Below are 57,006 nucleotides of genomic sequence, written 5' to 3'. Positions count from 1 at the left end.
GCCGAGGAAGTAAGCCTCCACCGCGGGCAGGCCGAAGCCTTCGATCTCGGACGGGAAGATCAGCGCGCGGGCCATCTCGAACTGCCGCTGCAGAGCCTCGTCATCGAGGAACGGCAGCCGCTCCACCTGCGGACAGGATTTGGCGATCTCTACCACTTCGTCCGGCAGCTTCCCGACCACGTGGAGCTTCGGCAGGTCGGCGCGAGTGCGCGAGGCTTCCGCCCACTGGCGGATCAGCCAGGCGGTTCGCTTGTGAGGCTCGCGCGAGCCGAGGTGCAGCACGTAATTGTCCTTCACCGGAGACACCGGCTGCGGGATGGATTCGTAGATACACGGCTCGAAGGTCACCGTGATGGGCTTGGCGGGAATGCCGTGCCGCTCCATGAATTCACGGATCTGACGACGCGCCGCTTCCGAGATGGTGAGGATGCCATCGGCGTGGCGGAGCGTGTGCTTCAACATGCTGGCCCAGTAGCGGTACTCGATTTCGGTCCGCCACTCGGGATAGTGGTCCGCGTAGTACTGGATGATGGTGTCGTGGATGGTGACCACGGACGGCGAGCACATCCCATGCAGGCGCGGCAGGAAGCCCTTGGGGAAATAGAAGACATCGGGGTGCCTCCCGGGGCGCCAGACCGGGTGCAGGTGGTCGGTCATGACCCGCGCCACCCTCCCGCGGGTGGTCCACGGTACCACGACGGCGGAGGATCCATCCGGCATCTGGATCGACGATCGCGAGGTAATGCCTTTCAAGGCCAGCTCTTCGCGGATCGCCAGCTCCTTGAGCAGCACCTGGGTCATGCGGGAGATGCCGAGGCTTCTCCCGAGTTTCGGATTCTGGTCGGCCAGATAGACCTGCAGGCGGAGGGGACCGGCGGTCTTTGCAAGCTCTCCAAGGCCGCTGGCCAGCGGCTCAAGCGTGGCAGCAATCTCACGGCAGAAATCCGCTCGCCGATAGCGATCGAGAAAGGTCTGCCGCAGCTCGTGGTGAAGCTCGGTTCCCCGTCCCGCCACTAGGGAATCGCAGCACTGGCGGATTGCCCAGGCGAGAGCCGGCGGATCCGCCACCGGGGCGAGGAAGGGGTAATCGTCTGGCAACACTCCCTGCACGCCATCCGAGGCTGCGGCAACGACGGCCAACCCAGAGGCCATGGCTTCCGCGACCGTGAGGCCGAAGCTCTCCCACCGGCTCGGCGCGATGAAAAGATCGTGGCTCGCCAGACACGCGAGTTTCTCGGAGCCGCTGACATAGCCCTTTACGGATAGGGTCAGCTGGTCGGGAAATTGGCGAATCAGCGACTGCAGGCGCTCGTCAAAGGTAGCCCGGCAAGAAGGCTGGATACCGCCGGCGATCGTCAGATCCAGTGCCCAAGCTTGCGGCGCTGCGGAGAGAAAAAGTCTTACGGCTTCCAGCAGGTCGAACAGCCCCTTTTCGACCGTTCCCACCGACATGAACAAGGCCCGGAAGCGAGGGCTAGCCGAGCCACCGAGTTCGCGGGTCCGGCTTTCCTTTTGAGCGGCGAGTTCCGCAGCCTTGGCCTCGCAGGGATCCTCGATGCCGTTGCGGACCAGTCGTGAGGCCTTGGAACCAACGGCTGCTGCGTCCTTCGCCGACTGTGGGGTCAAGACGATCGACAGCGTCGGCGACTCCAGCACCCTGGCACTGACGCGCCGCGCAAAGCGATCTAGCCATTTTGGTCCGGGCAGCCGCAGTCTTGGGGACCCGTGAGCCCACTCACCATGGCCGATGGCGTGCCAGTGGAATGCCACATGGTGATAGAACGGCCGGAGGCTTCCCAAGATCAGCCAATCGCGGAGCACCGCGCTCCAGCGCACCGGTCCCGGCACGTAGTAGAGCAGCCCCGGGCGATGTCGCATCCACAAGCGCAACGCCCGGGCGACAAAGCGACCGGAACGTGTGAACTTCGTCCAGTTCGTGCCGCCGATGTCGTCGAGCGTGTCGGAAAACCGGGCATCGACGTGGTGGACCTGCAGTGCTGGCGCTTCCTCGCGCAGGCCATCGAGCATCAGTTGCACCATGCGGCTTTGCCCGTGTTCCGGCGGTGGAACCTGGGCGAAAACGACGATGCTGGGCGGATCGGACGACACTCGGAGCAATTCGGGACGAAGACTGGGCTACCGCGGATTCTCAGGAAAGCCGGCGGTGCGCAACCCAGCGTTTCGCCACCCGGCGCACTTGGAAAGCCTTGCGCAACACTTTCAACAGGGAAGCCGATCCCAGATAGGCCGGCAACCCGCGCGCCGCGACATGCGCTCGCTGGGCACGCAGGCCTTCCTCGATCATTCGCTGCCAGTGCTTCTGCGTCGTGCTCTCCTCATGCCAGCGGAATCCCGCAAGGGCCTCCGGCACGTAGCCGAAACGGAAGCCGGCCCGCGTCAGGCGCAGGTAGTACTCCCAGTCCATGCAATTGCGGTAGCCGGTGTCTAGCAGCTCGCCCGCTTCCAGCACGCGCCGGTGATAGAAGGTGGCCGTGGAAGGGATACAGCAGCCGACGAACAGGAAATCCCACTCATCCACCGGCGTGTCGTACTTCCGGCGGATCGGCGTGCCGTCCTCCTTCACGAAGACACAGTCGCCGTGGATGATGTCCGCGTCCGGGTGAGCGAGGGCGAATTCCTTCACCTTCGCCAGAGCTCCGGGCAGCAGGTAGTCATCGCAATTCAGCCACATTACCCAGTCGCCGGTGGCCTTGCGGAAGCCCTTGTTGATCCCGTCGCTCATGCCTCCATCGGGCTCGCTGGTCCACTGGAGATGAGGGTAGCGTCCCAGCACCTCGAGCGTTTCATCGGTAGAGCCCGCATCGGTGACGATGTGCTCGAAGTCGATGCCGTGCTGGGCCAGCACGCTGTCAACGCACTGCGGAAGAAAACGCCCCTGATTGAAGCTAGGGGTGATGATCGAGAACGTCATCGCGATAAATAGACGAGCGGAGACACCATGGGGTGTTCCGCATTCGGAATGCTCCGGTCCTTGCGGGACCTCCAACTGCGTTGCCGCTTCAGGGATTGGTCAGGGTCACCTTGAGGCGGAAGTAGCGGGAACCTTGGCCCGATGTCGCGAAATACACCGAGAGCGTCTGTGGCAGGGCAGGTCCTCCGGGCGACGAAGGAGGCTCGATCCTGATCGGGCCTTGGCCGGGAACCGACTGCCACGATTGGAGATTCGTGCTCTCCTCGACCTGATAGTCCCGGCCCGGAACTGCCATCCATTGCAGGAAGGCCGTACCTCCCGAAAAATTGAATTCATCGATCTGCAGTACCGAGGTGGCGTCGTGTGGATCGGTGCCGGAGATTTCCTCGGCGTCATCGGACATCCCATCCCCATCGTCATCGCCGGTGGAATCCACCGGAGCTGTCAAATAGATCGGCCGGCTCAGATAAAGCGCCTGTACTTCCGCGTCGGACAGAGCTCGGTCGAAGATCCGGACGTCGTCGAGCTTGCCGGTGAAATTGTAGCCGTCGTTGTGATTTGAGCCACCCAAGCACGGGACCAGCGTGGCACCAGTGGCGAGCACGCGCCCGGACGACGATGAGACCGGATCGAGGTTGCCATCCACCCAGAGCTTGGTCTCCGAGACATTGACGTCGGCGCTGCCATTGTGATTGGCCACTACCACTGCGACGTGGTGCCACCCGCCATCATTCAACGGCCTCGTGCCGGTGATGTAGCCGCCGTTGACGTCCAGCCTCAGGGGCTGGTCGGACGCGACGTTGGGGCTGTTGTCGAGCCCCACGACGAACCTGCCGCCGGTGATATTGGAGCCATAGCTGAACAACGTCTGCAATTCGGGCGACGACCGCGATACCGTCTTTACCCAGCCGGAAAATGTACGCGGTTGTTGTCCGGTGGGTAGTGCCAGGCCGGGAAAGTCCACGTGATCGTCGATCCCATCAAAAGAGAGCCCGCCGTGGAAGCGTCCCGCGGTCCACGCGCTGGCCGGATCGGCAAATCCCGCCAAGCTTCCCGTCACTGCCGGACTCCCGCCCACCCGGTTCACGCTCGTTCCTGCTCCTTCTTCAAAGGGCAGCCAGATCTCATTGTCGAAAAGCACCGTCGCCGATACCTGGGATGAATGCTGGCTGTAGCCATTGGAGACTACATACGGGAACTCATCGTAGCCGATCGTGCCGGCACCCGGGGTGAGGTGGACCAGGTTCGACCCGATGCCGGTGGTGCCCAGTGGGGTCGGCCCCGCCGAAAGAAGCGTCAGCGGAAGCGTGCTGGAATCGTTGGCAACAACGTTTGCTGTGGCCTCGGTGACACGCGGTGTGGTGAGCGTGTCCGGATGCAGCTCCGGCGGCTGACCTTCAATGAAGAATGCCGAGTTCGGGATCGGCTGCATTGCGATGCCCGGGCCCGAATAGCTGAGCTGGAGCGAGGCCGTTCCTCCCAAGTGGCGGTAGTGGATGCGGATTGGATGAAGCCCCGCTGTGAGGACAATGGGATCGGAGGTTTTGGCGGCAGCGAAGTTGTAGTCGTTGTCGATCACCCGTGCCTCGTCCACCCAGACACAGGTCGCTGCGTCGGAGTTGGTACGGAATAGATAGGAGCCGGTCGTTTGCACGGAAAGGTAGCCCTCGAACGAGAGGCCGACGTCATCTGGTCTCGACCGCGGGGCCGGCGAGACACCAGCCGTCAATGTGGTCGACACCGGAGTCATCTCCCGGAATTCGGGAAGCCACGGCCAGTTTCCTTCAAACGACTTGCAAATCAGGCCGCTGGTCACGGCCACCAATGGAGTCGCGGGGATAGCTGCAATCTCGTAAGATCGGGAGAAGTATTGGGATTTTCTACGAGCTCCGAGCCCGAGGCGCTGCATTTGCTGCTGAAGGTCGGGACGGCTGGCCGCAAGGTTGATCCCTTGCTTGGGATCGGTAACGACGTTGTAGATTTTGAAGGAATCCGAAGGTGATTCGATCTTGGGACGAACTCCCATGAAATTCCCGATGCGGATGGCCTGCATCTCCCACTTTGCCTCCCCGCCATGATTCACGAAGTCGGGATAGGGCGGGGTATTGAAGCCTCTTACGAACTCAAAATAAAGATAGCCTCGGTCGGCTTGCGTTCCTTGGTTGGTCAGTGCCGGGATAAGCGAGACCCCATCGGTGAACGACGGAGCGGGAACCTGGGCAAGCTGGGAAAAGGTTGCCAGCCAGTCCCAGTTGGCCGAGGGCCGGGTGACCTCGCGGATGTTGGAGAGCTGGGTAGTACCCGGGATTGTTTCCGGCCACCAGGCGATGGTAGGCACGCGGATACCGCCCTCCCAAAGATCGCCCTTAATGCCTTCAAACGGACCGTAACTCTGAAACGTCGGAGGATAGACCTCGGTATCGGCCGGTCCGTTGTCCGACGAAAAAACGACCAGCGTATTGTCATGGATCCCCAGATCCCGGAGCGTTTGCAGCAGATCCGCGACCGAGTCATCGAGCCGTCGCACCATCGACACGTACTTCTTGGCCGCGAGGGGCCAAGAGGAATTGACCGATGGATGGAAGTTGGCGGGATTATCCACCTTCGAAGCATCACCGGTGGCGGTGTTCGCGTAGGAAGGCGATCCGGTCCATTGAAGGCCCCCCGTGAGACCTTTGCCGGTGGGATAATTTGCCGTAGGTGCGTATTGTCCGTAAAAGTGGGGGGCGTCGTAGCTAAGGTAGATGAAGAACGGACGCTCAGGATGCTGCTGCGTTTCCTCTACGATGGTTTTCTTGGCGAACGCTGTCCAGGCATCGGTGCTATACAAGTCAGGGTAAGCGTCGGTGATCGGTTGATAATCGTCGCAGATATTCGCCTTGTAGAGGGTCGTCCCGTTGCGGGGATAGTGCTCGTGGCCGTCCTCGTGGGTGAGGTAACCGAAATACCGGTCGAAGCCGCGCTTGAGTGGGTGGGCGGGTAGGCCTTGGGCAACGGCGTTGGTAAGTGGCTTCGTGAATTTGCCAACGAGGCCGGCTTTTCCGATGTGGACGGTCCGGTAGCCTGCAGCCTGGAGCGTCGACGAAATCGAATGGTTGCTGGGTAGTGCGTAATCGAATTGGGCGTCCCGAATTCCAGCATGGCCTTGATGTTGTCCCTGCAGTAGCGAGCAGCGGGACGACACGCAAATGGGCGCTCCCACATAGTGGTGGGTCAGTTTGGCGCCGTCCGCTGCCATGGCATCCAGGCCTGGCGTGGCGAATTTCCAAATGCCGGAGCGCTGGTTCTGCCAGAAGCAACCGACGTCGCCATAGCCCATATCATCGGCGAGAATGTAGATGATATTCGGACGTTTGACCTTGCTGGTGGCATCCACCGGGTTCGTCCCCAAGCCCAGTTCCATGCCGTCGGGTAGGCTGTCGCCATCGGTGTCGGAGATGGAGGGACTTGTTCCAGTATTGGAGGGCGAAGCGAAGACACCGGTGTTGGTCTCCACCGCGTCGCGCAACCCGTCGTTATCGGCATCTCCGGGGGCGGCCGCGAGCCGACCGGTCGGCATCAGGAGCGCGACAATTGAAAGTATGCGAAGGAAACTGCGATTCATGGGTTTTGTCTGTCACCCTTCTGCAGGAAACCTTCCCTGTCCAGCTACTCGCAGCCTGATTCGCCGGTAGGGATTTTCCCTACACGTCAGCAGGCCTCCCGGCCTAGACTCCGTCGCGATGCACCCAGGCGATCGCTCGCTGGAGTAGCTCGGGACCGTCCTTCAACCCTAGCTTTTCCTTGATTCGCGCCCGATATGTTTCGATCGTTTTGACATCTAGCATCAGTAAATCCGCAATCTGTTTGGTACTAAAACCTTTCCCGACAAGTTCGAAGACTTGAAGTTCTCGATCTGCGAGTATTGAGACAATCTCAAGCGGTTCGCGATTCGCGGGTCGCCCCATCGAGCGTTCTAACACCTGCCGTGTGATCGCTTCGCTCAGGTAGATCCCTCCCGCGAGGACTTGCCGGATCGCCCGCATGACGTGGCGGCTGGCTTGTTGCTTGGTGATGTAGCCGCGAGCCCCGGCGTGAATGCAGCGCTCCGCATAGACCATCTCGTCCTGCATCGAGACCACCAGCACCTTGATCTCGGGAAAGCGGGCTTGCAGGTCTTTGATCAGCTCGATGCCCAGCGAGGACTTCAGGGTGAGATCGACGATCGCCAGGTCAGGGTCCAAGGCCGCAACGAGGTCGAGCGCTTCGTGCCGGTCTTCGGCTTCGCCGCATACTTCGAGATCGGGCTCCCGCTCGATCAATTCGACCAGCCGTTCACGGATCATCGGATGATCGTCGACCAGGAGAATCCGGGTTTTTTCCTGGGGGATCTCGGTCATGACTCAGGCTGCAGAGAATGCCACTTCTTCCAGCTCGCAGGACACGCTGGTGCCGCGAGGCAGACGGTGCGCGATCTGGAAGTCAGCTCCGATCATCCGGGCGCGATAGGCCATGATGCGCAGGCCCATGCCGTCCGGGTTTCGCGGTACGCGAATGATCCCTTCGCCATCATCATCAATGTTGAGCTTCACTTGCCCGCGGGTGGCGGCTAGGGAGAGGGTGACATGTTGAGCCCTGGCGTGCTTGGCGGCGTTCACCACCGCTTCCTGGGCGATGCGATAGAAGTGGATACCGACCGCGTGTTGGCAGGGTGGTACGGGGCCGGAGCATTCCACGGTGCACGACACTTGGAAGCGCCGGCTCATCGTTGCGGCGAGTTCGCGAAGCGCGAGTTCGAGGCCTTCGGTCTCCAGTCGCACCGGGTAGAGCCCCCTCGCGAGGTTGCGGGCCTGGTTGATCGAGTCGTCGATCAGGTCGGCGATACGGGCGGCGTCCTGGTTGGCAGAGACTCCCTCTTTTTCCAAGCGCTCCTGAAGCATGTTCGCGCTGAAGGCGACGCTGACCAATTGCTGGCACAGGCTGTCATGGAGGTCCTGGCCGATGCGCACCTGCTCGCGGTCGCTGATGTCCAGGATGCTCTTCTCAAGTTCACGGTTTTCGACGATCTGCGCCTCCAGCGCGGCCGTGCGTTCCTTCACCCGCTCTTCCAATTGGGCGTTCAAGGAGCGGGTGGCCGCCACCAATCCTACCGCGACCAGGAACGTGCCAAAACGCATCAAGGCGTTCCAATAGGGCGTGAAGGTAGGGCCTTGCCCCGTGCCGCCATTCATGTCCGCGGTGAACCATATCGAAGCGGCCAAAAGCGCGGCGATGACGCCGGAGCGGAAACCCGCGACATGACCGACCAGCAGGACGGGGATCAGGTAGAGCAAGGATCCGCTGAGCTCAGGACCGGAAACCCAACTGAAAATCCCGATGACCGCGATGAGAGCGGCGGCCAGCACCCAGACCACGACCGGCGAACGGTCTTCCAGCCAGCGCAGGCTGCGCATCAGACCCGGCATCGGACGGTCGATCACCGTGCTTTTGGCTGCCGCTTGGCCGGTTCCGGATCGGGTGATGGAGGGCGTGGATGACATGGCTTCAGCACGGCCCGCTCCGGGTCTCCATGGCGACCCGATAGGCGTCGGCAATGGCCTGATCGTAGCGGGCCGAATCGAAGTAAGCGATCAACTTCGACCGGCTTTCGGCCACCTTGGCGGGAAGTTCGTCGCGGTGGCGCGCACAACCCATGACCGCTTGTGCGAGGCCGTCGACGAGTCCCGCGATATCGGTGATCGGAATCGCAGAGCCACCGGCCATGCGAACGATCTCTCCCTGGGCGCTGGTATCGGCCACCACAGGATAGCAACCGGCGAGATACGCCTCGAGCAAGGTCACCGGCGTGCTTTCGCGGAAGCTCGGGAGGAAATAGACGTCCGTGGCCTGGAGCGCGGCAATGTAGTCCTGCCCGCTGAAGCCGGGGTGAAATTCGACGCGGTCTGTCAGGCCAAGCCGTTCCGCCAATTTCATCAGCACCGGGACCTCGGGCCCTCCTCCTGCGACGGTGTAGCGGAAGTCGATTCCCGCGGCCGCGACCTTCGCCAGGGCCTTCAAGGCGAGGCTCACGCCCTTGCGTCCTTCCATGTTTCCGCCAGCGAACAAGCGTAAGGGACCTTCCGGCGTCATGCCTTCCGGCCTGCGGAATTTCTCCGCCTTGTCGGCCGGGATCGACGCGATCGGCAGCTTCACCAGCGGCTTGTCACCGCGATGGGGCTTGAGCAGCAGCTCCGTTTCCTCGTTGGCGGCGAAGACCACGGCACTGTTCCTGACGCAGTCTTGGAATCCCTGGGAACGCAATGCACGGGCACTATTGAGATCCCTCGCAAACTCGAATCCCCGCGCTGCCGGGCTGAGCATCGAACGGAATGCGGCCGGGATGTAGCCCCCGCCACCGATCGGTCCCCAGACGAGCGGTATGGGCAACTTCCACAGCGGCGAAGGAATCCGCCAGGTCGCGATCGTCACCTGGTGGCAGAGATCAAAGCCGATCTCACGATGCCATGCCTGTGCGGCTTCGAGAACGATCGCCATGTAGTCGGCAAACGATTTCCAGCTCTGCAGATGCGCGAGAAAGCGGTTCTGCAGCCACGGGCGATTCTCCCCGAGAAAACGCACCGTCACGTTGGGCGGGACTTTGCCTTCGCTCCGCGCCCGCTCCCAGCCCTCCTGATGGCGGGTGTGGCTCAACACCCACACGTCGTGTTGCCGGGCGATCCGGCACACGGCGGTCCATCCGACCCCGGGCTCGGAGCCTTGGTAGGGATCGCAGGCGTACGCAGATACCAGAACTTTCATGTCATTGGCGTTCAGTCGATCTGAGGGGTCTAACCGGCCGGTGTCTACGGAATGAATTCCCGGAGATTAACCTTGCTGACGATGGGCCTCCAACAGCTCTTTGGCGCGATTTAAGACCCATGCGAGCGACTGCCGGTCGAAATAGCGCCGCACCGGTCCCAGAAATGGTCGCAAGGGTCTCGCCAGACTCATGGCTTGCTCAAGTTTACTTACTTGGGTTGGCTCAAGCCGCGCCCTCTTTTCCACGTCGTTGTTCTTGAACTCCCCGGTGACCTCCCGCATCCAGTAGCAGTTCTCGGCCGCCAGCTTCAGGCTGGATTCACCTTCCAGCCACTCTCCCTGCTCACGCACTCCGAGGAACTCCAGGATCTGCTCCAGCACGCCCGGAAGCGAGTCGTAGGAGACATCGATCCTCCGGTCCGGGGGGACTCTGGAGAATGCGTGCTCATAGCTCTGTTGGAATACCGCAAAGCGAAACGGATTGCGGTTCTTTTCCCCGAAGCCCACCCGGAATTGTGATTCGAAAACATTCTGCGGATGGCGGCGCAAAACGATGAATTTTCCCTTGGTGGAAAGAGGGCCGGCATGCATGCCCACGATCCGCGGCGACTTCCACACCACGGCGCGGATTTGAGCCGGATCCCTCCCGAGCTTGGCCGCCACCGCATGGCCGAGGGCGATCAGGATATCCTCATTGGTTCCGTCCATGCACTCGGCAGCTTCCGCGAGATTGAGTTGGGTGGGCGTGAATGTGGAGGCGATATAGAGGGCGGCCATCCAGAGCCGGTCCTTGCGCTCCTCGGTGCTCAAGGTCCCCAACACTTGGGGGAAGGCGGATTCAGGCGGGCTGACAACTCCCTGGCGTTTGTCGAGGAGGGCGGAGAGCACCGTGCTGCCACTGCGCGGCAGCGAGATAATGTAGGCAAGCTGAGGGACATCTTTGCTGGCTGGCATGGCAGGAAGTAGGAGAATCCGGAGTTCGTGAGGTGGCGCGTTGCGATAGCGGTCAGAATGACAGGGGTGGGTGATCCGTTCAGTGCCCTGGGGTCCGGAACTTGCCCTGACAGACATCAAGGAGTTGCCGCAAGAGCGCCACCAACCCGCCGATGCCCTTGATTTTCGTCGGGGTCTTGCCGCTGGTCGGATAGGTGCGCGAGACCGGGAGTTCCTTGACGCGGAAGCCGCCGCGCGCGGCCTCGATCGCGAGGTGATAGTGAAGCTGGTAACGGTCGAAGCAGGACCGGAAGACGTCGATTCGCGGATCCGTCAGCAGTCGCCGGCTGTAGGCGCGGAAGCCGTTGGTGGTGTCGGTGTAGTGAAATCCAGCGGCGAGCGACATCAGTGGTGCATGGAGCAGGCGCACCGCGAGGTAGCGGCTGGGGGGCGTGTTTTCATGGTGGCCGCCGGGGATGAAACGGGAACCTTGGACGTGGTCCCAGCCTTCTTCCAGAGCGGCAGCGAACGACGGGATGGCGTCCAGGCCGTCCTTGCCATTGCCATCGATCACGACGATGCCGTCGTAGCCTTCCGCCATGCAGTAGTCCATGGCAATGCGCATTTGCGCGCTGAGTTTGCCGGCACCGGTCTTCACAAGCAGAGCCTTGGCGTCGACCTCATGCATCAGGGCCTCGTCGAGCGAACCATCGGTGCTGCCGCCATCGGCGATCACGAGGTCGATCACGCCGGCATGGGCCATCATGGCACGCAGCTGCTTGCGGGCCTTCTCGCCCTCATTGAGGACGAACACGCAGATCGCCCAACGATGGCGGCGCGGGCGTTGCCACCCGACGCGATAGGTCGGCACGCCGTCGTCGTCGCCGCGAATCAACTCAGATGCAGACATGTCAGGAGGTGGCGCGCTCTCCTTTCAGGCTCGGTCCTCGGATTTCCCGACGATGCTCGAGCGCACCATATCTTCGAGCAGCACGGAGCTGTTCGCCTCCTCCGCCATGAAATAGAGCGGACGGCTGCGCACTTCACCGAGGATGGTGCCGACGTACTCGCTGAGCACCGCGAGGATCAGGCACACGAAAAAGAACATGCCGCTCTGTTGCAGCGAGAGCGTGGTCCAGCCCTGCGCGACGTTGGGCTTGGTAAGATAGATGGCCACCACGTAGACCGCGTAGAAGAGGTTCAGCGCCGCGCCGAACAGTCCGGCTGCCGTCACCATCCGCAGCGGGTGGCGGGTGTTCGCGGCTAACAGATCGATCGCCGTGGACACTTCCTCGCGCCAAGAGCTCTTCCGCTCCGCACCAGGCCGTGGCCTCCGCTCGTAGGGGAAGAACTCGTGATGGTAGCCGATCGTCAAGGTCAGCACCCGCAGGTAGCGGCTCTGCTCGCGCACTTGCAGCAGCGCATTGACGGCCTGGCGGCTCATGACCCGCAGGTCGGATACTCCTCGCTTGATGTCGACGCCCAGCCGCTTGCGACAGTAGTTGCGGAACAACTGCCCGATCCATTCGCGCGGGGCCGACCGGGTGACCGAGTTGGTGGCGATCCCGTGGACCACGCCGCCCGTGGCCCGGCAGGCCGCAATCATCGCTGGCAACTGCTCCACCGGATCGGCGCGGGGATCCAGTGTCACCACGTAGTCGCCGATGGCGGACTCGATGCCGGCGGAAAGCGCCATCTCCCGGCCGAAGCTGCGGGAAAGCCGCAGGTAGCGCACGCGTTGGACTCGCTTGAGAATGTCTTTCACCACCGGCGAGGTGCCATCGGTCGAGCCGTCGTCCACCAGGACGATTTCGAAGAAGCGGAACGACAATGACAGCGTTGCATCGAGGTCACCGACGAATTGTTCGAGCAGCGACGCGTCCTGATGGAGCGGGACGACGATGCTGATGACGGTGTTCGGGTCCATGGGTCGGTCTGTCAGGCGGCGGTGGCCGTCCCGGCGGCGAGCAGCTTGTCCAATTCGTCTTCCACGTCGAAGATGTTGTCGATTTTCCCGCCCATGACGTGGACGACGGCCGGCAGCAGCGGATCTTGTTGGAAGAGGATGGGCCGGCCGTCGTCGGTTTCCGTCTGGGGCAGCAGGGTCTTCACCGCCCAGATGGAGTCGTGGTAGGTCGCACCGCGCAGCGCGGGCAGGTAACGCGAGGCATCGGCCAGCATGAACTCCTGATGGGAGGTCTTGGCCAAGGCCTCGAAGCGCTGGTACGGATCGCTCGCCCCGGTGCGGGTGTTTTCGAACCACTGCGCGTGGGGCGTGTAGCGAACATGGCTGAGCGTGGTCAGGCCCCGCGCGGGATACGGCATGAAGGAAAAGAACGGGCCGCACATCATCGTCACGGACAGGCCCTTGAGCTCGTCCGGCAGCTCGATGAGCGCCATCTCGGCGAGTTCGTGCTTCAGCGGAACCAAGGCCAAGCGGGAGCCGGAGGTAAGCAAGTTGAGACCGGCGTAGGTGGCATTGAACACCATGCGACAGGGAAGCTCCGCGCCTCCGGAAAGTTGTGCCACGATTCCATCGCGTCCGGCTTGCGCGGCGAGCACCCGGTTGTTGTAGCGAACTTCGATGCCCGCCTCATCCAATTCGCGCCGGAGTTTCTCGCGCAGGATCGAGAAGTCGAAGGCGCATTCTTCGGCGATCCAGCATTTCTCGGTGAGAGCAGGGTTGAAAAGCCGGGCGATGGACACCGGCGACTCCTTGAGCGGCGCGCCGATCCGCTTCATGAAGACCTCGAACTGCCCCGCGGTGACCTTTGAGAAATAGCGGCCGACCGCGTAGATCTTGGTGAACCGGTCCACGATCGCTTCCCGGTATTTCTCCCGGAAGCGCTCGTAGTTGTGGCGCGACCGATAGGCGGTGATCAGGCTGCGCGGGTAGTGATATCCGCCGTGGACGCGCGCTTGGTTGACCCGCGAGGCGCGCGTCAAAAGGTCGCCGGTCTCCTCCACGATCACCGGGTGCCAGCCCCGCTCGCGAAGCATCAGCGCAATCGAGCAGCCGAAGAATCCTCCTCCGGCGATCACGATGCGGCGCAGATGGTCGGCGGCAGGATTCACCGGATGCCGTAGGTTTCCCGCACCACTTCGATCGCTTGCTCCACCGCCGCGAAGCCTTCCGGTTGGGCACGCATCTCGATCGCCACACTGCCCTGATAGCCGATCTCGACGAGCACCGCAGCGATCCGCCCGTGCACGGGATCGGGCTTCGCAAATGAAACCAGCTCGGGCTGGCTGGCGTGAACGTGCTTCAGCATGCGACCTGCCTGGCGCAGCAAGGGTTCGAAGGTTTCGCCGCTCAGGGCCATTCCCCCGGCGTCCACATGGAGCCCGAAGCCCGGAGAACCCACGGCGTCCACCAGCTCCACGGCATGTTCGAGCCGGGTGCAGAAATCCGCGCCGTAAGCTTCCGGATTGGCCTCGATGACGAGGCAGGATCCCACCGCGGCACACGCATCGCCCACTTCGCGGAAAAAGCCGGCCGCTTGCCGGATGGCTTCGGCGTGGCTCAGGTCGCCCCGCAGGCGGTTCTTGGGAGAGCCGAAGACCAGTGGTCCTGCTCCTGCCCATCCGGCGACACGGCCGGTGGCGATCAGCACCTCCTTCATGGCCTGCCGTGAATCGTCCGGGCCGAACAAGTGCAGGCCATCCGTGCCGAACAGCAGCGCCTGGAAGGAAGCAACCTTGAAGCCTTGTTCGCGGTACCAAGCCGAACGTTCGCGCACCGCGGCCTCGTCGGCGTCGAGCGGATTGCCAAATGCCCGCGCCGGTGCCACTTCGATCTCTGCAAGTCCATGCCCCTTGAGGAAAGCAACAGCCTCTGGCTCGGTGTCGGGCGGCCAGGCAATGTGCGATACGCTGAGGGTCATCGGGCGTGGAATTATCGGGCGGTGCTTGTCTCCGTGGCGAGCCAATCGCCGAGGTCCGACAACACCTGCGACTTGGAGTAAAGATAGGCGCCGTCACCACCCCAGGCGGCAGCGTGCTTTGAACGCATGTCGTAGCCGGCCGGCGCAGGTCCGGTGCCGGCCAGTTCCTTGCCGGGGAAAAAGTGATCGCGAATCTCCGCGGTGCCAAGCGGGCCGCTGCTCACGTTGAGCATGTCCAAGCCGAGGCCCCACGCCTGGTCGATGTCGCCTGCCAATCTACGAAGGTCATAGTACTGGAAGACACCACCGGGATGCACCTGATGGAGGTTGTTGCCGTGGATCAGGTCGTAGATCACGTTCTTCTTCAGGCCGGGGCCGAAGAGGCCCGGCAGGCGCAGCACCAGCAATCGGGGAAACATTTCCGCGATCCGCTGCTCCGCTCGCAGGCGATGGAGTCCGTAGGCGTGATGCCCCGTTGTTTCGATAGCAGTGTCCTCGTCCACTCCGCGCGGCGAAGGATAGACATCGATGGTCGAGATGAGGGTGAACCTTTCCGCTCGGACCTCGGACAAAGCGCCTAACAGGCGCTCGATGCCCGCCGAGTCCTCTTCCGGGTGGAGGTTCGCCCACCACTTCATCGCTTGGATGCCGGCGCACACGACATGCTCGAACTCGCAGCCACGGATGCTGTCGATGTCGGAGGAACGGTAAACGGAGTCGTACGAGCGACGGGCGAGCAGATTGCGTCCGACAAAACCGCTATGACCGATGAGAGCCGTCATGCGAAGGGCGTGGTGGCTTGTGAATTAATGGCCGAGGCCTTTCCGCAGGGATCTAACAGTTCGTGCCGCGCTCGGGGCCGCCATGTGGACGCCATCGGTGAGTGTCACCAATTCACGACTGGCCTCGGTGCCCAGATCCCACCACTCGGAGCCGCTCTCCGCGACCAAGGTCGCCATCCACGGGGGCGGGGACGAACCCGCTTCGCGACCCGGGGGGAGCCACACAAAGACGGTGCGAGAGCCTTTTTCTTGGAGCCGGTGGAGCAGCGGCACGAGTTCGTCGATGAGGATGCGTTCGTCGGCGGACAGCGCCGTCTTCGAGGTATCGAGACGGGCAGGAAGGCTTGCCACCTGAAGATCTTCATCCACTCCCGGATCGCCGAAGCCGCCGATCTTCTTCGCGAGCAGAAGGGAGTAAAAGAACGCGGAAGGCCGGGCATACGAGCTGATCGCCGGCACCCGCATGCCGGCTTGGAACCAGGGTTGCTCCATCGCGACGCCCACTTCCGAAGGTTTCCGCTGCAATGCCAGGTGCAAGGTGTTGCCCTCGATCACCAGCACCGGTGCCACCGGCAGGAAGCCGCGGTCCATCGCGCGCAGCGCATCCACCGCGCTGCCGCCGTCGCAACCCATGTTGGCGAATCCGGCGAAGCCCTGCGAGCGATCCGGCAGGCGTCCGGTGATCGACGAGCCTAACAGCATGATCTCTGCCTTGCCGGTGGTGCCGGCCTGGATCCGGCCCAGTGACGAGAAATAGTTCGACTCGCTTTTCGTGGTTCTACCGCCGACGGCACGCAATGCCACGGCTTGGACGCCGAAGCAGGCGGCCAGGGTCAGCATCAGTATCGCGAAATAGCGCATCGTCCGTGAATCCGCTGCCGGTTAGAACTGGAAGTAGATGAAGCCCCGTGGAGCCCCGGGATTCGTGATGATGAGGAAGAGCATCACGCCGTGCAGCACCGGCTCGAGCGGCGAGCGGAGCAGTTTGGCGGCGAGCACTTCACGGTGCTCCCGTAGCCAGCCCCACGCGTGGTAGAGCACCACTGCGGTACCATAGAAGAAGAGTGAAAATGCCGGCGGTCCGGAGAATCCCGTCTTGCCACTCAGGATACCTTTGAAGAAAGCGGCGATGCTCGCCATGTCGGGCATCAGGAAGGTCAGCCACAGCAGAGTGACGGCGTGGAAGGTGAAGAACCACGCGCACACGCTGCCCAGAAGACCGGCGGCAGTTGGCGGGGTGGTGGTTCCGGTCGCTTGTCCTTTATCTCCTTCTCCCTTCCTTCTTCCCCACAGCCGCTCCGCTGCTAGCAGCAGTCCGTGCAGCGTGCCCCACAGGGCGAATTTCCACTCCGCCCCGTGCCATAGTCCGCCGAGGAACATGACCAGGAAGAGATTCACATAGGTCCGTCCCGGTCCCTTGCGATTTCCCCCGAGCGGGATGTAGAGGTAGTCGCGCAGCCACGCGGACAGCGACATGTGCCAGCGCCGCCAGAACTCGGTGATGCTGGTCGAGAGATACGGGAAGTTGAAGTTGATCGGGAAGCGGTAGCCGAACATCGCCGCCAGCCCGATCGCGATGAGCGAGTAGCCCGCGAAGTCGGCGAAGATCTGCAGCGAGTAGGCGTAGAGCAGCGGGATCAGGTTGAGCGGGCCGGATGCCGCCAGGCCTTCCGGCCCCAGTGTCAGGCCCGCCGTTTGCTCGGAGAGATTGTCCGCTACGAAGACCTTCAGGAAGTAGCCGGCGATCAACGCCCGCATCACCTGGTGCCATGGGATGTCTTCCAGGCGCTTCGCGGCGATCTGCGGCCAGAAGTCCTTCGCCTTGACGATGGGGCCGGCGACGAGCTGCGGGAAGAAGAGCAGGTAGAAGCCGATGTCGCGGATTCCTTTCGCGAAGCGGCCCCCCTTTGACATCAGCGCGTCACCCTCGCGGGTCACTTCGCCGCGGGCGACATCCACGATCATGCTGATGCCGTGGAAGGTGTAGAAGGAGATGCCGATCGGCAGCGGGATGGCCTGGGCCGCGGCGACCCATGATGGCGGGAGGAATGGCAGCCCTCCGGCTATGAAAGGCAGGTATTTGAAGATGCCCAGCAGCGCGAGGTTCATCACCACGGCGCCCCGGGTCCATTGCTTCACCTTGGCCTCATCGCCGGCGACCTTGTGGAGAATGATGCGGCCGGTGGCGAGGCTGTTGCCGACACACGAGATGGCGAGCAGGCCAATGAGTTTCGGATCTTCCCAGCCGTAGAAGATCACGCTGGCGATCAACGCGACCGTGACCTGCCATGCCTTCCCGTGCCGGCCACCCGACCAAGGCGCATAGTAGAGCGCGAAGGTCGCGACGAGGAGAGCGAGGAACTCCCAGGAATTGAAAAGCATCGCGGTGGCGGGAAGACGGAAACGGGTCGATTAGCGATGGTGCCGTTGTGCGTCTCAGCTACCAGACTTGTTACGATTGATAATGCCCTCCAAATCTGTCCGCTTCCAGAGTCCCAACTTCCGAACCGGGAATCCGGGGATCCAATCATCGATCCATGCAATCGGCTCGGGGAAGCCGAATGGCTCAAGCTGGAGATTGAGTTCGCGGAATGAGCCCGTTGGGATGTCCGAGTTGTGCTGGCATTCGGGGTGCGTGGTGGTCAGAAGGTACTCGATCTTGCTTCGGGAGAAATTATCAAGCGCACGGTGCACCAGGTCCGTGGACAAATGGAACAAGACATCCCGGCAGAGCCATAGGTCCACCTCTGGAAGCGGGTCGCTGGTAATATCCATCTGGCAGAATCGGGTCCGCTCGTCGGCGTAACGGGAGGTATTCTGAGCGATGAGATCCTGCACGATGTCCGCGCCAATGTAGCTGACATTGTCACGCGCAACCTCCTTGAACCAGTGATAGTCTCCGCAAGGGGCGTCGAGCATCTTGGTCACTCCCAGATTGCGCAGCAGAATCGGCAGCTCCCGACGGATATTCTCCGTATACTCCATCGTTGATCCGGGGCCGGACGCGCTCTCCTCATTCACCCACCCCCCACTGCGATAGATTCGCGTGAAGGCTTTTTCAGGGGAATCGAAACGCAGGAGAAAACGACGGAGATACTTGGTCCCTCGCTGTCCCAGTATCGAGTAAACGACCTTTTCAAGTGATTTCATGGGATTGTGGTGGTGGCTGGCGAATGGATTGAATCAGTGACTGCGGAAAACGCCGGCTGTTAAGGTGTTAGAGTCCCGTCGTGTGCCGGTGCGAGTGGATCGAACCTGATCCAGCTCGGGAGCTGTCTCCGTCGTTCCGAGCAAATGAGCCACCTGTCGTAGTCGATGTAGTCCGCGACCTCGGGGAAGCCGGACAGGTCGCGGGAGCCTGTGACGATCTTCTTGTACCGGTGAGTGTGAGCCGCAGCATCCAGGAGTCGCTGGACCTTGGCTTTTCCCTCGTCCACGAGGAAATCATGAATCTCAATGATGATCACTGCGCCGGAGAATGCGCGAAATGTTTCTTCATCGAAGAGGCCGAACTCACCCCCTTCGATGTCGACCAGGATCACGCAGGACTGGATGTCAGCGGGAGGGAACTCCTTGTGGAAGTCTTTGGTGGCGATTCCTTTGACCACGATACGGTCGGAAACACCATTCAAGCGGGCGTTCGTCTTGATCGCATTCTGACCCGCCTCAGTGGCCTCGAAGCAGTATGCGGTGCGGAACATGTCGGACACCAGGACGCCCACGCCGTAGTAGCCATCGGCTGCGCCAAGGTCGACAAAGATGCCGTGCTTGTCAGAACTCTGCTGCAGTTCTTCCAAGACCTCTTTCTCATAGAGGCCGAGCAACATCCCGGCCCTGTCTTCGAGGCTCCAAGAAGATTCAGCTGAAAATTTGAGCCCTTTGAATTGGCCATACTTGACGGTCGAGTCCAATTGGCGATCGAGCTTGATCGAAAGAAACTCGTGCCTTCTCCGCATCACCTTGTAGATCCAATCTTGCGGGATGATCGAGCAAAGTGACCACCGGGCGAGCGCCGTCACACTCCGGCCAAGGCCTTCACCGCGTAGCTTTTTCAGGTATGATTTAACGAGTCGCTTCATTGGATGGTACTACGGAAATTATCTGCCTTCGCGTGTCGCTGATGCTACCGTGGGGCACTGAAAGGAGTGCGGGCCAGGACGTCATAGAAAAGGTCCGAGTGCGGGTGAGCCGGCTTGGTCGGGCCGAACCGGATACCCTTCTTGCGGGCAATCCGGCCAAGCAGGGTTGCCGGCACCTTTGCCCAAGGCTTGGCTCCGCAGTAGTGGAGCAACTTCACCTCACCAATGTCGATCGGATCGTACTGGAGGCGCCACCGCGGGTGGGTAAACAGCGGGGCACACGCGTTCCATTTGGGATGCAGTTCCTTCCACTTCGCGTTTCCATTGGCGTCAGCCAAGGTGTGGTTCAAGGCATCCTGATCGGGATAATTGGCGGACCACGCACCGGAGATCTTGTGAAGGTAATCGATCGCGCCTTTGGAAACTTCCGCCTCTTTCCAAGCGTCGACATCGACGACAATAAGGCCGCTGTTGCCGTATCTCTCAAGTCCGAGGCGCTTGTTAAAATGTTTGAGAGGCGCCCGGACAAAGCCGGCAGGGAATCCATCAAGCGGAATGGTCGTCAGTTCGCTGATGTCTCCCAAGGCGATCACATCCGCATCCACGAAGATCGCCCTTTTGACGGATTCAGGCAAGATCAGCGGCAGGATGAAAGGTGCGGCAAAGCAGAGGGCCGGTCCCCACGATGAATCATTGCTCCCAATCAAGGCTTCCACCTGGGCCTTTATATCGGCCGGCAGCGTGTCGAGGGACGAGATGTGAAGCCTGCAGCGTTCCAAGGATTCCTCGCAGAACCGAGCCAATTGCTCTCTCGCTGGCACTGAGCCATCAACGTGAAGCCAGTATACTTCGAGGTCCATCTCCTTCGGGAGATGCTGGCGAACGCTAGCCAGGAGACAGGCAACCATGGGCGCGTAACCCGAGTCGCTTGTGATCAGCAAATTGAGAGCGGGAGGGGTTGGGTTCATTTCATTTGACGGACAGCTGCCCTGCCAGGCGGCGGAGGAATAATTATAGCGGACCGAGGGCGGGCGATTTCTTTGACGGCGTGTTCGTAGGAAGTTGGAAGTAGGAAACTGAAGCCTGACTAGGCAAACCTTGCTCGGATCGCTCTCAGCCGATTTACCATTCCTCCGAATACGGGCGAGTCGGAGATCTTCACGGCCATCCGCATGCGGAGCAGCTCGCCCCGGGATAGTGGCACGGCCGGCTGGTGGCGGATTTTTAGCGGCGGCTTTTCAGGCAGGCCGTAGATGGTGGCAATGTCATCGAGATGAGCCCGCCACATCTGGCCGGGAAAGTGGAGGGCGGCACAGGACTCCATCGCGAAGTCGTATTGGACGTTCCGCCGGCTCCGCTTCAGGTCCTCCGGATCATACAGCTCCATGTCAGGAAACAGGTAGGCCATGATCTCCTGGTCAGTGTTGTACGGCAGTGTGGGGTCGAACAAGCCGCGCTCGAGCATCGACTCCATGCGGGCGAATGGGAACTCCTCGGACAGGTAGTAGAAGCCGGAGTTCACCCGCCGGGGAATCTGCTCGCGGATCCACTCGCGGTCGTTGGCCACACCATTGTACCAAGACCAGGATTCCGTGGAAAAGGCGTTCGGGCGGTCGGGTGCGGCGAAGCTGTCCGCGCCGCGCAGCCAGACAATGTCGGAGTCGAAGTAAAAGTACGGCCGTGGGATGCACATCGGCAGCTCCAGCTTGGCGAAGTAGCCGCACCCATCGAGCATGGCCCGGATCTTGGGAAATTCCGCCAGTCTCTCCCGCAGGATTGGCTGCCGGTCTGCCGGTCCGACCATCCGGACCTCCATCCCTTCCGCGGCCTCGCGCAGGATTGCCAGGTCGCCCTCGTCCAGCGAGCCATCGTTGTGAATGTCCAGCCGGTGGCTCTCCGCGAAATGCCGCCGGAACGTGGCCACGGCATGGACCCCGATGTCCATGGCACCCTTGTGGATCAAGGTTACGGCTGAACTCTTCATCATGGTAGATTTGCCAGCTCGCGGTAGATCGCGGCAAAGCCTTGGGCGGTCCGGTCGGGGCGGAGATAGGCGCGATCTTCCTCATGGTGTCCGCGGCCCAGCGCTTGGGCGCGGTCTAGGTCTTGCATCACATCGGACAGGGCGGCCGCGAGTCCCTCGGCGTCCAGGGGATCGACGATGCGGCCGTTGATGCCATTCACGATGTAGCCGGCCTGGCCACCGTGGCGGCTGGTAATCACCGGTAGCCCGATCACGCGCGCTTCTTTCACCGAGTTCGGGCTGGTGTCGCCGCGGGTGGGCAGCACGAAGGCCCAGGCGCCCTGCAGTTCCCGCTGCATGACATCCCATGGCAGGAGTCCGAGGCAGCGGACATTCTTCAAGCCGGCGGCATCCACGGCGTGCTTCATCTCTTCATCTCCGGCAAGCCGCAGCTCCCAGGTACGCCCGGGCAAGATCTTCATCGCCTCCACAAGCAGGTCGAAGCCCTTCCGGCTACCCGCTCCGCCCACGTAGAGAACGTAGGGCTCGCTGGCAGTGGGTTGCCAAGGGACCTCGTAGAAGCGTGGATGCACGCCATACTCCACCAACCTGCACTCCGCGGAGGGATCGATCTCCTTGACCCGCGCGATTCCCCACTCGGATTCGCAAGTGACGATCGTGGCGGACCGGATCATCGCGGGTTCGCCGGCCACCATGCGTCGCCATCGCCAGTCCTGCGGCAGGCCGCCGATCTTCTGATACTCGGTAAGCACACCCTGCATGGAAAGGATCGTAGGCCCGTCGAAATCGCGAAGGGCTGCCGGATAGATCAGCTCGGTCCCCCAGGCGTGGACGAGGTCGGGCTTCAAGCGCCGCAGGAACTTTTTCAGAATCCGGCGCGCGGGCAAGTTGCCCAAGGCGAGATCCACACTCATCGACGATGCGCGCAGGCGGTGGAAATGTTGGCCAAACTGTTCCAACACGATCTCGCTGGCCCCGCGGCGATCCAGAACGATCCAGTGGATTTCAAACTCCGTGAAGTCCGCGAAGCGTTCCGCAAGTTGCGGAAGCCACGTACATCCTTGTCCGCCGCCGCGCCCCGTGGCTTTGCCTTCGAGGGCACCCCACGGGAAATCGGCAAGGATTGCGATTCGGCAGCGTTTCTTACCGGTCACGGCAGTTGGATGATGAGAGGGATTGCTCGGGAGCTGCTTTCCAACGGCTACAGGTCCTCCTTCCGGAGCAACGTGTGGTTGCTGCCCCCCTTGTGGATGATCCGGTAACCGCGCGTGAAGAGCCTGCCCAGCATCCGGATGGTCAGGCTTCTGGGGATGCCCGCAAGTACGCCATTGTGAAACTCCACCGCGATTTGGCGCACCGGCGTTCCATCCTTCAGAAGCGAGTCCAGCACGCCGTACTCGGCTCCTTCGATATCAATTTTGAGAAGGTCGATATGCTGGTGCCCCAGGCGCTTCATCAGGCTTCCCACCGTTTCGCAGGGCACGCGGATCGGTGTGCCCGTCGCGGACGGCTCCGAAGGGTCGCGATCGCGGGATACCCATGAACCTTCAGCGGGATTCGGTGGCGGAGCGAGTTCCAGTTCACCATCGTAGCCCGCGAGCGCGAGCTGATGATACTCGAATTCGGGCCGCTGATGCTCCGGCAGCTCCATGGTTTCCATTCCCGTTGGCGAAGGATCAAGCAAATGGATCTTGGGCCCGAAGCGGTCGGCGATCGCGTGCTCGAAGCTGATGTCACGACCGATTCCGGCGCTGTAAACCACGCTGTCGGGACCGAGGCCCCGGGTTAGGACGGTCCAGTTGCAACTATCGGTCGGGTCTCCAAGATCTTCGAGCCCGTCAATAGGGCGGTGAAGCAGGGAGTAGAAGAGGTCATGCCGTATTCCGGCAACCAGTGCCCGGATCGAAGCGGGCCGGGAGGACCCAGTGAGTGCTCTGTCGAATGCCATAGGATTTTGTGTGCCATCCCCAGCAGGGTGATGGCGGCTTGGGCTTATCTCCGGATAAAAGAGGAGTGAAACGATATCAGATCGGCGGTGCTGAGACCAATCGGATCACCTTGGCCGGGTTGCCTGCTACCAGAGCCCCGGCCGGCACATCCGACGTTACTACCGATCCAGCTCCCACCACGGCCCCATCTCCGATGGTCACGCCTTTGAGGATGATGGAGTGTGCTCCGATGAAAACCTGCCGCCCGATTTTGATGGGTGCCATCGCCACCGGCCTTGCGGAGCCCAAGGGGATCTCGTGCATGTCGGAGTCGCACAGCAGGCAGCCTGCGCCGATCAGCGAATCCTCGCCGATCTCGATGCCAACATTGGCGACGATCTGCAGGGACGAGACGCCGGCACCGCGCTTGAGTTCCAAAACGGCGCCGTCTTCGACACTGAGTGTCATCGAGCCGGAAACTCCCAGCCAGTTCGACCACCGGGCCGCATTGATCGTAACGTTTTCGCCGATCACGATCCGGCCACTGCCCTTCCTGCGGATGTACGGGAATCCATTGACGATCGCGGAGCCGGCCGTTTCGCACCCCTTCCACCGAAGCCAAGCGACGGAGAGAGTCCTGATGGTCCGGAGGATGATGGGTTTGACTGGCATGTCAGGTAGCCGCTTCTGTACCGTGCGAGGATTCGCACCGGCGCGGAGGCTATTCGCCGATCCGCTGCAGATGCTGGTTGAGCACTTGCTCCAGCCTTCCGAACGAGAGCTGCTCGCCGATCCGGTCATCCGGAACCTGGTAGCCATTCCGGATTTTTTCCCACCACCATTCGGCGGCCCGGGCAATTGCCTGGGGATCGCGCAGTGGGACCACAGAGCCGTTCACGCCTTCTTCCACGTAGTCGTTGGCCCCGGTATTGGGAGTGAGAATGACGGGAAGGCCGCAGGCCATGGCTTGCAAGGCGGTGCGTACCAAACCTTCTTCAAGCGAAGGCAGGATGAACAGGTCGGCGGAGCGGAGTCGCTCCGCCAATTCGGATTCCGGCAGATAGGATGCCCATTCGATCGGCAGATCGTTGTAGTGCGCCAGGATCGGCTTGATCGAATCCGTGATCGATTCCGTCAGGAGAAATCGCGCGTTGGGAATCGCCTGACGGATCAACCGGAACGATTCAAGCAGGTAGGGCGTTCCCTTGCGCAGCGAAAGTCCGCCCGTGTTGATCACGGTGAACGGCCGGTCGGCGGGGCGTGGAGTTCGCAGCGAACCGAATACCGAAAGATCGACAGGAAAAAAGACCCGGAGAATCTGATCGTCGCGAAATCCGCGTTCCAGGAATGATTTCGTGACGAACTCGCTGGGTGAAAGGACATAGTCAACGTCCTCCATCATCGCCAGTGCCCGGCGGTAGTGCTGGCGCGAGATCGGCGGGTAGTTGCAGCCCCAGGTGCGGTGTTCCTCGGTCAGGAGATTCCAGAAGTTCTCAGGATGGGAATTCCCGCCATCCAGGAACGTCTTGCCTCCATGACGGCGGGCGTGGCGGAAGCAGGAATTGGCATAACCGTAGCTCGATAGCACGTGATCGCCGGGCACCAGCTTGGTCCGGGACCAACGGTCGAACGCAGGGTGCAACGAGAAACGGAACGACTCGGCGGCAAAGGGCGACAGGCATTTCGCGCCGGCGTAAGCCAAGAGGCCCAAAGGAGGACAAAGGCTGTGCTTCTCCGGGGCAATTCCCGGGATGCCTTTCCTCGTCCAGAGGAGACATTTCCGCAAGCGTCCTCCAGCATCCAGGACGCGGGCGTAGTTGTTGTAGTAGTCCGTCCGGAAGGGAACGGTGATCACGAAACGAGGATCGGGCATGGTCGCGTTGATCAGTTCTGACACTCTGCCGTGCTGCTGGGATTGCGCGTCCGCGAATCCTTCACTTCGCTGCGTTGCGAATGCGCAGCCGTTCCTTGGCGGCAAAATCCCCGCCCAGCTTCCCCTTGGAAGAAGGGAAAATCGTGAGATCCACGTAGAGCACCGGTGACAGGCCGAGTCGGAGGAAATGATGGAGGTCCAGGTAGTCTTCCCATCCATCCGACAGTGAGAAGGTGCTGAGGAGAGCCCCTTGGGACTCATACACGATCACCTGATCGTAGCCGAGATCGCGCAGGCCTTCCATGCCCCGCACGAATTCCTCCGGCGGGAATCCCGAGTGGCGGATGTTGTACTCGATGCATATCACCGGCTGATCCTTTGTGAGCAGCTCGCGCGCACCGCGCAGGATTTTCCATTCGTAACCTTCGACATCCAGCTTGAGCAGCCCGCACGGCAGGGACCGTCCGGAAGCCACCGAGTCGAGTGTGCGAAAGGACATCGGCGCGCCCCCGGCCTCGGGGATCAGGGTGGCGTTCCAGCCGTCCTTTTGAACGGTCACGTTTTCATTGCCTTCCGACTCGGAGAGGAACGTGTCCACAAGCTCGACGCGGTCATAGATGCGGGAGTTCTCGCGGAATAGCGCGGCGCATTTCGGATCGCCTTCCACACACATCACCGGCACGTCGGCGGCCTGACGGATGATGGCAAGCGTATCGCCCACGTTGGCACCCACGTCGATGGCGAGATACTCGCCGGTGGTTTCCTTGAGGTAGCCGGCCAGTCGTCCGATCTGCGAGCCGTAGTCGGGATTGACGGCATACTCAAAGGGGATCGTGCTGTCCGCCGGCATCGCCAGAGTGGCGCTGCCTACCTTGGCCTGCACGATGCCGGGGCGCAAGACGGGCAAGACGCGACGGCGGACCCGGGAGAGTTTGACACCGAGGGGGGAGATGAGCTTGTTGATCAGTTCGGCGAGGCGGGTCATGATCGTTGATGAGAAGGTAGGTTCCGCGGAGGGATGGTGTTAGACGGGAGAACGGCTGTCAGGGGGCAATCGGCTTGGAGTGGAACCATTTCGATCCGAGCCTGATGAATGGCAGCTCGACGAGGTGGTAGCTGGCCACGGACAGAACGAAGGTCAGCGGGAGGGCAATTGCCGTCGTCCAGATCAGGCAGTCTTGCCAGGTGTGAGCGAGTCCCTTCTGGTAGAGGAACCACTGGACGGCGAGGATCACGGGAACGTGCCAGAGGTAAACGCTGTAGGAGATTTTCCCGAGATACAACGGCCAGCGCGACTCGAAGAGGAATTTCCCGATCCGCTGGGCGAGTCCGGTGCGGCCGGCAAGCCCGTCCGTCAGCCATGCCATCATCAGGATCCAGATGATGATGGCCGTCCATCGGCCGGTGTAGTCGGTTAGATGCCCTTTCGCCAGGGAGCGCAGATCGTCGCCAGTCACGAGAAGGATCGCGACGATCACCAGTGCGACCAAGCTGAAGGAAGAATCCGCGAACACTTCACGCAAGGAACCGGTGTGGCGGCAGATCCACAAATAGACCGAGTGCGAAACCATCCCGATCACGAAGAACTCGATGCTGAATGGAAGGAAGGACGGGTAGGTCAGCATCTTCATCTGGCCGAACAGCGGCTGGCGGATCGCCAGGAAGATCGCGAGCCCGACCAAGAGCCCGACCCGGGAGAGCACATTGTGATTGAGCAGCCGGTGCAGCAGGGGTGCGACCACGTAGAACTGGAACTCCAGCGAAAGGCTCCAGAGGACACCGATGAAAGCCGTGGGCGCGTAAGGGAGGAGCGAAGGGGGGATCAGCCCGTTCGTCATGGTGAGGACCGCCAGGCAGTTCCCGGAAAACTGGCCGTCAGTAGCCTCCCATTGCGCCGCGAAGTGCGCGAGCTTCGGCGTCGTGAAGAAGGAAGGCCACCATTGATGGAGAAGCACACCGACCACTTGGTGAAGGAGGATTCCACTGATCGCGGCAAGCAGCAGGACCGGGTAAATCCGGAATAGCCGTCGACCCATGTAGACACCATAGGATTCGCGGCGCGCGGTGATCAGATGGGCGATCACAAAGCCGCTCAGGATCATGAAGCCCTGGACCGCGAATTTCGATTCGGCCAGGACGCTACCCCATGGATGCGCCGCCAGATGCCCGCCGCAGAAATCAATGAGGTGCTGCGCGACCACCCACATGGCGAGGTATCCGCGCAGCGACTCGAGGGCGACGATTTTTCCGCGGGGCGAACTCACGCGGAGGTGCGGATAGGGGATCGAAGGTAGAGCTCACGGTGCTTCCGCACCATGCCAACGCGGGTCATCTCATGGTCGATCACATGTTGGCGCCCGGCATTGCCAAGCCGTTGGCGCAGGGCCGGATCGCTCATCACGCGATCAAGCGCCGCGGCGAGGGCCTCGGGATTCGCGGGCGGCACGAGCAAGCCGGTTTTCTCATCGATGATTAGATCGGGAATCCCGCCGACCCGGGAGCCGACGCAGGCGGCACGCCCGTAGAGCGCCTCCTGGAGGGAAAGCCCGAGCCCTTCCGCGAGGGAGGGCATGCCGAAGACCGCCGCCTCGGCGATGAGCTGGCGCGCCAGGTCGTCGGAGACATCGGTCAGGATATCCACCCGGTCGGCGATGCCGTGCCTTGCGACCGCTGCGGCGAGTTCTGCCGGCGTGCTGTCCGAGGCATGGCGACCGGCGATGACCAGACGCCACTCGGGGTGCTTGTCGGCAATGCGGCCGAAAGCGTCCGCGAGAAATGGCTGCCCCTTGCGGCTGCCGACGGTGCCGAGGCACAGGATGATCGGCCGTTTTGAACGTTCGGGCAGGACCGAATCGTCGAGAATGGAATGGTAGATCTGGCGGAACCGTGAACGGACAGGAAAGAACCAGCGGCGCACCGCGTGGTAGTCGTGCTTGGAAACCGTGGCCTCCCACTCGACCGCCGCCACCTGCCGGAGCTTGGCCGGTAAGCAAAGGCACATCGCCGCGAGGCGGTAGGGAAGCGACCGCTGCGCGCCGACGAAAAGCCAGAAGCCAAACGCACCGTGATTCGTGCTGACGCAACGCAAGCCCGCTTGCGAGGCGGCGGTAATGACGCAGTGGCTCCACGAACGTGAATTCCAGCCGTAGGTCCCGCCGTGGTGGAAGTGGAGCAGCTCGATTCGCTCCGCTTTCGCCCAGGCAATCAGCCGCTCGATCTGCTCGCCGGAATGGTCGGCAGGGTTCCACTGGAAGTGACCTGAGAGGCCCTCATGGCAGGGGACCGGGCGAAGGGTTGCGGGGGTATCCTGCGATACCAGGCAAACTTCGAAATGGCTGTGCAGACCTTCGATCAATGCCCTGACCAGAACCTCGACGCCCCCATGTTGGCCCAAGGGACATTCGATGCAAAGGGCGATGCGTTTTGGCGAACCGGACTCCATCAGATCAAGGAACGGAGGAGATGCTATTCGGCCTCGGACGTCGCGGCGGCTGGCCGGCGCGAGGGGAGGAAGCGTCTTACGGAACGGACCACAAGCCCCCGGATTTCATCCCGCACTTCGGGAGAGACCCCGAGAAAGGCCACGCACAAAAGCGCGATCGCGGACCCGACGGCCGCTGAGACCATCAGGCCGTAGTAGCCCGGCAGCGTGCGCGTCAGCAAGGTGGCGCCGCACGCCGCAGCGATGGCCAGCGGAAGCACGAAGGTGGGGCGGAGGATGGCATTCCAGAGCAGGGCCTTTCGGGAATGGCCGGTGATCCGGCCCAGATAACTCACGCCAGACCAGAGGCTTCCGAATATCTGGGGCAGGGTGGTGGCAAGGATCAGTCCGCCCATGCCCCAGAACTTCACGAACACCAGCGCTAAGGCGATCATCAAGGCGGATTCCACGAAGGGCACGTACTTGGTGCGCCCGACCGCCTTTTCGATCCCGACGATGCCGAAGGCTGCGACTGCGGCCACCGACACGTAGGACTTCAATGCCCACAGCCAGTCGTTGACCACACCCCAGGTCATCCGCCCGCCGGTCCAGAGAGCCAGGAAGCTCTCGTTGTTGGCGGCGGCGACCACGAAGGCGCAGCCGGCGATGGCAAGCACCAGTTGGGTGACGTCCGTCCAGCGCTTGGTAAGCTGCTGCTTTTCCCCGCGGACGTAGATGTCGCAAAACATCGGCAACGCGACGTCGTAGGGCTTGACCACGAGCTGCCTCACGATTCCAAACGGGCGGGTGCATACCGCCCACACGGCGACCGCTTCCAGACCGAGCAGCCGCGGGAGCAGAAGTGCCGGAAGGCCATTGGCCACAATCCCGCCGACCTGGATGACAAACTGGTCGCGGGAATAGGCCCAGACGGAGTTCCACTCCTCCCGCGTTGGAAGTCCCAGCGAGCCGCGGGCGGGAAACAGGCGCAGCTTCACGCAGGCGATGACATTAAAGGAGATGCTCCAGACCAGTCCCGCACCTTGATTGGCCAGCATGGCGTAGATTCCCCACCCGGCCTTGAAGCCCAGATGCAGGACGGTATAGTAAACCACGAACAAGCCGATCTGGCAGACTTGGAGCAGATCCTGGCGGTGGTGGATGTACAGGGGCGCGCCCAGCATCCGGGTCGCCATGGTCACGGCGGAGACCGCCACCTGGCCAAGCATCACCCATACGAAGATTCCACGCAGGTCGGAAGGAATGCCGATGAGCTGGGGGGAAACCCAGGCCGCTGCCGAGCCGGCTGCAAGCATCACCAACGCGACCAAACCCAGCGCGCCGAGTCCCGCGGCAAAGTAGCGGCCATACTTTCCCGACTCCTGGTCCCCCTTGCATTCGAAGAGGTGGCGGAGGAACGAATTGGTCATCCCCGCCTCCGCGAGGGAAAGGTATCCCACGAGCGCCGAAATCACGCTCCACAGGGCGAACTCGGCCTTCCCAAGGTAGGCCAAGGCCAGCGGGATCGACGCAAACGAATAGAATACTTGGGCTCCAAGTGCACCATATCCAAGCAACACGCCACGAGCCAGCAGGCCTTTATGATTCATGTCGTGGCTTGATGCGGGAACGCCGGGTCGGGACGAATGACTGCGAAAGCGGCGCTTTCAGCAGTTCGGATTCCCCGCCATCGGGTGGCTCGGGGATGCCGCGGCAAGAGACTGGAGTTCAAGCGTCAGCGCTGCCTCGTCTTCAAATGTCACAGCATCCGGGAACTGGTCGGTCAGGTTCACGAGGTTTCGGATGAGAAGCCGGGTGCCATACAGGCTGGCCCGTGCTCCCACGCCCGAAGACGCCACCCCGCGATAAGGAAGGATCAATAGATCGGCAGCCGCCAGCCACATGTCGAAGCCCTCGTCATCCACGAATACTTCGTGGCAAAACGCTCCTTGGGTGTCTTCGCATAGTTTTGCGAGCAATGCGGCATGCTGCACAATGGCGTCCGTGCTGCCGTGCGGGGTGCCCACCACGTGGAGATGGGCAGAAGACCCGATGTCCGCATTGCGGAAGGCGGTAATGGCCTCGTCGAAGCCCTTGGCCTGATGGAAAAAGCCGAGGCAAAGGAACTGGAGGCGATCAGCGGCCAGATGGAGTTTCGCCCTGGCTTCCTCGCGCGTTCCGTGGAAGCGCCGTTGCATGAAGCGCGCGTGATCGATCTCCGACGTCCGGGCCCTTGAAATCCGCGGGAACCGCTGGTGAAATTCTTCACGCATGGATCGCGTGTGGAACGCGATCTCGGTGAAGGATCCTAGCGCAAGTTGCCGGATCCACGTGTTGAATCGGGGTAGTTCCCTGTCGACGGGGAGTTCGTGGACGATGACCGATGAGTTTGTGGCCGTTTTGGCCAACGTCAGCAGGACCAGGCTTTGGAAAACGCGCAGGACCTTGCGGCGGATTCTGCCGGGAATCCGCCACGGGAAGAACATCACATCGGCATAATGAACGACGACACTTCGGGGCCGGAAGCGCAGGACGGAGAGCAGGAAGGCAAGGCAGGAGCGGAGGCTTCGCAGGTTAACGTGCAGATCCGTTTTGCTATCCGGCAGCATGCTGGCCGTTTTGACTTCGGTTCCATCGGAAACAAGTCGCAGGTAGTGCTCCTCGGCATAGCTAGCGATGCCGCACTTGCTCGGAGGTAGTGGAGATACGAACAAGGTTCGCATCTTTCCAACCTGTTCTCCCGAAGACTGGGTCATCTTTTGGTCGAGGACAAAGCAAGCTGGGGCTCAGCCCGTCCCCTTCCCCTCGGGAGCATCACTGGAACCGACGCCTGTGGACTCGTCCGGCTCACCGGAAGGTTCCTTTCCATCAAACGCAACATTCCGAACCCAAAGAAGAAAAGGGAGCAACCGGGACCAAACTCTCCGAAGACAAAGACGAACTGGAAAGGAAGAATCAAGTTGGGCAGCGACATGAACAGGACCACTGGGAACCATTCCGTGCCTTTCACCCGTTTGATAAGGCGATGCATATGAGCGGCCACCCGCAGCATGGCTAGTACCAGGACGATCAAGCCAACATATCCGACAGTTCGGACGGTTTGGACCGGGCCGCTATGATAAGACCCAGTGATCATCATGCTTTCCTGCTGATTGCTAAGCCCCGAGCTGCCCGCCCATGAATCAGCGCCTCCTGCGGAGAGGTCTTCCATTCGCCGCAATTCTCGTCGCGTCATCCCCAAGCCGTCCCCTAGCAGCTTGTTCTGGATCCAGGTGTCGGTAAACAGCGCTTCCTTCCACATCTCCACCCGCCATTCAGTCGAAAGTTCGCCGGCTCTTACATAACGTTCTTCCCAAGTTCCGGGAAATGGCGAAAGGGCGCGCTGCATCGTGCCCGGCAAGGGGGCGAAGAGGTTTATCACCGCCAGCAGGCCGATGCAGACGGAGGCCAGAAAGGTCGATCCTAACGCAGCGAACATTCCGTGGTGGTAGTAGATCGCGACCACTCCATAGAGGCCGGCTGCAGCAACCACATTGCGATAGCCTGACCCCGCAGCGGCGGCGAGGCATGCGAGAAGCAGGATGAACGCCCAAGGCTTCAGGATTGCGCGGAACGGCGAGATCCTGCTGACCAGCCAGCGGATTGTCGTAAGGGCAGCCGAGGCCAGCCATGCGAAGCGTCCTGCTGCTGCCCTGGGATCAAATGCCCCCACAGACTGCAGTCCTGCTCTCGTTCGCGCTTCGCTGATTGGAATCCCCACGATGCTTCCGAGAAGGGTCAGGCGCATCGCCCATTTTATCTCGCCGCCGGGAATCAACAGGATGGAAAGCAACCAGCTCGACAGGAAACTCAGGCTGATCACGAAATAAGGTCTCGCACCTACCGAAGCTCCGCCAAAAATGTTGAGGCCGACAGGGTTGCGGAGATACGCTTGAACGACGCATAGGGCAACCAGAAGCATCCACCATTCAAGTTCGCCCCATTTGGGACGGACAGGGAGTTTGCGAATGGCAAAAAGCAGAAGCGAAAACCCGAAGAACAAGCCCTGCCCGAGTTCGGCGGTATTGAAGCCGCGAATCAACGGGAAGTTCAGCGCGGTGAAAAAGATCATCAGCAGCCAAATGCGCCGGCCGAGGAGGATGCAGAGCGCGAGCAGCGATACACCACCTACCTTGAGCAACGTCTGGGTCTGATTGGTGACGATCGCCACGCCGAGCCACGCGGCGAGCACGGCCACGACGATGACGATCAGGATACCTTGGATGGAACGGGACTCGACCACGTGCTGAGAGAGAAAGGGTCCGGGTGAACGGGGCGGGAGACTAGGTGGGAAGCCGTATGAACACAACCGCGATGGCGGTGGCGATTTGCATGGGTCGACTACTGCCGGGACAGGAGCCCGGCCAGGGCGTCGGCCAGCAAGCGCGACCGGGCTTGGGAACCGGCTGCGGTGAGGTGCTGGTGGCTGTCGGAGAAATGGCTGCGGTCGGTCGAAACCCCGCGGCTTCCATCGTCGATCACCGGGACGATGCGATCGATATCGCGGAGCAATGCAGCGTTGGCGAGACGACTGGCCTCGGCGTGTTCCGGTGCTGTCCACCGCCAGGGCATCGCGTAAAAAAGCCGGATGCCCCGCTGCTGTGCCGCATTCCGGAAGGTCCGCAGCAGGTGCTCGCCCGATTTGCTCAGGTGGAGTTCACCCTCGATGTGGTGAGGGGTCATGCCGGGTTCGGTCACCGGCGTTTGCATGCGACCATGATATTGGTAGTCCTGCGGGGTGTAGCGGTAGCCCTTTCCCAACGCTCCCCTGTAGGCCAATGTCATCAAATAGCGCGGGCCCGGACGCGAAAGGGTGAGGGTTTCCGGCAGCGTCAGGCGCTCTCCGAACGACTCACCACCGACGGTGGCGGACGGCTCACCTTCGAGCAGGGCGAGGCCGAACGAGAACATGCTCGCGGGGTAATCCGACTCGAACGCCAGGAAGTCCGCTTCCAGGCCGATGACCAGCGTGTCGCCCGGGCGGGTTCGCTCCAGCGCTTGGTGAAGCAGGTAGCGAGGTCCTGCGCTGGCGGGCAAAGCGAAATTGAAAGCGGGGATGCCACAGCTTTCCTCGATGATCGCCGGATCGATCGAAAACGCGGTGCTCGAGCCGCCGGTGAAGATGATCACCGGTTGGTCCGGTGCTTTGGCCCGGGTCTCTGCCACGTCCGACTTCCGCCGCTGGTCGACTTCCCGCCAGACCCGGATCTCGGGATTGGTGGAGACGGTCAGGATGAAGCTCAGCACATAGGCCGCCGCCGCACTGGCCAGGAGTGTGAAGAAGTACCGCAACGCGACGCTAGAAATTGAAGTAGATGAACGACGACTCCTCGAGTGGCGCGAGCAGCACGATGAGGAAGACCAGCACAATCCCGGCAACCGGCCGTCTGCCGAAGTGGTAGGGCTCGAGGTCGCGGCGGACGCCCAAGCCTTCGATCGCCAGCGCCAGCGCGGCTAGCCCGAGGATCACGCTGGTGACCACCAGTTCGCCCGGGCCGGTGAAGACCTGCTGGATGTTACGCAGGTTTGAGATCGAATAGGCGGCCGGTTTGACCAGCGAGAGGGCCTTTTGTGCCAGCAGCGAGGCGTCCCGTTCCAAGAAGAAGAGCCAGGTGGCGGTGGTGTAGGCAAAGGTCAGAAACCAGCGCGCCGGTGCGAAGGGGATCCATCTTCCTTTGATCGAGCACACCGCGACGCCGATGCCGTGGAGCAGCCCCCAGATCAGGAAGCCCCAGCCGGCACCGTGCCAGATGCCGGAGATGAGGAAGACGAGGAGCGTATTGATCGGCCACCATGGCACCCGCCGGCCGCCGAGCGGGATGTAGATGTAGTCCCGTAGCCAAGCGCCCAGCGTGACGTGCCAGTTCCGCCAGAATTCCCGCATGTCCTGCGCCCAGTAAGGGCTGCGGAAGTTCAGCGTGAGTTTCACCCCCAGCAGCAGGCCCAGGCCGATGGCGATGAAGCTGTAGCCGGCGAAGTCGAAGTAGATGCGGATCGCGAAGGCCAGGCACTCGAACCACACGTGCCAGGCATTGGCCGGATCAATGAGGAATCCTCGGGAAAATCCACCGATGTTGTCCGCCACGATCAGCTTGTACGCCAGCCCGAGGACGATCCATTGCAGGGCGGCTTCCAGGTTCTCGCGATGGATCCGGAAGCGGATCGTTTCGATCTGTGGCAGCAACGACTCCTTCTTTTCAATCGGTCCCGCGACGATCTGGGGGAAGAAGCAGCAGAAATTCAGGTAGTCGAGGAAGCGCGGCTGTTTGCCGGGATTGCGGATCGTGTCGATCCAGAAGCCGAGCTTCTGGAAGGTGTAGAATGACAACCCCATGGGGATCAGCACGGACGGCTTGCGCAGTCCGAGGCCGAGCCACTCGTTAAGGATGAAGTCCCAGTACTTGTAGTAAAACAGCGGGGCGAGTTGCGCGACCAGCAGGATGAGGAAGACCAGTCCGCCAGCGAAGCCGTAGGGCTTCGTGAACCACCCGCGGCCCGCCAGCAGCACGCCGATCCAGCTCAGGGCCACGACCCACAGGAAGACGATCAGGGTGAGCCAGCTCTCGACACCGAGCAGGACGAGTCCGGTGGCGGCGAGGCACCATTTGCCCGTATCGGCCTCCTGCTGCGGGGCGAATTTCCCGATCAGGGCGAGGATCAGCCGCGAACCGAGGAAGCAAAAGAACAGGGTTCTCCAGAACTCGTAGGAGGCGAAATTCATGAACGCCGCGGGAGAATCACGCCCCGCCTTCCGGTCCGGGTTTTGCCTGCTTCGCCGGGAACAGCCGAGTGGCAATGGCTGCTGCCGCGACCAAGGCCAGACCGGAGATCGCCAGACCCAGCCGGCCGTCGAAGATTGCACCGCCGGTGAGCACGAAGCCGCAGGCGTAGAGCGAGACCACCGGCAGGGCGGTCAGCAGGGACAAGCGCAGCGGCACGCCGAGCGCCCCCAGCGCGTAATTTTGTACGAAGAGAGGCACCCCGGGAGTCACGCGCAGCAGCCAGGCGATCTTCATCAGGTCCGTCCGCGGCAGGGCGAACCATGGCTGCAGGCGTTCTCCCATCCAGCGGGTCATCACCTTGCGTGCCGGGCCGGCCGCGAGGCAGTGGGTCCACATCACATTCAGCGCGATCGCCGCCAAGGCGATCAGGCAACTGGTGTAGTGGCTGCCCCACACGATGCCGGCCAGCAGCAGCAGGACCCCGGCGGGAAATCCAATGCCCGGGAGGAATACCAGCGCGACGAAGAGAGCCCAAGGATAGCGGGTCCCGTACTCCGTCACGAATTGTTTGAAGGCTTCCACGGAAGGGGGAGGGGTAGTGGGGAGCCCGCGGCGTCAGGCAAGCTGCCGCCCTTGGTCGGAAGCGCGAACTTCCACCTGTTTCTCGCCACGAGTTGCTGGAAGGCCCGAAGGCATTCTTGTCGTGACGAAAATGAACAGCCGCCCCCGAGTGTTCAAATAAAAATGAACAAACGGGCGTTTCGCCGGGGTGGCAGATTCGCTACTTCCGCAACTCCCACTTGTCGTGGCGGTGGCGGATGGCGATTCCCTGCTCGCCGGCAAAACGCTGGACCGCGAGGCGGACGCCATCCCAGCCCCAGTCATCGCCGAAGAGGACGCCGCCCGTGCGAACCAAGTCCCAGTAAGAAAGGAGGTCCTGATAGACGTCCTCCTCCTCGTGGCTGGCGTCGATGTAGATCATCTCCGCTTTAACCCCGTGGAGGGCGAACCACTGGGCGGCGGTGACGGACGGCAGCGGCAGCGGGGTGATCCGGCCCTGATGCCCGGCGCGGCAAACATTGGCCAGAAAGCGGTAGTAGAGGGTGGGGTAGCCGTGCCGGAGGCTGAGCGCGCCGTGGCGGCTTGGGTCATCGAGATCGGTCCACATTTCCAGCGCGCCGAGCCACGTGTCCACGCAGAGGATCTCCGCATCGAGGCCGAGTCGCTGCAGGTGACCCGCGAGATTGAGGGCGGAGCCGCCTTTCCAAGTGCCGACTTCCAGGATGCGGGTCGGGCGGAGTTCTTCGATGAGTTCGCCGAAGGCCGCCGAGTCCGAGCCCCAGCCGGCGGCATCATCCGGCCATGCCGCGGCGTCGAAGCTCTCGTAAGGATCGGTGCGGTGCAGCAGCGGCCGGACCTTGCCGGTGAAATCGCTGGCGACCGCCGTGGCTTTCTGGGCGGACCGCAGCCGTTTGAGGCTGAAGCCGAGGCGATAGGCCAAGCCTTTGGCGAAGCTTTGGGCATGACGGGAGAGCGACATGGGCAAAATCGGCAGCTCAACCGCGCGGGGTTTCAGTGGTTGGGGCCGGAGCCTCCGTGCGCACCGCGATGTAGGACTTCGGGAAAACCAGAAGGATCCGCTCCACGAGGATCTGGCAGTCGGGGAAGAGCTGCTTCATTTCCCGAAAGGTCAGCAGGCGGGTGGTGTCCACCATGAAGTCGATGTCTGCCTTGGTCGGCTTGGAGAGCCATCCCCACGGCGTGAAGCGTCGCATCAGGCGGCGTTGGAGCGAGCGCGGCAGCCAGTGAATGAAGGGCGCCATGTAGTGCGGCTCGATCGGGCATTCCCGCGCCGGCGTTTGGCACCACAGCTTTTTCCCGACCCGGCGACTCTCGGCGGCGAACTTCTGTTGGTCCTCCCAGGTGCCGACGTGCTCGATGACGCTGTTGGAGAAGGCGATGTCGTAGCTTTGGTCGCCCACATCCACCAGATGCCTGCCATCCCCGACGATGGTTCGCTGCGCGTGTTCCGGATGGGCTGCAGAATCGATCTGCATGACCTTCGGGTTCACGAGATCGATGCTCCCGACCACAGGCGGATAGCTGGTCCAGAAGCCCAGCTCTCCACCGATGTCGATCAGCGAGTCGCCTCGCGAGGGCGCCAATAGCCGGACGAACTGCTCGAAGCGCCGGGCACGCCAGATTTTGAAAACGCGCCGGTAGATATCGATTGCCGTCATCGCTCGGAGGGCTGGTGAAAGCCGCGGCGAGCGCGGTTGACGGCGGCCAGGCAGCCGGTCCTCAGATGATCATCCCCGCGGCGACCGTTTCATTGGTGCCGGGATCGACCAGGATGAAAGAGCCGGTCTGGCGATTGCGACGATACGAGTCGTGGATCACCGGCTGTGCGGTGCGCAGGGTGATGCGGCCGACGTCATTCATCGCGAAGGTGCCGGCGCCCTCGACCTTGTGCAGGGTATTGATGTCCACGAGGTACTTCACCTCGCTGACGATCGCCTGCATCTCGCGGGAGGTGTGGCGCAGGATGACCTTGGCGCGAGAGGCCATCGGCTTGTTGGAGAACCAGCAGATCATCGCCTCGAGGTCTTGCGAGCTTTGCGGCGGGTTGTTCTTTTTGACGATCATGTCGCCGCGCGAGATGTCGATCTCGTCGGTCAGCGTGAGCGTCACGCTCTGCGGTGCGAAAGCTTCGTCGATGTTGCCGTCGGCGGTGTGGATCGCCTTGATCTGCGAGGTGAAGCCGGAGGGCAGCACGGTGATCTCGTCGCCGGCCTTGAAGACGCCACCGGCCACGCGGCCGGCATAGCCGCGGAAGTCGTGCCATTCATCGCTCTGCGGGCGGATCACCCACTGGACCGGGAAGCGCGCATCCACGTGGTTTTCCTCGCCGCCGACATAGACGTGCTCCAGATGATAGAGTAGCGACGGGCCTTGGTACCAAGGCATGCTGGTGGACTTGTCCACCACGTTGTCGCCATTCAGCGCGGAGATCGGGATCGGAGTGATGTCGACGATGTTGTCGAGGCGCGAGGCGAACTCCTGGTAGTCCTTGATGATCTTCTCGTAGACCTCTTCGGAGTAGTCCACGAGGTCCATCTTGTTGACCGCAACAACGACGTGCTGGATGCGAAGGAGGTTTGCGATGAAGCTGTGACGCTTGGTCTGCTCGATCACGCCCTTGCGTGCATCGATGAGAATGATGGCCAGGTTCGCGGTCGAGGCGCCCGTCACCATGTTCCGCGTGTATTGGATGTGCCCCGGGGTGTCGGCGATGATGAACTTGCGCTTCGGCGTGGCGAAGTAGCGGTAAGCGACATCGATGGTGATGCCCTGCTCGCGCTCGGCCTTCAGGCCGTCTGTTAGAAGGGCGAGGTCGACGTGGCCATCGCCGCGGCGCTTGGAGGTCTCCTCGATGGCTTCAAGCTGATCTTCGAAGATCGACTTGGAGTCGTACAAGAGACGGCCAATGAGCGTGGACTTGCCGTCATCGACAGAGCCAGCAGTAGTAAAGCGAAGGAGATCCATGAAAAGAGAGTCGTTTGGTAGAGCAGTTGATTTGTAATCATCAGGTCACCAGTTTGAACGGTGCGCCGATGTCTTCGGGTCTTCCGTCTCTTTAGAAGTAGCCCTCCTTCTTCCGGTCTTCCATGGCGGTCTCGGAGCGCTTGTCGTCGGCGCGGTTGCCGCGCTCGGTCTGGCGGGCGGCGGCGACTTCCTCGATGATCTTTTCCATGGTGTCGGCGGTCGATTCGACGGCACCGGTGATGGTTGCGTCACCCATGGTGCGGAAGCGGATGACCTTCTTCTCCACGACTTCTCCGTCGCGGGGTTGGACGAATTCGCTGACGGCGAGGATAGTACCGTTGCGGGTCACGGTGTCGCGTTCGTGGGCGTAGTAGAGGCTCGGCAGGACGATGCCCTCGCGGTGCATGTACATCCAGATGTCCATTTCGGTGAAGTTGGACAGCGGGAAGACGCGGAAGTGTTCGCCGGGGTGCTTGCGGCCGTTGAAGAGGTTCCACAGCTCGGGACGCTGGTTCTTCGGGTCCCACTGGCCGAAGTCATCGCGGTGCGAGAAGAAGCGCTCCTTGGCGCGGGCCTTCTCCTCGTCCCGGCGACCGCCGCCGAGCAGCGCGTCGAATTGATACTCGGCGATGGTGTCGAGCAGGGTCGTGGTCTGGGCGCGGTTACGGGAAGCATTCGGGCCCTTTTCCTCGACCACGCGGCCGTCATCGATCGACTTCTGGACCGAGCCGACCACGAGGCGGGCGTCGAGCTTCGCGGCGAATTCGTCGCGGTAGGTAATGGTCTCGGGGAAATTGTGGCCGGTATCGACGTGGACCAGCGGGAACGGCATGCGTGCCGGGTGGAAGGCCTTGCGGGCGATCCATGCCATCACGATCGAGTCCTTGCCGCCGGAGAAAAGCAGGCCGGGGTTCTGGAACTGCGCGGCGGTCTCGCGGAGGACGAAGATCGCCTCGGCTTCGATCTGGTCGAGGTGGGAGAGCTGGTAGTTGGGCATCGGGCGAAAGGCCGGTGTGGGTGTCGTGGCTCCCGGACGTTCCGGGTGGGTCGTTGCGGGGCCGGGAGGAAAAGGCTGGCCGAAGGGTCCGTGCAAGAAACAATTACCTAGTTGAGCAACTTGGTAATGTTTCAGCGTCTTCCTGACAGCCAATGATCGAGGGCGTGCTCAAAGCTGACGAGCTCGCGGATGATGGCGTTGTAACGGCCGTAAGCATTGCCCGGCTCCGAGGACAGGATTTCGTAGAGTTCGAGCTCTGCGGCTCCGCCGGGCGATTCAAGGGGGGGCATCAGTCCTGCCCTCACCAGCCGGGGCGAGGCGATGCGCACCAGGCAGGCGTTGATTCCCCGGCGACCGGCGGCGTGGTCGGCCAAGCCTTCGGCGACGAGAAGGCCGCAGGGCAAGTGTTTGAGTTGTTCTTCGAGATGGATCACGGGCCTGGAGGTGGTTCGGGCGAGGCCACAAATGCTTCGACGGCAGCCCGGAATGAGCTGGGGTCCAGCGCCGGATAGCGGATCAATTCGGATTGGATCGATTCGAACAACTCCAGCAACCGGTCGGGCCGGATCAGCCCATTTGTAAGCATGGCGTTTACGTCATCGAGGTCCCTGGCGTGGCCGCGCTCCAGTTTGGCCAATGCCTGACTGTAGGGATCGTAATGGTAAAAATCGAGCCTGCCATGTCGCGCGATGAAAAGGCTGCGGTCACGCCATCCCGGTAGTACGGGGATGAAGTGGTCCGGAGAGGCCAGCTCCACGTTGACTGCAAGTTCGTCCTTTAGAGCTGCCAATGCCTCGAACCAGCCGTCCGGTTCGGGGTCGGCCTTCAAATCGATGTCGATGGTGGACGCGCGCCAGCCGTGCAGCAGAGCTGTGGAGCCACCGGTCAGGTAAATGCGTCCCTCGCCCTTCACTCGCTGCGCAAGGGCAGTCATGAAGCGCTCGAGCTTAGGGCGATCCAGCGGGGGGCGCATGGTTTCAAGCTTCAAGCAACTCGGCGGTCGGCGCACCGCGTGTGCCCAGGAACTCCAGCACCTCGCTCACCGCGTCCTCGACGCTCATCTTCTCGGTATCGAGCACCAGTTCGGCCTGCTGCGGCTCCTCGAAGCCGCTGTCCCGGCCGGTGAAATTGGCCACTTCGCCCTTCGCGGCCTTGGCGTAGAGGCCTTTGACATCGCGCGCCTCGCAGGCCATGTAGCTGGCCTTAACGTAGATTTCGGCGAAATCCTCGCCGAGGATGCCGCGGGCCAGATCGCGATGCATGCCCCGCGGGGTGATCAGTGAGCACAGCACGATCGTGCCGTTCGAGGCGAGGATCTTGGCCACTTCCGCGGTGCGGCGGATGTTCTCGAGTCGGTCATCATCGGAAAAGCCGAGATTGGCGTTCAGGCCGGTGCGCAGATTGTCGCCATCCAGTCGCACGGTGTAGCGGCCTTGGCTGTGCAGCACCCGCTCCACGCCACTGGCGATGGTCGATTTTCCGGAGCCGGAAAGCCCGCAGAACCAGAGCACGATGCCGCGTTGGCCGAGAAGGGTTTCCTTGTCCTGCCGGGGCAGGGTGGCGTGCGGATGGATGTTCGACATGACGAGGTCAATCTAGCAGCGAAATCGCGGCGGGTCAGTGAGATTGTGGGGCTCGTCCCGTTCTGCCCGGATGGCCTTGCGGATGGCTTCCCGATCAAAAGGCCGGTCCACGAACCATTCCCCATCGCGCTTGATCAACGGAACGACAGGAACATCGGTCGGATACCGCAGCCGGAACGCCAAGCGGTCCCTGGTCGGCACTTCCTTTCCAAGATCATCTGCCCCCTCATCCATGAGGGGAGCTTCTCACGGCAGATGGCGCGAATCAAGGGAGCCGGTTCGCCTTCCCATTCATCCGGTCGCGGACGCTGTACCACAGGAAAAGCGAATTGTAGGTGAAGTAGCGGCGGAACAGGCGGCGCGGTTCTGCGGCGATGCGGTAGGCCCATTCGAGGCCGAACTTCTGGAGCAAGGCGGGTGCCTGCGAGACCTCGCCGGCGTGGAAAGCGAAGGCGGCCCCGATGCCGAAATACACCCCGGGCGGCAGGCGGTCCTTGTGGCGGGCGATCCAGTGTTCCTGCTTCGGGCAGCCGAGGCCGACCCAGATCAGGTTCGCGCCGGACTCGCGGATTTTCGCGGTCATGCGCTCGAACTCATCCTCCGGCCACTCGCCGAAGGGCGGCGAGTAAGCGTCCGCAATCGCCACGCCGGGAAATCGTTCGGCGAAGACGGCCTGGAGTTTTTCCAAGGTGGACTCCTTTCCACCGAGCAGGAAGTGGCGGAACTCCGGCCGGCCGGCGGAGGCCTTGAGGGTTTCCAGCATCAGCGTCGGGCCATAGACCCGGTCGGTCAGCCGCTCGGCGGGTGGCAGGGCGGCATTGAGCGACCACACCAGCGGCATGCCGTCCGGCACGATCAGGTCGAAGCAGCGCATCGATTCGCCGAATGCCGCGTCGCTACGGGCAAGCGCGGCGACGTGCGTATTGGCGGCCTCTACGGCAATCGCCGTAGTTGGTGCGGTGGCTTTCTCCAAAATCCATGCGACCGCACCGGCGTAGTCCGTGCAGGCGAGGGGCAGGCCGATGACGGGGTGGATGCGCATTCAGGGAGACGCAAGACTTGAAGACACAAGACTCAAGACTTGAGGGAACCGGGGGGTCACAGTCGGCAGAAGGGCTCGACCGGGCGGAGTTGTCCGGTGGTCGCGAGCGCTGCGGCACGCGATGCCTCGTTCGGGAAAAGATACAGCGCGTAGCCGCCATAGCCGCCGCCACAGTACTTGCGGGCCAGCGCTCCCGGCAGATCCGGCAGCGGGTCCATGCCCTCGGCCAGCTGGGTCGAGTGATAGACGTCCATCCCGCGCGCGAGTTTCTCCAGCGACGCCTCGATCACTCCCTCGCGGGCGATGCGACCCGATTCGGCGATGCCATCGTAGTCGCGGGGCAGGTCCGCCACGCCCGGTGTGTCGTGGGGCGAACCGGTCCACAGGATTGCGAGGCAGCCAGTGAGGAAATCGCCGTTGCGCTTGAAATCGAGCACCGGTCGTAGCCCCGAGCGCCACACACAGAGCCCGGTTTCGCGGATCACCGCGGGGTCTTGCCAGCCGACCCCGAGATCGAGCTCCGAATCGACGCCGTCCTTGCCATTGATCAAGGCCCACGCGCCGCTGCCACCAAGACCGGCCTGCTTCTCGTATGGCCACTCGCGCAGTGACACGAGCGGGGAGATCGAGCAGTTCACCACGAACTCTCCCTCGCGGGAGAAGCGCGGGACATCGAGCCAGCCTCCGGCGAAATCGACGCGAAGCGGAGCCTCGGTCGGCGCTTGCACCCAGCGGACGATCGATGAAGTCGAGACCGGCTCGAACCTCGGCGGCGTCTTCGGCAGCACCACATATTGTGCGCCGACCTCCGCACACAGCGCGCGCTTCAGGTCGGCGTACTTGTCATCCTCGGTGACTGCCAGGATATCGGGGCGCAGCTTCAGGAACTCTTCGCCGAAATCGATGCCTTCGTCATGGCCGCAGCCGATGACCACATGGTCCACCGGCCGCAAGCTCTCTAACAGAGCCTTCTTGTGCTCGTCGGGAATCGATGGCTTGCGGCGCTTGTGGATCCACAGCACCTCGGACGAGGCGAAGGACACCGTGAGGTGATCGCCGAGCGCACGCGCCTCCTCGAAGAACTGGACGTGGCCGCCGTGGATGATGTCGTAGCAACCGGAGACGAAGACTTTGCGCATGAGTTTAGCCAAGTAGCGGAACGGCTGCGCCGTTCCGGCGGAGCGGGGATCGCTGGGAATCGCCGCTCGGTTAATTCGTTCGGACCGCGAGCAGCCGGAACGACGCAGTCGTTCCGCTACCGGAAGTCGTCACTCCTTGGAAACCGACACGTGGTGCCCGTGAGCTTTGAGCAAGGCGTGGCGCTTGGCGGTATCGAGGTCGGAGGCGACCATCTCGGCACACATCTCCTCCACGGTGATCTCTGGCACCCAGCCGAGCTTTTCCTTCGCCTTGGTCGGGTCGCCCAGCAGGGTTTCCACTTCGGCCGGGCGGAAGTAGCGCGGGTCGATCTTCACGATCACGTCGCCCACCCTCACAGCCGGAGCCGTTTCGGCATTCGCGGAAACCACGGTCGCGACTTCATCGAGGCCGCTGCCGGTGAACTCGACCTCGATGCCAGCCTCACGGGCGGACATCCGGACGAACTCGCGCACCGAGATCTGCTTGCCGGTGGCGATCACGAAATCATCGGCTTCGTCCTGCTGGAGCATCATCCACTGCATGCGGACGTAGTCCTTCGCGTGGCCCCAGTCGCGCAGCGCGTCCATGTTGCCGAGGTAGAGGCATTTTTCGAGGCCTTGGGCGATATTGGCGAGTCCGCGGGTGATCTTGCGGGTCACGAAGGTCTCCCCGCGACGCGGGGACTCGTGATTGAAGAGGATGCCATTGCAGGCATACATGCCGTACGACTCGCGGTAGTTCACCGTTATCCAGTAGGCATACATCTTCGCGACGGCATACGGCGATCGCGGGTAGAAAGGAGTGGTTTCCTTCTGCGGGATCTCTTGCACCAAGCCGTAGAGCTCTGAGGTGGATGCCTGATAGAAGCGGGTCTTCTTCTCCAGACCGAGGAAACGGATTGCTTCTAACAAACGCAGCGTGCCGATCGCATCGACATCGGCGGTGTATTCCGGCGCTTCGAAGGAAACGGCGACGTGGGACTGCGCGCCGAGGTTATAGACCTCGTCGGGTTGCACTTCGGAAAGGATGCGGGTCAGGTTGGAGGTGTCGGTGAGGTCGCCGTAGTGCAGGCGGAAGCGGGCATGCTCGACGTGCGGATCCTCGTAGATGTGATCGACCCGCTGGGTATTGAAGAGCGAGGCGCGGCGCTTGATGCCGTGGACCTCGTAGCCTTTTTCGAGCAGGAACTCGGCGAGATAGGAACCGTCCTGACCGGTGATACCGGTAATGAGTGCTTTCTTCATGGCGACAGTGAGGGGGAGAGTTGGGGAAGGGAGTGGGGAGCGGGAGGATGCCAGTCTGGGGCACACGCACCCATTACGTGATGAGGTGGGAAATCAGAGCCGGGCCGCGCCGGTTTCGAGGCTGGCGAGGAAGTCCTGGTAAGCACCGGCCAAGCCATCGCGGAAGTCGATGACCGGGGACCAGCCTGTGGCCTTGATCCTGGCGACGTCCATCAGCTTGCGCGGCGTGCCATCGGGTTTCGTCGGGTCGGTGAGGATCTCGCCGGTGAAGCCGACGGTTTCGGCGACGAGTTGCGCGAGCTCAAGGATGGTCACGTCATCACCCACGCCGACGTTCACCCAGTCCGGCGGGTTCTCGAGGCCGAGCAAATGGAAACACGCGGCGGCGAGGTCGTCCACGTGCAGGAACTCGCGGCGCGGCGTGCCGGTGCCCCAGATCGTCACGCTCGGTGCTCCGGCTTCCTTCGCTTCGTGGAAGCGGCGGATCAGCGCGGGGATCACATGCGAATTCTGAGGGTGGTAGTTGTCGCCCGGGCCGTAGAGGTTGGTCGGCATCGCCGAGTGATACATCAGGCCGTGCTGCGCGCGGTAGTGCTGGCAAAGCTTCAGTCCGGCGATCTTGGCGATCGCGTAGGCCTCGTTGGTGACTTCGAGCGGACTGGTCAGCAGGCAATCCTCCGGCATCGGCTGCGGTGCCAGCTTCGGATAGATGCAGGATGACCCGAGAAACAGCACCCGCTCCACCCCGGCACGGCGACTGCCTTCGACGAGGTTCGCGGCGATACTAAGGTTCTCGTAGATGAAGTCCGCAGGGTAGGTGGCATTCGCATGGATGCCGCCGACCTTGGCCGCAGCAATGATCACGATGCCCGGCTTTTCCGCGGCGAGATAGTCGAAGACGGCCTGCTGGTTGAGGAGGTCGAGCGTGTCGCGCCCGGCGGTGATCACGTCATGTCCGCCGCTTTTCTCCGCGGCGCGGACGAGGGCGGAACCCACCATTCCGCGGTGGCCGGTGATGAATGTTTTGGGCATGGGGTGAGGGGGGGAGAATGGCTCTCTGTTAGATTGGCTGAAGGCCCGCAGGTGGACTCGGCGTGAGAAACCGCAGAGGCACAGAGAAACAGCCGGAGATCACGGAGGGAAAAGATATGGGAAAAGGGCTCGGGTTCCTACTTCTGCCTTTCTCTGTGATCTCCTGCCTTTCCTCTGTGCCTCTGTGGAGAACTGGCTGGAAACCGCCGAGGATCATTATGCAAAAGCAGCGAGGTCGTCGTCCACGCCTTGAAACGGGCTGACGCCGACCCGCGGCATGGAGAGCAGGAAGTCCTGGCGCGATTGGCCGGCCAATTCGGCGGCACGTTCCTGGCTCAACATGCCTGTCTCATACCATTTGATCGCGGCCATCAGGCGCATGCTGGCGGCCAGCTCCCCGGGAGCTTGCCGAAGCGCGGAGAACGCTGATTCAGGCACGTCGATTTCCAGTTTCACGATGAAAGGCTAACCTCAGGAGGCAAGGACATCAACCGAAGAAGGACTCAAGCGCCGTGGCGACTTCGTCGAGCTGGGCCTCGGTGAGTTCCGGATAGACCGGGACGCTGATGACCTCGCTGGACAGTTGGTCGGAGACCGGGCAGTTCGAGAGCGAGTGCTCGGGCAGATTCGCGAAGCATTCCTGGCGATGCATCGGCACCGGGTAGTAGATCTCGCAGCCGATGCCCTTTTCCGTGAGGTGGGCTTTCAACTCATCGCGGCGGCCGGGAACCCGCAGCGTGTACTGGTTCCAGACGTGGCCGGCATGATCGCGGTCGGTCGGCAGGATCAGGTTGGTGCCATCGGCGAGTGCGGAAAGACGACGGCTATAGTAGTTCGCATTGCGCGTGCGGCCCGCGGCGTAGTCGCCGATGTGATGCAGCTTCACGCGCAGCAGGGCGCACTGGAGCGCGTCCATGCGGAAGTTCCCGCCGACCATCGAGTGGTAGTAGCGCGGGTGCATGCCGTGGTTGCGCAGGCGCAGCATCTTCTCGAAGAGTTCGTAGGACTCGGTGGTCACCAAGCCGCCGTCGCCAAAGCCGCCGAGGTTCTTCGAGGGAAAGAAGCTGTAACTCCCGATCTCGCCGATGGTCCCGCAGCCGCGGCCGCGGTAAGTGGCACCAAACGATTGCGCGACGTCCTCGATGATTTTCAGCCCGTGCTCCTTGGCGAAGGAAGTGATGGCATCCATGTCGGCGGACTGGCCGTAGAGATGGACCGGCATGATGGCCCTGGTCTTCGGCGTGAGCTTGGCCTTTGCCGACTCGATATCGATGCCGAAGCAATCGGTGCGGACATCGCAGAAGACCGGCGTCGCACCCGTGCGATGGATGCTGCCAGCGGTGGCGAAGAAGGTGAAGGACGGGCACAGCACCTCGTCACCGGGACCGATGTCGAGCGCCATCAGTGCGACGATCAGCGAGTCGGTGCCGGAAGAGATGGAGATCGCGTGCTTCGCGCCGAGCGCGGCGGCGCACTGCTTTTCGAAGGCCTCCACTTCCTCGCCGAGGATGAAGCGGCCGGAGCGGAGCACGTTTTCAAAGACCTGCTTCAGCTCGGCTTCGAGCGGCAGGTTCTGCGCATTGACGTCTAGGAGCGGGACGGACATGGGAAATCAATCGGTCTGGCAGGTGTCAGGAGTGAGATAGGAGCACGGCTTCCTCCCACTGCTTTTCAAGGCAAAGTTTGGCAACGGCACCGGCGATCCAGCCACGGTCAATTTCCTGTTGGGCCAACACGCCAGCGATATCGCGGAGGTGTTTGGGCTGGCTGCCCTCCCGGAAAAACTCGAGCTTCATGAGGATCAAGTACTCGGGCGGAGCGACCCAGACATCGCCGCCGACCGTGGCGACCCGCCGCCGGTTTCTTATGGCCCAGGGCAAATCCGGATGCGCTCGGGACGGGTAGATGTCTGCCTTGAGGCCGCTGTCGTGGTGAATGATGTTGAAGTGGCCGCGGGTCTCGCGACGGCACTCGATCTGGATGACATCGAGCGGCGGTAGGTAGAAATCCTGCTCGGGGAAGAGCGAAGGGAAAAGTGCCAGCTTGCCCGGATCGGGGAAGACCGCGAGGTCGATATCGAGGGTCGAGCGAGGTTCTCCGTAGATCGATGAGGCGACGGATCCCGAGATCATGTATTCGATGGCCGCCTGCTCAAGAGGTCGCACGAAGAGCTCGATGAGATCAGGATCTTGCATGGAGCCAGATTCTTGCGAGTTCAGTCTCCACACGCTCATCACTCCACGTCGGATGAGCGGCCCGGATCCCGGAGCGCTTTAGGTTTCTCGTAAAACGGATCGCAGCCTTGCAGAGTTCGTATTTCCGCGCCGGCGTCATCGCTTTCCAGGCTCTCGTCTGTGCCGGGTCCGGCAATTCGTAGCGATCCAATGGAGTAGGGGTGCGAGAGTCCATGACGGGAGGGAGAAACTACGCTTTGATGACAAGACCTTCAGGCGTAGCGACGGAGGCCATCGCGTTGCGCGTGTCGATGATGAGGTCGGACCACTCCGCGAGTTGGGCGAGGTCGAAGGCGGCGTGGTGGGTGGAGATGACGATGCAGTCCTGGGCGCGGATCGTTTCCTCGCTCCACTCGATGCTGCGGGCTCCGGCCCAGTTCATGTGTTCACGGGTCGGGCCGACGACCGGCACGTGCGGGTCGTAGAAGGAAACCTCCGCACCGAGGTGCTGGAAGCCATCGAGCAGGGCGAAGGTCGGCGACTCGCGCATGTCATCGACGTTCGCCTTGTAGGCGAGGCCCATCAGCAGGATGCGCGAGCCTTTCACCGGCTTGCCGCGCGAATTGAGCGCCTCCATGGTACGATGGATGACGTAGGTCGGCATGCTGCGGTTGATCTCCCCGGCGAGCTCAATGAAGCGCGTGTGCACGCCATACTCGCGGGCCTTCCACGTGAGGTAGAAGGGATCGATCGGGATGCAGTGACCACCGAGGCCGGGGCCGGGGTAGAAGGCCGTGAAGCCGAAGGGCTTGGTGGAGGCAGCGCGAATGACTTCCCAGATGTCGATGCCCATCTTGTCCGCGGCGATCTTCAGCTCGTTGACGAGGCCGATGTTCACCGCGCGGTAGATGTTCTCCAGCAGCTTGGTCAGCTCCGCGACCTTGCAGGAACTCACCGGCACCACTTGCTCGAAGGCCGCTTCGTAAAGCGCGACGCCCGCCTCGAGGCAGGCCGGCGTGATGCCGCCGACCACCTTCGGGATGTTCGTCGCGGAGAACTTGGTGTTGCCCGGGTCCTCGCGCTCCGGCGAATAGACGACGAAAATCTCGGTGCCGACCTTGAAGCCGGCCTTCTCCACGCGCGTCACCACTTCCTCGTCAGTCGTGCCGGGATAGGTGGTGCTTTCCAGGCTGAGCACCTGGCCCGCCTTCAAGTGTGGCACCACGGCCTCGACCGTGTTGACCACGTAGCTGAGGTCCGGCTCGAAGTGTTCATCGAGCGGCGTAGGCACGCACAGGATGATCGCATCGAGCGTCTTGATGATCGCAAAATCCGTGGTCGCCTCCAGCTTGCCGGATGCCAGTGCCTCGGCGACGTGCTCGCCGGGGATGTGCTTGATGTAGCTGCGGCCGGCCAGCAACGCCTCCGGCTTGCCCGGATCAATGTCGATGCCCACGGCGCGGAAGCCAGCCTTGGCATAGGCTAACAATAGCGGGAGCCCGACGTAGCCGAGGCCGACGACGCCGATGGAGCCCTGTTTCGATTTCAACTTTTCAAGCATGCGGGGCCGGTGAGTAGCGGGCGATCAGGCGGTCGGCTTCGGCGAGTGCCATGCCGGTGACCTGGTCCATGTTGTAATAACGATAGGTGGCGAGGCGGCCGATGAAGCTGACATTCTTCTCCGCTGCGGCCAGCTCGGCGTAGCGGCGGTAGGCGGTCTTCGCATCGTCCGCGGGCACGGGGTAAAACGGCTCCTCCTCCGGTGTCCAGTTCCGCGGGTATTCGCGGACGATCGTGGAGGCGTCGATCTTCTGTCCGGTGACGTGCTTGATCTCGACGATGCGGGTGTAGGGCACCTCCGCGTCGGGGTAATTCACCTGCACGGCGGGTTGCCAGAAGCCGGGCTTGTTAGAGATTGGTTCGCGGGGCTTGAGCTGCTCCGCGGTGAAGCTCTCGTGCTCGAACCTCAGCGAGCGATACGGCAGTGCGCCAAAACGACGGCCGAAATACTCGTCCACGGGACCGCTGAAAATCAGATGCCGGTGCCGCCAACGCTTGCACGCCTCGTGGAAATCGACACCCAGATAAAGTTCGACCCCCGGCGAGGCATCGAGCATGCGCCCGAACATCGCGGTGAAGCCATCCTTAGGCAGCGCCTGGAATTCCTCGTTGAGATAGCGGTCGTCGCGATTCGTGCGGATCGGCACCCGACCGCAGACGCTGGTGTCCAGGTCGCGCGGGTGGCGCTGCCATTGCTTGAGCGTGTAGCCTTCGTAGAAGCGCCGGTAGAGTTCGCGGCCGACCTTGGAAAGGATCAGCTCCTCCGAGTTCTTCGGCTCATCCACCGGCACCCGGTGCTCCTCGATCCACGCTTCGAATTCCTCCGTCGTCGAAGGCCGCCCGACGATCTCCTCGAAGGTTTGCAGATTGATCGGGAAGCTCCAGTAGCGCCCGTCGGTATAGCTCTTGATCTTGTAGTCCGCATCCTGCCACGCGGTGAAGCGGCCGAGATACTCGACGATGCGCGGCGAATTCGTGCGGAAGTAATGCGGGCCGTAGTCGTGGACCAGTACACCCGCCGCATCGACGCGGTCGTAGGCATTCCCGCCGAGGTGGGAACGCTTGTCCACCACCACGCAGCGGAAGCCGGCATTGGACAGCCGTTCCGCTGCGACGAGACCCGAGAACCCGGCTCCGACGATCAGGAAATCGACGCTGGCGTCAGGCGACAAGGATCACGCGGGTTGGAGCTGGCCGCGGAAATACTCGATGGTCTCGCGGATGCCTTGGTCGAAGGGCACGACCGGTTCCCAGCCGAGGACGTCCTTGGCACGGGTGATGTCCGGCTTGCGCACCTTCGGGTCATCCGGCGGCAGCGGCTTCGGATCGACCTTCAGCTCGATGCCGAAGACTCCGGCGATCGCTTCGGCGAATTGGCGCATGCTCATTTCGTGCGGGTTGCCGCAGTTGACCGGCTCGTGGGTGGTCGAGCGGGCGAGCCGCCAGATGCCATCGACGAGGTCGGAGACGTAGCAGAAGGAGCGCGTCTGCGTGCCATCGCCGAAGATCGTCAGGGGCTCACCACGCAGGGCTTGGCCGATGAAGGCGGGGACCACGCGGCCGTCATCGAGGCGCATGCGCGGGCCGTAGGTGTTGAAGATGCGGACGATCTTGGTGTCGAGGCCGTGGGCGCGGTGGTAGGCCATGGTCGCGGCCTCCGCGTAGCGCTTCGCCTCATCGTAGCAGGAGCGCACGCCGATCGAGTTCACATTGCCCCAGTAGCTTTCCTTCTGCGGATGCACCTCGGGGTCGCCATAGACCTCGGAGGTCGAGGCCACCAGGTAGGTCGCGTTTTTGCGCAGCGCCAGGTCGAGCGCATTGTGAGAGGCATAGGAGCCGGCCTTCAACGTCTCGATCGGGATCTGGACGTAGTCGATCGGGCTCGCCGGCGAGGCCATGTGGAAGACGAAGGAGACAGGTCCTTCGACGTCGTAGGGCTCGGACACGTCCTGCTCGATGAACGTGAAATTCGGGTTGCCCTCGAGGTGGGCGATGTTCCGGGCGTGGCCGGTGACGAAATTGTCGAGCGCCACGACCCGCAGACCGTCGGCCAGCAGCCGGTCGATCAGGTGGGAGGGGACGAATCCGGCACCGCCGGTCACCACGGCGGTCTTGCCTTTGAGATCTTCGATCGGGGTCATGGGAGTGTAGGAGGGGGGAGGTTCAGCCAAGCTGCCGCCCTTGGTCGTCTGCCCGAAGCACGGACAGGACCAGCAGCGGCAGTCGGAAGGTATTGGTTTCAGGCGGCTTCATCGGGAGCGCCTAACGACGCGATGGGGCGCAAAATCGGCTCCTTGTTCAATCCAAAATGAACAATCCGGGGTGGCGGGGTTGTCATGGAAGGGGTCTGCGGGGGAGGAGCAGCGAGAAAAGATCCACCTCCACCACCTGCTCGCGGCCGAGGAATTCCAGCAGCACCCGCACCCGTTCCCGGGCCGGCAGCACCTCCACCACCGTCGCCTTCACCCCGCCGAGCGGGCCGTGGGCGAGCTCCACCTCCTCTCCCTCCGTGATCCGCGGACCCACGGTCAGCATCTCTTTCTCCCCCTGCTTGGCGACTTCCTCGCGCAGTGCATCCACGAAATCGCCCGGCACATCCGGCACCTTGTCGCCGAAGCGGACCAAGCCGCGGACGCCCTGGCTATACATTACCGCCCGCTCGTCGGTGCTGAGCTGGAAGCGGGCCAGCACGTAGCCGGGGAAGAGCGCTTCCACCCACCAGATCTTGCCGCGGCGGGTCGCCTTGCGGTAGCGCAGCAGCGGGCAAAAGACTTCCACGCCTTGCAGCTCCCGCAGGTGCGCGGCGGCGATGGCCTCGCGCTTGGTCTGCGTTTTCAGGCAGTACCACGCCGGTCCGCTGGCGGGGAGAGCGTTCATTCGCCGAGGACTTTTTGCAGGAGGGGCAGGACGATCCGCGCCCTTCCGATCCAGTATTCGAGCTGCGACACCCTTGATTTGAAAAAAGCCTGCAGCTCCGGATCCGACTCACCGCCAGCGAGTTGGTTCAGCCGGGCGACCTTCGACTGGCCGCTCTCGAGGTGCGGCCGGACTTGCTCGCGGATGAAGCCGCCGACCAGCCGCTTCAGCTCCGTATCCGCCTGGTAGTGGCAGCGGCGCGAGCCTTCCCGCTCGATCTCCCGCACGGCGCCGAGGGTTTTCAGCGCCCGCAGCCCCTGGCTGGCGGAGCCCTTGCTGATTCCCAGTTGCTCGACCAGATCGTCCAGCGACAAGGGTTCGGGCGAAATGAAGAGCAGCCCGTAGATTTCTCCGATCGAGCGCGGCAGGCCGAGCACCTTCCCGCCATCCACGAAGACCTGGATCACCTGCGCCTCCAACGGTCCCAACGACGGGAACTCGCGGATATCTTCCTCTTCGCGGACCGGCGGCACGGCTGCGAGATAACTAAGCGAGCCGAATTGTTCAATCTGAAATGAACGAACCGGCCTAACCGCCCGACGACGACCGCTTGTTGAATCTGAACCGCGAATGGACGCCAATGGACGCGAAGGGGATCCTATTCGACGATTCCCCGCTCCGCGAGGTGGGCGAGCCAGCGGTGGAAATCGAGCTCGGGGAACTCGGCACGGGCGTGTTCCGCCAGTTCGTCCGCGGCCCGTGAGCCATTCATGGCCGCGAGCAACCGCTCGTGGCCATCCGGGAATCGACATGGGAAATGCCGCGCATCGACCACCGGCCGGCCGGCGGCGGCGAAGTGCAGGTTCAGCGCGGAAAGCCGAGGAGCGGCCATCGAGTGGCTCCGGATTTCCAGTGGTTCCGACCGGAGCTCGATCCCCCCGAGCCGAGCCGCCTGATAGATCCAGCCAGTCAGCTCGCGGCCATGGCGCGACGGTTCCCAACCCGCTCCCAGCCGGTCCGCCGTGCGCTCCACCAACTCCTGCATCGCCAGGCACGACGGCGCGATTTCCTCGAGCAACTGCCGGAACAGGCCGACCACCCGGCTTTCCACCGGCGGCAGCTCGACGAGGCCGCGCCCGGCCGCGAAATTCATCACCACCCCCGTGGTCATGCCGTCTTCCAGCATCGCATCCACCCGGCAAAACAGGCTGTTGCGATGGGTCCGGCCCGATAGCAGGTCCAGCGTCTGCTGGAGCAAGATCGGATCGGTCGCCAGCGGGGCGAGCCTGTCGAAGGCATGCGGCGAGATCCCGTCCGGCAGATTGTCCTGGAGGCGTGCCTCGCCCAGATAGCGCAGCCCGCGCTCCCCCGCCCAACTCGCGAACTGGGCGAAATACACCGCATCGCAGACCGGCGCGAAGTCATCGAAGGGCAACACCGTCGGCCCTTTCTTCACCATGTCCCGGCAGATCGCCTGCACATTCGCCGCGTGCGCCGTGCCCCCCCCTGCCATGTCCGCCAGCGAGGCCGCCACCGACTCCACCGAATCCCCGAGGCCGGCCGCCGCGGGGTTGTTCGCCAGCGCTTTCACCAGTGGCACCAAGCCGCTTCGCAGCGACCAGCCGGGCAGCGTGTTGTAGGAAATGCACGCCACCCCGTTGTCGGAAAGCACCTGCCCGCACAGATCGAGCACCCGCGTCTTCACCTCGTCCGGCACCCACGAGAAGACCCCGTGCGCGATCAGGAAATCACAGGGGTGCGATGGCCGCCAGTGCTCCAGATCCGCGGCCTCGAAACGGATGTTGTGGAGGCCGGCCTCGTAGGAAGCCTGCCGCGCCTTGCGGATCGCCGTGTCCGAATAGTCCAAGCCGGTGAACTCGCTCTTCGGGTAGCGCGCCGCCAGTGGCAGCAGGTTTTGGCCTCCCGCGCAGCCGAGCTCCAGCACCCGGCACGCCGCCGGTTCCGGCAGCCGCTCGAGGCCTCCCGCCCGCGCGCTGACCCATAGCCGCGAGATATCCGTCACCGGATGACTGAGGTCCGGATAGCGATTCTCCGAATACAGCTCGCGGACCGCATCGTTCATGATGCGACCTTTTGGCGGTAAATCCCTCCACTTGGAAACCCCGAAACACGCCACGGGAGAAAAACGGCCATCGTGCGACGAGGTTTGGCAGGCCAATGCTTTGCAGATAGTCAGGACGCGCCGCCCCACTCCGCGATGGGCCGGTCCCTGCCCATGGCCTCCATCTACGACATCAAGCCGGCCTTCCAGAACCTGCTGCGGCCGCTCACCCGCGGGCTGGCGGCCGCCGGGGTCACGGCGAATCAGGTCACCGTCTTGGCCACCGCGCTCTCGCTCGCCACCGGCACCGCCATCGCGCTGTTCCCTGCGGCGCGCTGGCCGCTGTTAGTGATGCCCGGCTTCCTCTTCCTCCGCATGGCGCTGAATGCCATCGATGGCATGCTCGCCCGCGAGCACGGCCAGAAGTCCCGCCTCGGCGCGTTGCTGAATGAATGCGGCGACGCCATCTCCGATACCGCGCTCTACCTGCCTCTGGCGCTGGTGCCCGGCTTCGATCCGCGGCTGATCGCCATCATCGTCGCCCTCGCCCTGGTCACCGAGATCGCCGGTCTCGCCGCACTGCTCACCGGCTCATCGCGCCGCTACGATGGCCCCATGGGCAAGAGCGACCGCGCCTTCGTCTTCGGCTGCCTCTCCCTCGCCGCCGGCCTCGGCCTCCCACTGGCGCCATGGCTCACGCCGGTGCTCGGGATCATCATCGTCCTGCTCATCCTCACCACCGCCCGCCGCATCCGCCGGGCGCTGGGGGAAGCGGGGCCGCCTTCGTGAAAGCGAAGGTGCCCGGGCAAAATGGCCCTCAGGTTCCCACGCACTGCAGCCATATCCTCGTATGCCTCGAATCGGTCCTCAATTCGAAGACGTGGCCCCGCTTGTCGTCGAAGCCCGACCAGACCTCTCCCGAGCCCGGGGCATTTTCTTGCCTCCTCAACTTCAGCTCGCGGATGAGCCGGTCGGTCTCCTCTGCGGAGCACGTGAGTTCATAGATGAAGGAGGGGTCGTAAAAGGGTCCAACTCCATCGTCGATGATGCATCGCTCCACCCGCGCATCGCGAGGGAACTCGACCCCGGTGAACCGCTGAAAACGCGCTTGGGGAAAGGCCTTTCCATGCAGCGCAACTGCCGGCTCGAGTAGGAGGAAGAGCGCCGGGAGCCCGAAGGTGAACCAAAGGCGGTACCGCCGCCATCGTGCCCATGAGCCGATCCTCGATCCCAGCAATCCCAAGGGCAGCGTGAGAATGAGCAGGAATGGCGAAACGAACATTCCGTCGCTCCATCCCACCCGCAGCCCGGTCGTGACGCTGTTGAGGTCCACGATCTTCTCCAGGATGATCGAGATCCAGCCCGCCAACCAAATCACCGCGACCTTGTAGAAGCGATTCCGTCGCCGGACTCCAGCGGAAGCAGGCGGACCTTCCGCGGCGGATATGTCGTTCGTGGCGGGAATGTCACTCATGGTGATGGCGGGAGTCCCCGGAGTTGATGAATGCGTCACTCATCGAACACGGCGCGGTCACGAGGCATCCCCGCGGTTGTAGGGATGAACCGGCCCAAGGTCTCCCTCGACGAGGCCGAAAAATGGATCTGCCAGTTCTTCGAGCTTGCCGTTCTTGATCCGGTGCACCCTGAAGACGTTGTTGTAGTCCATCGGCGGATTTCGTCCGTAGGCGTTCCGGTCCATCGTGTCCTCGTCATCGTGGCAGTGGAAGAGGCCGTAGCTTCCGGGCGCGTTCGCCACGATCCAATCCAGCATGGCCCAAACCGCCGAAGACCGGTGATTGCGGGAGAGGCTGTAGGTGAGCAGGCCGTGGTGATTATTTTGAGCTTCAAGAAGCGTCCACACGATGAATGGATCCCCCTGCACCGCCATCCATTCCCTGAAGGCCGCAAACATCGCGGCGTCTGCCCGGTCGATCTCGTCCTCGATCAGGGTGACGTCATTGAGGGAAGCGTCCCGCAGACGCTCTCGCGAAGTTTGAAGGTGGCACCAACCGAAGCCGAGCATCATGTTCTTGAGGCGAATGGGTGATCGGTCCTCTTGGTAAGTAAGCGGCCATGGGCTCTCAAGGTGAAAAGGTCAGAGGGAAAGAGGCCAAGAGTCTGTTAGGCGCTGGCACCCATGCGGTTTCGTTCACTCTCGACGCCCCATTCCGCAGCAGCCTACACTCCGAACGTTCTCCCAAACGCGATGGCCAAGTATATTCTGCCTGAAGAGAAACTAGGACCTCAGACGTTCCCGATCCTGCTACGCTTCGGGCTTCGACCCGGCTCTGGTGAAACGCCGCGACAAGCTCGAGAAAATGTTACAATGCGGGGACTGACCCGAATGGCGCTAACTTAAGGCGGATTTGGGCTGTTTCACATACCTCGTCCGATGATGGATTTCGACCATTTCTGC

Annotated in this window: 55 protein-coding genes (1 of these 55 only partly in view); 1 reads left to right on the top strand and 54 read right to left on the bottom strand. The window is 62.4% G+C overall.

The window, feature by feature from the left end; translation table 11 throughout:
• The 52 genes from OKA05_RS13370 to OKA05_RS13120 all read right to left on the bottom strand — a co-directional run.
• Positions 1–2,109, bottom strand: the 5' portion of a protein-coding gene (locus OKA05_RS13370) for a glycosyltransferase (protein WP_264487656.1). The gene continues 246 nt to the left of window position 1, outside the view; 2,109 of the gene's 2,355 nt are visible here — the first part of the coding sequence; it begins with the start codon at positions 2,107–2,109; its stop codon lies beyond the left edge, outside the window.
• 40 nt (positions 2,110–2,149) lie between these two features.
• The gene (locus OKA05_RS13365) at positions 2,150–2,932 is read right to left on the bottom strand and encodes a glycosyltransferase family 2 protein (RefSeq protein WP_264487655.1); all 783 of its coding nucleotides are present in this window, start codon (positions 2,930–2,932) and stop codon (positions 2,150–2,152) included.
• A gap of 88 nt (positions 2,933–3,020) precedes the next feature.
• A complete protein-coding gene (locus OKA05_RS13360; RefSeq protein ID WP_264487654.1) occupies positions 3,021–6,536 on the bottom strand; it encodes a sulfatase-like hydrolase/transferase in 3,516 nt (1,171 codons plus the stop codon).
• A 103-nt stretch (positions 6,537–6,639) separates the two neighbouring features.
• A complete protein-coding gene (locus OKA05_RS13355) occupies positions 6,640–7,311 on the bottom strand; it encodes a response regulator transcription factor (RefSeq protein ID WP_264487653.1) in 672 nt (223 codons plus the stop codon).
• Between the two features lie 3 nt (positions 7,312–7,314).
• On the bottom strand, positions 7,315–8,451 hold the full coding sequence (locus OKA05_RS13350) for an ATP-binding protein (protein ID WP_264487652.1): 1,137 nt from the start codon (positions 8,449–8,451) through the stop codon (positions 7,315–7,317).
• Positions 8,452–8,455: 4 nt separating this feature from the next.
• Positions 8,456–9,709 carry a glycosyltransferase family 4 protein gene (locus tag OKA05_RS13345; RefSeq protein WP_264487651.1) on the bottom strand — a complete coding sequence of 418 codons (1,254 nt, stop codon included), beginning with the start codon at positions 9,707–9,709 and terminating at the stop codon, positions 8,456–8,458.
• Between the two features lie 66 nt (positions 9,710–9,775).
• Entirely contained in the window at positions 9,776–10,663 is an 888-nt protein-coding gene (locus tag OKA05_RS13340) for a sulfotransferase (RefSeq protein ID WP_264487650.1), read from the bottom strand.
• A 79-nt stretch (positions 10,664–10,742) separates the two neighbouring features.
• On the bottom strand, positions 10,743–11,552 hold the full coding sequence (locus OKA05_RS13335) for a glycosyltransferase family 2 protein (RefSeq protein WP_264487649.1): 810 nt from the start codon (positions 11,550–11,552) through the stop codon (positions 10,743–10,745).
• Between the two features lie 24 nt (positions 11,553–11,576).
• Positions 11,577–12,569 carry a glycosyltransferase gene (locus OKA05_RS13330; protein WP_264487648.1) on the bottom strand — a complete coding sequence of 331 codons (993 nt, stop codon included), beginning with the start codon at positions 12,567–12,569 and terminating at the stop codon, positions 11,577–11,579.
• 11 nt (positions 12,570–12,580) lie between these two features.
• Positions 12,581–13,717, bottom strand: a complete 1,137-nt coding sequence (locus tag OKA05_RS13325; RefSeq protein WP_264487647.1) for an NAD(P)/FAD-dependent oxidoreductase — start codon at positions 13,715–13,717, stop codon at positions 12,581–12,583.
• Positions 13,714–14,526 (bottom strand): sugar phosphate isomerase/epimerase family protein, encoded by an 813-nt coding sequence (locus OKA05_RS13320; protein WP_264487646.1) that lies wholly within the window; start codon positions 14,524–14,526, stop codon positions 13,714–13,716. Before OKA05_RS13320 ends, OKA05_RS13325 begins: the two co-directional genes overlap by 4 nt.
• An 11-nt stretch (positions 14,527–14,537) precedes the next feature.
• A complete protein-coding gene (locus tag OKA05_RS13315) occupies positions 14,538–15,308 on the bottom strand; it encodes an NAD-dependent epimerase/dehydratase family protein (RefSeq protein WP_264487645.1) in 771 nt (256 codons plus the stop codon).
• A gap of 24 nt (positions 15,309–15,332) precedes the next feature.
• Complete coding sequence (locus OKA05_RS13310; RefSeq protein ID WP_264487644.1) at positions 15,333–16,148, bottom strand: hypothetical protein; 816 nt, start codon at positions 16,146–16,148, stop codon at positions 15,333–15,335.
• Positions 16,149–16,190: 42 nt separating this feature from the next.
• Positions 16,191–17,690, bottom strand: coding sequence for an MBOAT family O-acyltransferase (locus OKA05_RS13305; protein ID WP_264487643.1), 1,500 nt, complete (start codon positions 17,688–17,690; stop codon positions 16,191–16,193).
• A 54-nt stretch (positions 17,691–17,744) separates the two neighbouring features.
• Positions 17,745–18,458 (bottom strand): class I SAM-dependent methyltransferase, encoded by a 714-nt coding sequence (locus tag OKA05_RS13300; protein WP_264487642.1) that lies wholly within the window; start codon positions 18,456–18,458, stop codon positions 17,745–17,747.
• A gap of 59 nt (positions 18,459–18,517) precedes the next feature.
• Positions 18,518–19,387 carry an FkbM family methyltransferase gene (locus OKA05_RS13295; protein ID WP_264487641.1) on the bottom strand — a complete coding sequence of 290 codons (870 nt, stop codon included), beginning with the start codon at positions 19,385–19,387 and terminating at the stop codon, positions 18,518–18,520.
• Between the two features lie 44 nt (positions 19,388–19,431).
• On the bottom strand, positions 19,432–20,355 hold the full coding sequence (locus OKA05_RS13290; RefSeq protein ID WP_264487640.1) for a glycosyltransferase family 8 protein: 924 nt from the start codon (positions 20,353–20,355) through the stop codon (positions 19,432–19,434).
• A 119-nt stretch (positions 20,356–20,474) separates the two neighbouring features.
• Positions 20,475–21,374, bottom strand: a complete 900-nt coding sequence (locus OKA05_RS13285) for a hypothetical protein (RefSeq protein ID WP_264487639.1) — start codon at positions 21,372–21,374, stop codon at positions 20,475–20,477.
• Positions 21,371–22,525 carry a glycosyltransferase family 4 protein gene (locus OKA05_RS13280; protein ID WP_264487638.1) on the bottom strand — a complete coding sequence of 385 codons (1,155 nt, stop codon included), beginning with the start codon at positions 22,523–22,525 and terminating at the stop codon, positions 21,371–21,373. Before OKA05_RS13280 ends, OKA05_RS13285 begins: the two co-directional genes overlap by 4 nt.
• A 47-nt stretch (positions 22,526–22,572) precedes the next feature.
• The gene (locus tag OKA05_RS13275) at positions 22,573–23,319 is read right to left on the bottom strand and encodes an FkbM family methyltransferase (protein WP_264487637.1); all 747 of its coding nucleotides are present in this window, start codon (positions 23,317–23,319) and stop codon (positions 22,573–22,575) included.
• Between the two features lie 76 nt (positions 23,320–23,395).
• A complete protein-coding gene (locus tag OKA05_RS29295) occupies positions 23,396–23,971 on the bottom strand; it encodes an acyltransferase (protein WP_319800655.1) in 576 nt (191 codons plus the stop codon).
• 49 nt (positions 23,972–24,020) lie between these two features.
• Positions 24,021–25,172, bottom strand: coding sequence for a glycosyltransferase family 4 protein (locus OKA05_RS13265; RefSeq protein ID WP_264487636.1), 1,152 nt, complete (start codon positions 25,170–25,172; stop codon positions 24,021–24,023).
• A 61-nt stretch (positions 25,173–25,233) separates the two neighbouring features.
• On the bottom strand, positions 25,234–26,157 hold the full coding sequence (locus OKA05_RS13260; RefSeq protein WP_264487635.1) for an FkbM family methyltransferase: 924 nt from the start codon (positions 26,155–26,157) through the stop codon (positions 25,234–25,236).
• A 58-nt stretch (positions 26,158–26,215) separates the two neighbouring features.
• Positions 26,216–27,436, bottom strand: coding sequence for an acyltransferase family protein (locus OKA05_RS13255; RefSeq protein WP_264487634.1), 1,221 nt, complete (start codon positions 27,434–27,436; stop codon positions 26,216–26,218).
• Positions 27,433–28,614, bottom strand: a complete 1,182-nt coding sequence (locus OKA05_RS13250; RefSeq protein WP_264487633.1) for a glycosyltransferase family 4 protein — start codon at positions 28,612–28,614, stop codon at positions 27,433–27,435. Before OKA05_RS13250 ends, OKA05_RS13255 begins: the two co-directional genes overlap by 4 nt.
• A gap of 23 nt (positions 28,615–28,637) precedes the next feature.
• Positions 28,638–30,203 carry a lipopolysaccharide biosynthesis protein gene (locus OKA05_RS13245; RefSeq protein WP_264487632.1) on the bottom strand — a complete coding sequence of 522 codons (1,566 nt, stop codon included), beginning with the start codon at positions 30,201–30,203 and terminating at the stop codon, positions 28,638–28,640.
• Between the two features lie 57 nt (positions 30,204–30,260).
• Positions 30,261–31,316 carry a glycosyltransferase family protein gene (locus OKA05_RS13240; protein WP_264487631.1) on the bottom strand — a complete coding sequence of 352 codons (1,056 nt, stop codon included), beginning with the start codon at positions 31,314–31,316 and terminating at the stop codon, positions 30,261–30,263.
• Between the two features lie 29 nt (positions 31,317–31,345).
• Positions 31,346–32,875: a hypothetical protein gene (locus tag OKA05_RS13235; protein ID WP_264487630.1), complete on the bottom strand. Its 1,530-nt coding sequence runs from the start codon at positions 32,873–32,875 to the stop codon at positions 31,346–31,348.
• 98 nt (positions 32,876–32,973) lie between these two features.
• Entirely contained in the window at positions 32,974–33,924 is a 951-nt protein-coding gene (locus OKA05_RS13230; protein ID WP_264487629.1) for a hypothetical protein, read from the bottom strand.
• Positions 33,925–33,931: 7 nt separating this feature from the next.
• A complete protein-coding gene (locus tag OKA05_RS13225) occupies positions 33,932–35,353 on the bottom strand; it encodes an MBOAT family O-acyltransferase (protein WP_264487628.1) in 1,422 nt (473 codons plus the stop codon).
• Between the two features lie 16 nt (positions 35,354–35,369).
• Positions 35,370–35,936, bottom strand: a complete 567-nt coding sequence (locus OKA05_RS13220; RefSeq protein ID WP_264487627.1) for a TVP38/TMEM64 family protein — start codon at positions 35,934–35,936, stop codon at positions 35,370–35,372.
• A gap of 199 nt (positions 35,937–36,135) precedes the next feature.
• Positions 36,136–36,894, bottom strand: a complete 759-nt coding sequence (locus tag OKA05_RS13215) for a class I SAM-dependent methyltransferase (RefSeq protein ID WP_264487626.1) — start codon at positions 36,892–36,894, stop codon at positions 36,136–36,138.
• Between the two features lie 16 nt (positions 36,895–36,910).
• Positions 36,911–37,594, bottom strand: coding sequence for a class I SAM-dependent methyltransferase (locus OKA05_RS13210; RefSeq protein WP_264487625.1), 684 nt, complete (start codon positions 37,592–37,594; stop codon positions 36,911–36,913).
• Positions 37,595–37,655: 61 nt separating this feature from the next.
• Positions 37,656–38,900: a sulfate adenylyltransferase subunit CysN gene (gene cysN, locus OKA05_RS13205; RefSeq protein WP_264487624.1), complete on the bottom strand. Its 1,245-nt coding sequence runs from the start codon at positions 38,898–38,900 to the stop codon at positions 37,656–37,658.
• 91 nt (positions 38,901–38,991) lie between these two features.
• Entirely contained in the window at positions 38,992–39,897 is a 906-nt protein-coding gene (cysD, locus tag OKA05_RS13200) for a sulfate adenylyltransferase subunit CysD (protein ID WP_264487623.1), read from the bottom strand.
• A gap of 131 nt (positions 39,898–40,028) precedes the next feature.
• The gene (locus OKA05_RS13195; RefSeq protein WP_264487622.1) at positions 40,029–40,331 is read right to left on the bottom strand and encodes a hypothetical protein; all 303 of its coding nucleotides are present in this window, start codon (positions 40,329–40,331) and stop codon (positions 40,029–40,031) included.
• On the bottom strand, positions 40,328–40,870 hold the full coding sequence (locus OKA05_RS13190) for a DUF6036 family nucleotidyltransferase (RefSeq protein WP_264487621.1): 543 nt from the start codon (positions 40,868–40,870) through the stop codon (positions 40,328–40,330). The genes OKA05_RS13195 and OKA05_RS13190 overlap by 4 nt, the downstream gene beginning before the upstream one ends.
• A 4-nt stretch (positions 40,871–40,874) precedes the next feature.
• Complete coding sequence (cysC, locus tag OKA05_RS13185) at positions 40,875–41,480, bottom strand: adenylyl-sulfate kinase (RefSeq protein ID WP_264487620.1); 606 nt, start codon at positions 41,478–41,480, stop codon at positions 40,875–40,877.
• Positions 41,481–41,745: 265 nt separating this feature from the next.
• Entirely contained in the window at positions 41,746–42,522 is a 777-nt protein-coding gene (locus OKA05_RS13180) for a WecB/TagA/CpsF family glycosyltransferase (RefSeq protein ID WP_264487619.1), read from the bottom strand.
• Between the two features lie 56 nt (positions 42,523–42,578).
• A complete protein-coding gene (locus tag OKA05_RS13175) occupies positions 42,579–43,661 on the bottom strand; it encodes an FAD synthase family protein (RefSeq protein ID WP_264487618.1) in 1,083 nt (360 codons plus the stop codon).
• Between the two features lie 129 nt (positions 43,662–43,790).
• A complete protein-coding gene (gmd, locus tag OKA05_RS13170; RefSeq protein ID WP_264487617.1) occupies positions 43,791–44,906 on the bottom strand; it encodes a GDP-mannose 4,6-dehydratase in 1,116 nt (371 codons plus the stop codon).
• A gap of 93 nt (positions 44,907–44,999) precedes the next feature.
• Positions 45,000–45,938, bottom strand: coding sequence for a GDP-L-fucose synthase family protein (locus tag OKA05_RS13165; protein ID WP_264487616.1), 939 nt, complete (start codon positions 45,936–45,938; stop codon positions 45,000–45,002).
• Between the two features lie 216 nt (positions 45,939–46,154).
• A complete protein-coding gene (locus tag OKA05_RS13160; protein WP_264487615.1) occupies positions 46,155–46,394 on the bottom strand; it encodes a UPF0175 family protein in 240 nt (79 codons plus the stop codon).
• 31 nt (positions 46,395–46,425) lie between these two features.
• A complete protein-coding gene (locus tag OKA05_RS13155; protein ID WP_264487614.1) occupies positions 46,426–47,544 on the bottom strand; it encodes a DegT/DnrJ/EryC1/StrS family aminotransferase in 1,119 nt (372 codons plus the stop codon).
• Between the two features lie 25 nt (positions 47,545–47,569).
• On the bottom strand, positions 47,570–48,133 hold the full coding sequence (locus tag OKA05_RS13150) for a hypothetical protein (protein WP_264487613.1): 564 nt from the start codon (positions 48,131–48,133) through the stop codon (positions 47,570–47,572).
• Complete coding sequence (locus OKA05_RS29565; protein WP_498049548.1) at positions 48,120–48,272, bottom strand: hypothetical protein; 153 nt, start codon at positions 48,270–48,272, stop codon at positions 48,120–48,122. Before OKA05_RS29565 ends, OKA05_RS13150 begins: the two co-directional genes overlap by 14 nt.
• A 90-nt stretch (positions 48,273–48,362) precedes the next feature.
• Complete coding sequence (locus OKA05_RS13145) at positions 48,363–49,673, bottom strand: nucleotide sugar dehydrogenase (protein ID WP_264487612.1); 1,311 nt, start codon at positions 49,671–49,673, stop codon at positions 48,363–48,365.
• Positions 49,666–50,844, bottom strand: coding sequence for a UDP-galactopyranose mutase (gene glf, locus OKA05_RS13140; RefSeq protein ID WP_264487611.1), 1,179 nt, complete (start codon positions 50,842–50,844; stop codon positions 49,666–49,668). Before glf ends, OKA05_RS13145 begins: the two co-directional genes overlap by 8 nt.
• 3 nt (positions 50,845–50,847) lie before the next feature.
• Positions 50,848–51,813: a UDP-glucuronic acid decarboxylase family protein gene (locus tag OKA05_RS13135; RefSeq protein ID WP_264487610.1), complete on the bottom strand. Its 966-nt coding sequence runs from the start codon at positions 51,811–51,813 to the stop codon at positions 50,848–50,850.
• Positions 51,814–52,006: 193 nt separating this feature from the next.
• On the bottom strand, positions 52,007–52,549 hold the full coding sequence (nusG, locus tag OKA05_RS13130; RefSeq protein WP_264487609.1) for a transcription termination/antitermination protein NusG: 543 nt from the start codon (positions 52,547–52,549) through the stop codon (positions 52,007–52,009).
• Positions 52,546–53,061: a GbsR/MarR family transcriptional regulator gene (locus OKA05_RS13125; protein ID WP_264487608.1), complete on the bottom strand. Its 516-nt coding sequence runs from the start codon at positions 53,059–53,061 to the stop codon at positions 52,546–52,548. Before OKA05_RS13125 ends, nusG begins: the two co-directional genes overlap by 4 nt.
• A 125-nt stretch (positions 53,062–53,186) precedes the next feature.
• On the bottom strand, positions 53,187–54,611 hold the full coding sequence (locus tag OKA05_RS13120) for a class I SAM-dependent methyltransferase (protein WP_264487607.1): 1,425 nt from the start codon (positions 54,609–54,611) through the stop codon (positions 53,187–53,189).
• A gap of 153 nt (positions 54,612–54,764) precedes the next feature.
• Between OKA05_RS13120 and OKA05_RS13115 the strand changes: the two genes are divergently transcribed.
• A complete protein-coding gene (locus OKA05_RS13115) occupies positions 54,765–55,379 on the top strand; it encodes a CDP-alcohol phosphatidyltransferase family protein (protein ID WP_264487606.1) in 615 nt (204 codons plus the stop codon).
• A gap of 28 nt (positions 55,380–55,407) precedes the next feature.
• On the opposite strand, the gene OKA05_RS13110 is transcribed toward OKA05_RS13115, so the two are convergent.
• Positions 55,408–56,064, bottom strand: coding sequence for a hypothetical protein (locus OKA05_RS13110; protein ID WP_264487605.1), 657 nt, complete (start codon positions 56,062–56,064; stop codon positions 55,408–55,410).
• A 57-nt stretch (positions 56,065–56,121) separates the two neighbouring features.
• Entirely contained in the window at positions 56,122–56,616 is a 495-nt protein-coding gene (locus OKA05_RS13105; protein WP_264487604.1) for an Imm7 family immunity protein, read from the bottom strand.
• Positions 56,617–57,006 lie beyond the last annotated feature (390 nt).

Source organism: Luteolibacter arcticus (assembly GCF_025950235.1).
In the GTDB taxonomy this organism is placed as follows: domain Bacteria; phylum Verrucomicrobiota; class Verrucomicrobiia; order Verrucomicrobiales; family Akkermansiaceae; genus Haloferula; species Haloferula arctica.
This window is presented reverse-complemented; position numbering and strand designations above follow the sequence as displayed.

Bases quoted from the DNA above. Each gene is read 5' to 3' on its own strand.
- OKA05_RS13365 (WP_264487655.1), bottom strand. From the start codon at position 2,932: ATGACGTTCTCGATCATCACCCCTAGCTTCAATCAGGGGCGTTTTCTT.
- OKA05_RS13360 (WP_264487654.1), bottom strand. From the start codon at position 6,536: ATGAATCGCAGTTTCCTTCGCATACTTTCAATTGTCGCGCTCCTGATG.
- OKA05_RS13355 (WP_264487653.1), bottom strand. From the start codon at position 7,311: ATGACCGAGATCCCCCAGGAAAAAACCCGGATTCTCCTGGTCGACGAT.
- OKA05_RS13350 (WP_264487652.1), bottom strand. From the start codon at position 8,451: ATGTCATCCACGCCCTCCATCACCCGATCCGGAACCGGCCAAGCGGCA.
- OKA05_RS13345 (WP_264487651.1), bottom strand. From the start codon at position 9,709: ATGAAAGTTCTGGTATCTGCGTACGCCTGCGATCCCTACCAAGGCTCC.
- OKA05_RS13340 (WP_264487650.1), bottom strand. From the start codon at position 10,663: ATGCCAGCCAGCAAAGATGTCCCTCAGCTTGCCTACATTATCTCGCTG.
- OKA05_RS13335 (WP_264487649.1), bottom strand. From the start codon at position 11,552: ATGTCTGCATCTGAGTTGATTCGCGGCGACGACGACGGCGTGCCGACC.
- OKA05_RS13330 (WP_264487648.1), bottom strand. From the start codon at position 12,569: ATGGACCCGAACACCGTCATCAGCATCGTCGTCCCGCTCCATCAGGAC.
- OKA05_RS13320 (WP_264487646.1), bottom strand. From the start codon at position 14,526: ATGACCCTCAGCGTATCGCACATTGCCTGGCCGCCCGACACCGAGCCA.
- OKA05_RS13315 (WP_264487645.1), bottom strand. From the start codon at position 15,308: ATGACGGCTCTCATCGGTCATAGCGGTTTTGTCGGACGCAATCTGCTC.
- OKA05_RS13310 (WP_264487644.1), bottom strand. From the start codon at position 16,148: ATGCTGACCCTGGCCGCCTGCTTCGGCGTCCAAGCCGTGGCATTGCGT.
- OKA05_RS13305 (WP_264487643.1), bottom strand. From the start codon at position 17,690: ATGCTTTTCAATTCCTGGGAGTTCCTCGCTCTCCTCGTCGCGACCTTC.
- OKA05_RS13300 (WP_264487642.1), bottom strand. From the start codon at position 18,458: ATGAAATCACTTGAAAAGGTCGTTTACTCGATACTGGGACAGCGAGGG.
- OKA05_RS13295 (WP_264487641.1), bottom strand. From the start codon at position 19,387: ATGAAGCGACTCGTTAAATCATACCTGAAAAAGCTACGCGGTGAAGGC.
- OKA05_RS13290 (WP_264487640.1), bottom strand. From the start codon at position 20,355: ATGAACCCAACCCCTCCCGCTCTCAATTTGCTGATCACAAGCGACTCG.
- OKA05_RS13285 (WP_264487639.1), bottom strand. From the start codon at position 21,374: ATGATGAAGAGTTCAGCCGTAACCTTGATCCACAAGGGTGCCATGGAC.
- OKA05_RS13275 (WP_264487637.1), bottom strand. From the start codon at position 23,319: ATGGCATTCGACAGAGCACTCACTGGGTCCTCCCGGCCCGCTTCGATC.
- OKA05_RS29295 (WP_319800655.1), bottom strand. From the start codon at position 23,971: ATGCCAGTCAAACCCATCATCCTCCGGACCATCAGGACTCTCTCCGTC.
- OKA05_RS13265 (WP_264487636.1), bottom strand. From the start codon at position 25,172: ATGCCCGATCCTCGTTTCGTGATCACCGTTCCCTTCCGGACGGACTAC.
- OKA05_RS13260 (WP_264487635.1), bottom strand. From the start codon at position 26,157: ATGACCCGCCTCGCCGAACTGATCAACAAGCTCATCTCCCCCCTCGGT.
- OKA05_RS13250 (WP_264487633.1), bottom strand. From the start codon at position 28,614: ATGGAGTCCGGTTCGCCAAAACGCATCGCCCTTTGCATCGAATGTCCC.
- OKA05_RS13245 (WP_264487632.1), bottom strand. From the start codon at position 30,203: ATGAATCATAAAGGCCTGCTGGCTCGTGGCGTGTTGCTTGGATATGGT.
- OKA05_RS13240 (WP_264487631.1), bottom strand. From the start codon at position 31,316: ATGCGAACCTTGTTCGTATCTCCACTACCTCCGAGCAAGTGCGGCATC.
- OKA05_RS13225 (WP_264487628.1), bottom strand. From the start codon at position 35,353: ATGAATTTCGCCTCCTACGAGTTCTGGAGAACCCTGTTCTTTTGCTTC.
- OKA05_RS13215 (WP_264487626.1), bottom strand. From the start codon at position 36,894: ATGTCGCTCTCCCGTCATGCCCAAAGCTTCGCCAAAGGCTTGGCCTAT.
- OKA05_RS13210 (WP_264487625.1), bottom strand. From the start codon at position 37,594: ATGACGGCAATCGATATCTACCGGCGCGTTTTCAAAATCTGGCGTGCC.
- cysN (WP_264487624.1), bottom strand. From the start codon at position 38,900: ATGGATCTCCTTCGCTTTACTACTGCTGGCTCTGTCGATGACGGCAAG.
- cysD (WP_264487623.1), bottom strand. From the start codon at position 39,897: ATGCCCAACTACCAGCTCTCCCACCTCGACCAGATCGAAGCCGAGGCG.
- OKA05_RS13190 (WP_264487621.1), bottom strand. From the start codon at position 40,870: ATGCGCCCCCCGCTGGATCGCCCTAAGCTCGAGCGCTTCATGACTGCC.
- cysC (WP_264487620.1), bottom strand. From the start codon at position 41,480: ATGTCGAACATCCATCCGCACGCCACCCTGCCCCGGCAGGACAAGGAA.
- OKA05_RS13180 (WP_264487619.1), bottom strand. From the start codon at position 42,522: ATGCGCATCCACCCCGTCATCGGCCTGCCCCTCGCCTGCACGGACTAC.
- OKA05_RS13175 (WP_264487618.1), bottom strand. From the start codon at position 43,661: ATGCGCAAAGTCTTCGTCTCCGGTTGCTACGACATCATCCACGGCGGC.
- gmd (WP_264487617.1), bottom strand. From the start codon at position 44,906: ATGAAGAAAGCACTCATTACCGGTATCACCGGTCAGGACGGTTCCTAT.
- OKA05_RS13165 (WP_264487616.1), bottom strand. From the start codon at position 45,938: ATGCCCAAAACATTCATCACCGGCCACCGCGGAATGGTGGGTTCCGCC.
- OKA05_RS13155 (WP_264487614.1), bottom strand. From the start codon at position 47,544: ATGTCCGTCCCGCTCCTAGACGTCAATGCGCAGAACCTGCCGCTCGAA.
- OKA05_RS13150 (WP_264487613.1), bottom strand. From the start codon at position 48,133: ATGCAAGATCCTGATCTCATCGAGCTCTTCGTGCGACCTCTTGAGCAG.
- OKA05_RS29565 (WP_498049548.1), bottom strand. From the start codon at position 48,272: ATGACGCCGGCGCGGAAATACGAACTCTGCAAGGCTGCGATCCGTTTT.
- OKA05_RS13145 (WP_264487612.1), bottom strand. From the start codon at position 49,673: ATGCTTGAAAAGTTGAAATCGAAACAGGGCTCCATCGGCGTCGTCGGC.
- OKA05_RS13135 (WP_264487610.1), bottom strand. From the start codon at position 51,813: ATGACCCCGATCGAAGATCTCAAAGGCAAGACCGCCGTGGTGACCGGC.
- nusG (WP_264487609.1), bottom strand. From the start codon at position 52,549: ATGAACGCTCTCCCCGCCAGCGGACCGGCGTGGTACTGCCTGAAAACG.
- OKA05_RS13120 (WP_264487607.1), bottom strand. From the start codon at position 54,611: ATGAACGATGCGGTCCGCGAGCTGTATTCGGAGAATCGCTATCCGGAC.
- OKA05_RS13115 (WP_264487606.1), top strand. From the start codon at position 54,765: ATGGCCTCCATCTACGACATCAAGCCGGCCTTCCAGAACCTGCTGCGG.
- OKA05_RS13110 (WP_264487605.1), bottom strand. From the start codon at position 56,064: ATGAGTGACATTCCCGCCACGAACGACATATCCGCCGCGGAAGGTCCG.
- OKA05_RS13105 (WP_264487604.1), bottom strand. From the start codon at position 56,616: ATGATGCTCGGCTTCGGTTGGTGCCACCTTCAAACTTCGCGAGAGCGT.